Genomic DNA, 57671 nt, shown 5'->3' on the forward strand with positions numbered 1-57671 from the left:
AATGGATCCAGTTAAATTAGCTCCTTTGCAAAAACAAATCAAAGAAAAAGATAATATCATCTCTACTTTAAATCAAGAAAAAACAACCCTACAAAATGAACTTAATTCTTTTTCTATTAAAAAACAACGTTTAGAATTAGCCAATCTAGAACAAGATTTGGTTGTTAAAAAATTAGAAAGTAAAAAACTTGCTAAATCTTTGGGTATAAAAATGAGCATAATAAATCCTAAAATTACTTTTATTCAAGCTAATTCAGCTAAAGCTCGTATACAAAACCACTTATCTTATAAACTAGGACAAACTTTGATAGAAAATTCAAAAAGTATATTAGGATATATAAGAATGCCTTATGTATTATCTTATATAAAAGACAAACATAAATTTGAACAAAAAGCCTATGAAGAAAAAATAAAAGAAAATCCAAATTTAGCTTTACCTCCTTTAGAAACTTATCCTGATTATAATGAAGCTTTAAAAGAAAAAGAATGTTTTACTTATAAACTAGGCGAAGCTTTAATGCAGGCTAATAAAAATTGGTATGGGGGGGGGTATATCAAATTTATATTCAAAGATGTGCCTAGGTTGAAGAGGGAGTTTGGGAAGAGATAAAATAAACAAATTTCTTTAAACATTCCAAAACATTAAAAATCGTAACAATAGATTTTTTAATGTAAAATTTGCTAAAATAATATCTTAAAAATGAAGAAAGAAAATTTTTATGGATAATTATGAATTTAGCGAACTTTTAAAAACTTTAAAAAACAAAGTCGGCAACATAGCCTCCATCATCAAGCCTGAAAATATCCAAATAAGGCTTAAAGAAATCGAAGAGCTTGAAAATTCTCCTTCTTTTTGGAGCGATGTAAAACAAGCAGGGATCATAGGCAAAGAAAAAACCAAAATCACCAATCTACTTAAAAACTATGAAAATGCTTTTAATGCCCTAAATGACGCAAGCGAACTTTTCGATCTGGCCAATAGCGAAAACGATGTAGAAACGCTTGAAGCTTTATTTAATGACGCGCCAAAACTTGAAGATACCATCACAAGTCTTGAAATTTCCATGCTTTTAAGTGGGGAAAATGATGGTAAAAATGCCATTGTTTCCATTCACCCAGGTGCAGGTGGAACGGAAAGTAATGACTGGGCAAGCATGCTTTATAGGATGTATTTAAGATTTTGCGAAAGAGAAGGTTTTAAAGTCGAAACTTTAGACTTTCAAGAAGGCGAAGAAGCAGGACTTAAGGATGTGAGCTTTTTGGTTAAGGGTGAAAATGCTTATGGGTATTTAAAGGCTGAAAATGGGATTCATCGTTTGGTAAGAACCTCTCCTTTTGATAGCGCAGGACGCCGTCACACAAGCTTTTCAAGCGTTATGGTAAGCCCTGAACTCGATGATGATATAGAAATTGAAATCGAAGAAAAAGACATAAGAATAGATTATTACAGAGCAAGCGGTGCAGGCGGACAACATGTCAATAAAACAGAATCGGCTGTGAGAATCACGCATTTTCCAACCGGCATAGTCGTACAATGCCAAAATGACAGAAGTCAGCACAAAAACAAAGCCACCGCTTTTAAAATGCTAAAATCTCGCCTTTATGAACTTGAACTCATAAAACAACAAGATAGTGCTAATACTGGAGAAAAAAGCGAGATAGGTTGGGGGCATCAAATCCGTTCTTATGTGCTTTTCCCTTATCAGCAAGTCAAAGACAATCGCAGCGGAGAAGCTTTTTCTCAAGTGGATAATATCCTTGATGGGGATATCAAAAAAATGATAGAAGGCGTTTTAATTGCCTTAAAAGCGGAGTAACAGCTTAAAAATAAGTAATTTCTGCAAAATGTCGGTATAAAAAGAATTAGAAAAGATAGCGGGATTTTCCCGCTTGTTTTATTATCTTGCATAAAACCTAAGAGCATCATTCACAGAACAATAAACTCTTTTCTTAAAATCTTTATCGCAATAAACACTCACAACTTTATAGTCTTTTTATCGTTTGGATTTAATAAGAAAACATAGTTTGAGTATGGAGTTTTATCTATTTCTAAATCACGCTTCATTTCTTTAATTTTGCCTTCTGGATTGTTAATATCACTAATTGTTCTGACTGAAGTATAATCATAAAGTTTATGATTTGGATATTTTTTCATAGATCTCTTGATTACCTAAATCAAACATAGCTTGATCGTTGCCATTGTTTTTTTACTCGACTAAATCGATCGCCACAACCTACAATCAAAGTCATAGCTCCTAAAGCCAAAGCACTTGTTAAAATCTTTTTCATTATTTTTGCTCCTAGTTTTAAAATTAAATTAATATAACTATACCTAAATTTAAAATTTAAATATCATTTTTGCAATAAATTCTAAAGTAAAAATCACGTAAAAATTTAACTCATAATTATTTCACTCAAACAAATTTTTATGCAAAATTTCTTCTAAAACCACAGTAGCATAAGAACCTTTTTGCAAGAAAAACTCTATACAAAAATGGGCTTTTTCTTTATCATAACGCCATTTTAACTCTTCTAAATATCCCCACATAAAGCGTCTTGAACCTTGCATTTTAGCCTTAAACTCCAAAGTATCTTTAAAAATTTCATTTTCTAAATTTAAGGCCAAACCTTCTCCTGTTTCATAAGCCTTAGCACCGATTAAAAGCCCCATAGCGCTTATATCTCTTGCCTTAAAACGCCCAAGCTCAGCACTTAAATCCTCACATAAAAAACACTTTCCAAAAGGATAATGCCCTAAAACCTCACCCTTTAAAAGCTTAAAAAATTGTTCTTGTTTTTTAAGTTCCTTAGCTTCTTCTTTGGAGATTTTATAAATTTGGATCAATTCTTTTTCGCTAAAATCATTTGCAAAATGTGATAACTCCACTCTTTTACTCAAATAACGATTAAAAAGCTCACTTTGAAAAGCAGAGATTAAAAACTCTTTCATTTTGACATTTTTCATTTTTTTACCGCATAAAATTTCAAGCCCTTCTTTGTAATTGTCCCCAAATTTTCCAAAGCGTTGATAACCAAAATAATTTGCAAAACCCTGTTTATCTAAATTTATCAAAGCCTGCTCTAGCTTTAAAGCATGGCTTGGTAAAACTTTTTTTAAGCGTATGAAAAAAGTATTTCCTTTTAAATGCCCTATTCTTAGCTTGTTTTCATGGGTAAAAATTTCTAAAATTTTAAGTTTAGGATGAGAAAAATTTGACAAAAAACTCTCAAATTTTTTAGGCATAGAAAGGTATTGAAAGGTTGATCCTTGCTTATCTTTAAGCCCTGCATAACCAAAATCTCTTATTTTAACCCCGCTTGTTTCGCTTAAAATTTTTAAAGCTTCATTTGTAGTTAAATCTTTTTTATTGATATGCAAAATAAGATGTTCACCCTTACCGCTAAATTCATACAAAGGCCTTTCACGCACTACAAAATCATCGCTATTTTTACTAAAATACGCATTAATAGGACTGTGTTTTAAACTATACAAAGGCTTAAAAATGGTGTTCTCTTCCTCTAAATTCATATTTTCCTTTCACTGCTTTTCCAAAGATATTTAATTTCACGCCGTGTTTTTTGGCTATTGTTTTTATATTTTGACGCTCTTTTTCATCAAAAGCAAACAAAATTTCATATTCTTCTCCGCTATAAAGCGTATAATCATCAAGTTTTTTAAACCAAGAAATACCGCATTTATTTAAGGCTAAAAGTCTTGATAAGTCTTTACTCAAACCATCTGAAATATCCATAGCACAAGATATAAAAGGGGCGATTTCATAAAAAAAATCAGGCCTTAATTTCGGTTTTATAAATACATGATTTGAATTTAAAGTGCCGCCATTTTGTAAAATTTCAAGCCCTCTTAAACTCTTACCTAAAACCCCTGTATAAGCAAGTAAATGTCCTTTTTTTAGTCCTTTTCTAAAAACAGCCTTATTTCTCACTTTTGAAATGATAGTAATGCTAATATCAATCTTATCATTACCAATCGTATCACCACCTATAATTTTGATATTAAATTTTTTAGCCGTTTTTAAAAAACCTTTTTGCAAGGCTTTAATCTCATCTTCACCTAGGCTATTTGGCAAGGCAAGCCCTAAAAGTGCGTATTTTGGCTTAGCATTCATCACAATAGCATCTGAAATATTTACCAGCATTGCTTTTGTAGCAATTTGCTCTAAAGTAAGCCATTCTCTTTTAAAATGCACATTTTCAAAAAACAAATCCTTACTCAAGCACCATTTATCGATAATAGCACCATCATCGCCATTTTTTTCATTTAAAAAAGCTTTGATTATAAAATCTTCCTTATTCATAAAAAGATTTTATAAAATTTCCTTTTAAATTCTAGTGAATTTTAAAAAAATTCTATATAATACTTATCAAAAGGAAAAAGCATGAAAAATTTAGAACTTAGAATTTTTAGATTTGATAAACAAAAAGATTATGAGGCTTATTATAAACCCTATGTTTATGATAATTATGAAAATTTTGCTACTCTTTATGACTTGCTTTTGCAAGTGCAAGATGATGATATTTATTTTGATTTTGAAAAAAATGATAAAAGCTATATCGTAGTCAATAAAGAATTTTTACCATTAAACACACCTTTAGATATCTTGGTGAAAAAATACGATTTTAATCTCATCATAGAGCCACTAAGCACCAAAAGATCAGTAAAAGACCTCATTATCAACAAAGATGATTTTTTAGAAAAATTTAAATACCTTGCTCCATTTGCAAATGAGGAAGATAAAAAGCTTTATGAAAAATATGATTATTTGTATTATTCAAGCGAAATTTTAGACTTTTTACCTGAATATATGGGCGATGCAGTGTTTTATCTGGCTTCAAAAATGATAGAAAAATATCCTGATAAAAAAATAAAAATTTTAAAGACAATTTGCGATACGCAAAAAGGCATCTTTTATCATCTTACAAGTAAAAATGAAGATTTAGAAAATACTATCAAAAATTTACAAAAAGAAATCATAGATTTAAAACTTATCAACGAAGCGGCTTTGGAATTTGACTTGCCAAAAATCAATGCTTTTGATAATGAAATCAAAGAACTTGGTGAAATTAAATATGATTTTAATGATTTTAATATCGCATGTTATGGTTTTAAGATCAAAGATGATATAAAATCAAAAATCAAAGCTCATTTTATCTCTTATGAAAATAGCGATAAAAACAATGGATTTTCACTACTTCAACTAAACCCTGAACTTAGCTATAAAATGGCAGCAAGTATTCTCCTTGATGCTTACGATAGTGGTGCTGATTTTATGGTGGTAAATCAAGCAAAAGATTTTTATATGTTTGATACTTGCTCAAAAAAACTTATGCAAAGTAGTGGGAGGGAATTTAAGGATTTTTATGTTTTAAGTTATTTTGAATTCCTTTCTTTAATCCAAGGCATTAAAAATCCTTCTTTGCAAAATCATGACTTGAAAGTAAGTTTGATATGAAAATTTCTTTAGAATGTAAAGATTTAATCGTCGAAAAAGCCTTAGAGCTTTTTTTAAAAGAGCATTTAGTGATGAAAAAGGACTGCGATTTTATCATAAGCGATGAAAAAATCTCTACTCAAAAGCCTTTATTTATCATCGCTAAAAATTCGCCCTTTTTAAGTTTGCCTTTTAGCAAAGAAGCTCTCATGAATTCCTTAAATGAATTCGATAGCGCGCTAAAAGCAACAGCTCAAAAACTAGCCGATGAAAGAAGAAGAGTGCTAGAAGCAAGGATAGATGAAATCGCAAATGAATTTAAAAGAGACTATCAAAGCAAGATAGATCTTGCTATCAGCGAGCTTAAAGATAAACTGGTTAAAGCTTTAATGTATGAATAATGAATTTATAAGCATTAAGGATTTTTTACAAGGTAAGAAAAATATCCATTTTAACGACTCTACCCAGCCCAATAAAAAAGAAAAAACCAAAAAAACCTTGCCTAAATTATATACAAGCATAGAAAGTGGCATATATAAGGGTAAAAAACTGCTTTTACCTAGTCTTCAAACCACAAGAAGCACTAAAAGTATCGTAAAAAAATGTGTTTTTGATGTCTTAAGATCAGATTTAAGAAATAAAATTTTTATCGAAGCTTTTGGAGGAAGTGCTTTAATGGCTGCTGAAGCTTTAAGCAATTACGCTCTTAAAGCTTATGCTATAGAACTTGATTTAAACGCTTATAAAATCGCTTTAGAAAATGCTAAAAATATAGATACAAACTTAAAAGTAATTCATGCTAATACTTTTGAAATACTGCCTAAACTTATAGAAGATTCTAAAAAAGATATCATTTTATATCTTGATCCGCCTTTTGATATAAGGGAGGGTTTTAGTGGAATTTATGAAAAAATTTATAATTTTTTAGAAAAATTAAAATTAGATGCTTTATTTTGTATCGTTTTAGAACATAATTCTAAAATCAAAACTCCTGATAATATAGCAAATTTTACCAAAATAAAAGAAAAAAAATTCGGATCAACTAGTCTTAGTTTTTATCAAAAAAATATTCTAGAAGAATAAATTTTTAATCTTGGAACACTTATTGCTTCTTTTATTCTAACTATCAGATTAAAGGAAGAATCGATGAGGGTTTTAATATTTTTTTTACTTTTGATGACGACAAGTGTTTTTGCAACACAAATAAAAGATATAGCCAATACCGTAGGCGTAAGAGATAATCAGCTCATAGGTTATGGTCTTGTTGTAGGATTAAATGGAAGCGGCGATGGAACAAGCTCTAAATTTACACTACAATCTATCTCAAACCTTTTGCAAGGTATGAATATCAAAGTAGATCCTAACGATATCAAATCAAAAAACACAGCAGCAGTTATGGTTACAGCCAAACTTCCAGCCTTTGCAAAAAGCGGAGATAAACTTGATATTACCGTTTCATCTATGGGTGATGCAAAATCTTTACAAGGTGGAACACTTTTACTGACTGCACTTCGTGGAATTGATGGGGAAATTTATGCTATAGCACAAGGCTCTATCTCAACAGGAGGTTTAACACCTAGACCAGGAGGAACAGGTTCTCACTCAACTGCTGCAACTGTAATGGGTGGAGCGAATGTAGAAAGAGAAATTCCACAAAATTTTAGCCAAAACAATGATCTAACCTTAAGTTTAAAAGTAGCGGATTTTAAAACCGCAAGCGATATAGAAAGAATTTTAAATACTATATTTGAAGAAGATGTGGCTAGAGCTATTGATTCTCGCACAGTAAAACTTAAAAAACCTGAAGATCTTTCAAATGTTGATTTTATGGCAAGAGTTTTAGAACAAGATATAGCTTATAAACCACAAAGCAAAGTTATCATCGATGAAAGAACAGGAACGGTGATCGCAGGAGTGGATATTGAAGTCGAACCTGTTTTAATCACTCATAAAGATATTACCATAAAAATTGATCCAAACAATAATGCAGCAGCAGCTCAAAATGAGATCGATATGAAAGATGGTGGCTTTGTAGATCCTAATTCAAATACCCTAAGAATCAACAATGCCAAAAGCACAGTTGCAAATATAGCTAGAATGCTAAACAAACTTGGAGCAACGCCAAATGATATCATTGCTATCATGGAAAATTTAAAAAGAGCGGGTGCTATCAATGCAGATTTGGAGATCATCTAATGAAAGTAGATAATTTTTTAAGCACTTATAGTATGAATAATGCCTTGCTTGAACGCGCAGCTAAGGCAAGAAGCTTAGAATCTGACTTTAAGATCAACAACAATGAAATCATAACAAAAACCAAAGAAGATGAAGCCTTAAAAGAGCAAACGGATGCTTTTGAAGCTTTTTTTCTAAAACAAGTTTTAGATGTATCTTTAAAAAGTCAAAATTCACTCTTTGGAAAAGATGCGAGTGATGAAATTTATTCATCTATGTATAATGATACCATGAGTAAAGCCTTAAGCGGTGGCATGGGATTTTCAAAATTATTATACGATTTTTTAAAAGAAAGGGGTTAAGTTTTTTAAATTTAGGTCGATATGGTTTGTAGAGGATTATAACTAAGATCAAGGAGGCAGAAATGATCAATCCTATACAACAAAGTTATGTGGCAAATACCGCATTAAATACAAATAGAATAGATAAAGAAACTAAAACAAACGATACTCAAAAAACGGAAAATGATAAAGCGAGTAAAATCGCAGAGCAGATTAAAAATGGTACTTATAAAATCGATACAAAAACTACGGCTGCTGCGATTGCTGACTCTTTAATCTAAAAACTTTCATTCTCCTTTTTTTGAGAGAGAAAAGGAGAAAATATGCTTAAACAAAGACTTGATGAAGTAAATGCTATCTTAGCAAAACTTATTGCTTTAACCGAAGAAGATATAGAAAATATCAAAGTGGCTAAACATGAGAGTGTAACGCCAAGTGTAGAAGAAAAAAACAAACTTATCGCAGAATTTATTACAGCTAAAAAACAACTTGATGTTGCCTTGGTTGAGCGAAATAATAGCTCTACAAAAGGGCTTAGTGAACTCTTAGATGATGAAGATAAACAAAAACTAGATCTACTTAAAAAAAATCTTCAAAACCTTCATAGTAAAAACAAAGAGTATGCTAAATTTGTTCTTATTGTCAAAGATTTTCTTGATGGCTTAGTAAATAAAATGTTTGATATCAATGATGGAACAAATAATGCTTATGGAGATAAAAAGACTACTCCAGAGTCAATTTTTAAAATCAATGTTTAAGGATTAAAGATGGGTATTTTTGGAACTTTATATACAGGTGTTACAGGCTTAAAGGCAAGCGAAGTTCAAATCGCAACAACTGGAAATAATATCTCAAATGCTAATGCAACCTTTTATACTCGTCAAAGAGTGGTACAAACTACAAATGGCTTTGTTACAACAGGAGGCGTGCAAGTTGGAACAGGAACAGCCATAGAAAGCATAGTCCGTTTGCATGATGAGTATTCTTACTATAAATTAAAAGGTGCATCTACTCAACTAGAATATACTAAATATATGGCTTCCACTTTACAAGAAATTGCGCAGCGTTTTCCCGACTTACAAAATACTGGAATTTTGCAAGATTTAGAAAATTATAACAAAGCTTGGAATGATTTTGCATCTAACCCCAACGAAAATGCCACAAAAATAGCCCTTGTAAAAGCTTCTCAGACCTTAACAGAAAGCGTTAATAACACTTTTGCAACCTTAGATAAAATCCAAAAAAAAGTAAATGATGATATTAAAAATACAGTTGATGAGATTAATAGAATTGGCGAAGAAATTGCTACTATAAATAAACAAATTTATGGACAAGAAGCCTTACCAACAGAACACGCAAATGAACTTAGGGATAGAAGAGATGAACTTGAGCTTACTCTTTCAAAGCTAGTTAGTGCAGTTGCAAGCAAAAATGAAATCAATCAAGACAATCGCCTTGATACAACCATCACTGATCCAGGACATCAATACAATCTAAGTATAGAAGGTTTTAGTATAGTAGATGGAATAAATTTTCATCCTTTAAAGCTTGATTATGATGATAAAAATAAATCTTATAGCATTTATTATGAAACTCCTGATGAAAAAGTTCGTGATCTTACTGCAAAAATTAGCGGTGGACAGCTTGGTGCTCAACTTGACTTACGCGGTAGAAACTATAGCAAAAGCGAAGGAAAATATGAAGATGGAATTATCCAAGGTTATATGGATTCTTTAGATACTTTTGCTAAGACCATGATCAATGAAACTAACAATCTTTATGCAAGTTCTGCGAAAAGTTCTGTTACTTCTGATTATCTATCTGGGCTTAAGGGAGATATTCCTTTAGTTAATTACGACAGAACCATACAACCTGGAAGTTTTGATATAGTTATTTATGATGATAAGGGCGATAAAAAACTTACAAAAACCATTACCGTTGATGTAAATACCACTATGGAAGATATTATGCGTCAAATCACTGCTAACACAGATGATAATGGAGATAATAATGCAAACAATGATGTGGATGATCATATCAATGCAAGTTTTAGCTACGATGCAAAAACTGGAGATGGTTTATTTCAAATCAATGCAAAGTCAGGCTTTAAAGTGGCCATAGAAGATAAGGGCACAAATTTCGCAGGTGCGTTTAGTATAGGTGGTTTTTTCAGCGGAACTGATGCAAGTAATATGAAAGTAAAAGATTCCATCTTAAATGATCCAAGCACAGTAAGAGCAAGCTTAAACGGTGTTGATAGTGGAAATGATATGGCAAATAAAATCATACAACTTCAATATGATAAAGTGAATTTTTACAATGAAGATGGAACAATTGATAATCTTACTATGGAAGAGTATTACCGCAAGCTTACGGGTAAAATAGGCTCTGATGGTGAAAACAATAATGTTGTAAATGCGAGTAATCAAACGCTTTATAACTCCGTTTATAGCGAATATCAATCTAAAAGCGGGGTAAATACCAACGAAGAATTAGCCGCTCTCATACAATGGCAATCAAGCTATGGCGCTGCAGCAAAAATCGTAACCACAGTAGATCAAATGCTAGATACCTTATTAGGGCTTAAATCCTAAGCTCTAGCGGTATCTAGTGAAAAATTTTACCCCACTTAAAAACAAACTTGATTCTTTGGTCAAAGAAAAAAATACCAACAAAGCTCTTTTTGAAAGTCCTGATCCTTTGCAAGTTGCTAAATTTCATAATGATGAATTTATCGCTTTACTTTGTGCTTTATTTGCTTATGGGAATGCTAAAAATATAGTCAATTTTTTAAAAAAACTTGATTTTTCTTTGCTTGTTTTAAGCCAAAAACAAATTCAAAAAGAACTTAAAAATTTAAAATATCGCTTTCAAAATGAAAAGGATATACAAGAAATTTTTCTCACTTTTGCAAGACTTAAAAATGAAATTTCACTCCATGAACTTTTTAGTACAGCCTATCAAAAAAGAGAAAATACCACCGATGCAATCCTAGCTTTTTTGCAAAAAATCAAGACTTTAAATTCGTATTCGAGTTATGGTTATGATTTTTTCTTTGGTAAAATTTGGCAAAATACCCCTACTTCACCTCTTAAGCGTTATAATATGTATCTAAGATGGATGGTTAGGAAAGATGAGCTTGATCTTGGACTTTTTACCAAAATTCACACCAAAGATCTTTTAATCCCTCTTGATACACATACGCATAAAATTTCCTTGACTTTAGGTCTTCTAAAGCGTAAAATATACGACTATAAAAGCGTTTTAGAACTCACGCATAATTTAAAAAGATTGGATGCAAATGATCCTATAAAATATGACTTTGCGCTTTATCGTTTGGGGCAAAATAAAGAACTTAGCAAACTAAAGGAGTAAAAAATGGGCTTTGAACATCTAGATACGATTTATTATTTTGTATTGTTTTTTGTAGCTCTTTTTGCAGGATTTATTGATTCTATTGTGGGTGGAGGTGGGCTTATCACACTTCCTGCACTTATAGCTTGTGGAATTCCTGCACATCTATCCTTAGCAACCAATAAACTCCAAAGTGTTTTTGGCTCTTTTACAGCAACTTTAACTTATTTTAAATCAACCACCCTGCCCCACCTTGCTTATGGCATTTTTTTTACAGCCTTGGGTGCAGCCATAGGAAGTTATAGTGTGCTTTTTGTAAAAGATGAGCATTTAAAACTTATTATTTTGATTTTCTTAACTTTGACTTTTTTATACACTGCTTTGCGTCCTAGTTTGGGTAAACACGGGAGTGAAGCAAAGATAAAAAATATCAAAATTTTTCATTTAATTTGTGGCTTAACTTTGGGTTTTTATGATGGTTTTTTAGGGCCTGGGACGGGTTCATTTTGGATTTTTGCTTGCGTAATGCTACTGGGTTTTAATATGAAAAAAGCAAGTATTAATACAAAAATTCTAAATTTCACTAGCAATGTCGTTGCTCTTTTTATCTTTTTGTGGCAATATGAACTTTTATGGATAGTAGGTTTGCTTATGGGTGTAGGACAAATTTTAGGGGCCTATCTTGGTTCAAAATTAGTACTTAAAACCAATGGTAAATTTATAAAAACCTTATTTTTAATCGTCGTAGGTGCTACTATCATCAAGGTTGCTTGGGATTATTTTTCTTAAAAATTTACTCCTGAGCTAAGTTCCCATATAGGTAAAAAAATTCCAAGTGCTAAAAACAATACTAAAATCGCAACCCATAAAGTCATTATAGGTTCTAAAAAGCTTAAAAACTTGTCCATTAAATTTTCACTTTTGTTTTTATAATATTTCGCAATCTCCTCACTCAAAAACTCAAGCTTAGAACTTTTCATCGCTATACTCAACATAGAAAAAACCAAAGGATCAAAAAGATCTACTTTTTTAAAGGCGTGACTTATTTCAAGGCCAGAATCCATAAATGTTCTAATTTCTTGATAATACAATAATACCTTTTTATTATTTAAGGCCAAAGTGGCTAATTTAAAAGCTTCCAAAAGAGAAATGCCACTTTTTAAAAGTAAAGAGAAAATCATAAAAAAAGAATAATTTTGCTGATAAATAATAAATTTAGATAACAAAGGAAGTTTTAAAAGCAAGCTATCGCAAAAATATGAAAAGAAATAATATTTTCTATATAAAAATAAAGCAAGAAATAAAATAAGTGCGATCAAACAAAACACAAGCAAAATATACTTATCCAAAAAATTATAAATATAAATTATAAGCTCGGTTATAAAGGGTAAGGCTAAATTTAAATCCTCAAATAAATCTTTAAAATTAGGCACAACAAAAAGCATGAGTAAAACAAAAGCCGCGCACACACTTAAAAAAACAATCAAAGGATATCTTAAAGCTTTTTTGACTCTTTGTTCATTTTCTACATTATTTTGTCTTAATCTTGAAATTTGCATGAAAATTTCACTTAATTTTCCTGTGTTTTGGGAAGTTTTAATAAGGGCTAATTCCGCATGAGTAAGCCCAAAATTTGCATTTTCAAAAGCAAGGCTTAGATTTTGTCCTAAATTTAAATTATCGCAAAGCTTGGCAATCATCTTGTGAGAATATATTTTATCAAGCTCCTTTAAAGCATCTTTTATACTGATTCCTACTTCGCAAAGCAAAGATAATTCTTGAAAGAAAAGGATAAATCTTGCATCATCTAATCTTTTAAAACTTGCTTTTTGTATCTCTTTGATATTTAAAATTTCCCATTTTTTAGCGATAGCTTTTGCTTGAGCTTCATTTAAATTTTTAGCCCTTAAATGCTTTTTCTGTTTTGTTTTGCCTTTAATCTCGAGCTCATAAAGCTTCATTAAGTACCCTTAAAAGCTCATCTATGCTAGTTATACCCTCTTTTGCTTTTTGCAAACCTTGCTCAAACATACTTTGAAAACCCTTTGCTTTAGCAAGCTCTAGAATTTTATTTTTATAACCACCCTCTCTAATAACTTGAGCTATTTCCTCATCGATATATAAACACTCACTGATGAGTTCTCTACCTTGATATCCACTATGATGACAATACTCGCAGCCTTTAGCTTCAAAAAAATCACCTTTTATTTCATAAACCTTAGTGCTTTTTTGCTTGCATTTAGGACAAAGTTTGCGCACTAAACGCTGGGCAATGATAAGCCTTAAAGCAGAAGCGATCAAATAAGGCTTTGCACTCATGTCAATTAATCTATCTATGGTAGAAATGGCATTATTTGTATGCAAGGTACTTAAAAGCAAGTGTCCTGTTAAAGAAGCCTTAATCGCTATATCAAGACTCTCCTCATCTCTGATTTCTCCTATCATGATAATATCAGGATCTTGTCTTAAAATAGCTCTTAGGGCATTATTAAATTCAAGCCCTGCTTTTGGATTTAGCAAAATTTGCTGAATTAAAGGCATTTTATATTCTATAGGATCTTCCACAGAAATTATTTTCTTTTCTATGCTTTTTAGCTCATTTAAACAAGCATATAAACTTGTACTTTTTCCACTTCCTGTAGGACCTGTTAGTAAAATCATTCCATAAGGGTTGTATAGGGCTTTTTTTAGAATTGTAAGATTTTTTTCGCCCAAATTTAAATTTTCTAAATCCAAAATTTCTTCGTTGTGTTTTAAAATTCTTATCACAATGCTTTCGCCATTTTGCAAAGGCAAAGATGAAATCCTAAAATCATATCTATTTTCTTTGATTTTAAGCTCAAAATTTCCATCTTGTGCCTTTCTTGATTCTGCAACATTAAGCTGCGATAAAAATTTAATATGAAAAACCAAAGCCTCATAAATATCTTTTTCAAGACAAGCAAATTCGCGTAAAATTCCATCTACTCTAAATCTTATCAAAGCATCATTTTCTCTTGCTTCTATATGTATATCACTAGGATTAAATTCAAGAATTTCATCGAGTATAAAATCAAAAATTTGACTGATGCAACTTTGCTCATCTTGACTTCTATTTTCTTTCCATTCTAATCTAAGATTTGTGCTTAAATTTTTAAGTTTTTCTCTAACTTGAAGTTTATATAAAAATTTCATAATCTTAAATTCACTTGCGATCAAAACTTCTATATTCTTAACTTCATAAAAAATTCTAATCTCATCTAAAAGCTCTAAAGAACAAGGTTTGGAGCTTGCTATATGAAGTGTATTTTCTTTACTTAAAATGGGCAAGATTTTAAATTTAAAAAGAAAACTACATGGAAATTTTTCACCCAAACTAAAATCAAGTTCCTCTAAAGTAAAATAAGAAATATTTTTATCACTAGCCAAAGCTTTTAGAAAAATTTCACTATCGATTTTATACTCACGATCAATTTGCTCAAGGGTGATTTTACCATTAATATAATCTTCAAATAAAAATCGCTCAATCATCTATTTCCTTATCAAATTCAATCAAGCCATAATAACCTACATAAGTATCCAAAGCTTGCTTAGCCTCCTCATCTTTTCCTAAAGCTTGTTTAGCCTTGGCAAATAAAACCCATGAGTCTGAATTTTTTCTATCGATGTCATTGGCTTTTAAAGACCAAAAAATAGACTTTTCATAATCTTTGTTTTCATAATACTGAGTAGCTAAATTCATGGCTTTTTGATAGCTTGGATTTTGGTAAAAACTCCTTTTTAAATCACTTATATTTAAAATCTTAGAATAAATATCAATTTGAGTTTTCAACTCCTCTTCTAACTCATCTTTGCTTTCATCTTTGGATAATCTTTCTTGTAAAATTTTATTTTTTTCATTTGCAATTTGCGCTTGTGTAATTTGCCAATTGAGTGTTTTTTTATATTCTAAAGCTTCTAAAGCTAAGGCCTTTTGTTTGTAAAAATCTTGCACCATAAAAAAGCTTATAAGCATGCATGCTATCAAAATGGCAAAGATAAATAAAAACTTAAAATATTTTTTCAATAAATATCTTTTATATTTATCCTCAAGCTCGCGCACTCTTTCTTCTATATTCATTTTAAAAATCCCTGTTCTAATGCGCTTAGTCTTAAAATATAATCTTGACTTTTTTTATTGTTTAAATAGGTGTTTAATTCGCAAAAACTTTGAAGTATCTTGTCTAAATACCTTAAATTTCCTTGATAAATTTTCATAAGAAATTTTAAAGATTTTTGGGGAAAGTCTTGATTAAATTTCATTTTGATATAATTGCTTAATTCATTTATATCAGGTTTTTGAAGCCAAAAAATAGCACTAAAACGACTTTTAAAATACTCCTCTTCAAAAAGATTGATTTTTTTTATGTGAGCTAAGTACAAAACTCATTTCATCGCTATAAATCCGAATTAGTTCTAATACATTAGGACTATACATCCCCACTTCATCTAGTATGATAATTTTTCGTTTTTTATCTTGTATAAAATGATGAAAATCTTTTTCATCTGTAAAAATTTCATTGGTAAAATCTTCATTATGATATAGCGCAAGTCTTTGCAATAAAACACTTTTCCCACTACCGCTTTTACCCCAAAGCAAAATCAAAGCTTTATTTTTTAATAAGGCATTGATTTGATCAAAACATTCTTGTCTAAAAGCAATTATATTATTCATTGTATTTAAATCCTAACTCCCTAAGACTAGGTATATTTGCATTATCTACTATGCTTGGGGTGATGATAAAAACAATTTCTGTGATATTAGAATTTTCATCTTCACTTCTAAATAAAGAACCCAAAATGGGAATTTTAGATAAAAAATTAACAGAATTATCATTTTGTGAGCGATTATGAGAGATAAGTCCGCCCAAAATTAAAGTTTGATTATTTTCTACTTGCACCACGCTTGAAAGCTTTTTTTGAATTGTATCAGGCGCGATAATGCGGGGTTCTTTTTGTCTTTTATTATCCTCTGGGTATTTAAAGTCGCTTAGACTTGGATTGATCCTAAGCATGATTTTTCCATCATCAGAAATTTCGGGCAAAATATTAAGCAAAATTCCTATGAAAATAGAATAATTACTATAACTCTCACTTACAGTTGTGCCATTTTCAGTACCTTTAGAGGTTTCTTTTACTTGATAATTCACAGTATCGCCTATGGAAATAATGGCTTGTTGATTGTTTAAAGCCATTAATTTAGGATTAGATAAAACACTGGTTTTTCCACTTTGAGATAAAAAATTGACAATGGAATCAAAATTCAAATTCGCTCTTAAACCCAAATTTTTAACAAAACCTTGACCATTTTGTATTTGCATAAAAGAATTTGTATTATCGCTCGTTTGAGAATTTAATCCTATATTGAAATTTTGCCAATTGATCCCACTAGAATGATTTTTATTAAGATTTACAGCAAGTATACTCACATCTATAATAACTTGTTTTTTAAGACGACTTTCAAGCTTTTGTAAATAAGCTTTTACGCGTTGAAGCTGAGAATGCGTTCCAGTAACGATAACAAGCCCAGCATTTGGATTGACTATAGGTGCTTTTATATCATAGTTTTCATGTGAGGAGCTAAGCAAAATCATAATCTCTTTTTCTATATTTTGCCAAAAGTCAAATTTTTCCATACTTTTAATCATATTATCTTCATTATCTTCAAAAGCGCTATAATACTCACTTTGCCTTGGCTTAGAATCCACCGAAGCCTTGGTTATGCTTTGTCCTTCTCTAACTGAAGTAATATAGTTGATTTTAAAAATTCTAGTTTGCAAAGCAGAAATTTTTAAAATCTTGCCATCAAATTTATAAGCTAGATCCTGTTCTTCTATAAAAAGTTTAAAAATTTCATCTAAACTCATTTGGTGGATATTGATACTGCTTTGAATGGCTTTTAGTTTTTCCTTAGCAATTGTATCTTTAATTACCACGCTAAAAGAGCAATAACTAGCAAGTTCTTTTAGGCTTTCTTCTATGCTTAGATCTTCATTGATATTTATATCAAATAAGCGTTTTTGGCATTCCATGGCATAAATAAGATTGGTAAAAAATAGAATCTTAATAAATATTAATCTTATCATTGTTTTTAAACGCTATTTTAAAATCCAAAGTATCATATCTTAAAATAATTTCTTTTGTAGTAATATCAGTAATCACGGCCTCCCCTATCTTATCACCCTTTTTATACCATTTATTATCAATCTTTACTCTATCAAGCATAATAGCAATAATTTTTATGTCTTTGATTTTTTCAAAAGTAGGATTAAAGAATGGATTTTGAAGATTTCCAAGCTCTACATTCTGCTTGGTGTTTAAAATCTTAAAATATTCTTCAAAATCCTCATATGATAACAAAGTGCAAAAGCACAATGTTATACTTAAAAAATATTTTATCAGCTCTCAACCTCATCGCTAAAATCAGCCATAGCAATTCTTTTAAGCTGTCTATAACGGCGTTGTGCATCTTTTTTATTGCGCTCAAATAATTCTTTTGCATGCTCTGGATTTGATTTTTTCAAAGAATTATAACGCACCTCATTCATTAAAAAGCTTTCATAAAGATCCCAATCAGGCTCTTTTCCTACCATAGTTAAAGGATTTTTGCCTTGTTCTTCTAGTCTTGGATCAAAAGTATAAAGAGGCCAATAACCGCATTTTGTAGCAAGTTCACCTTGCTCGCCTGAATATCCAAGCCCACCCTTGATACCATGAGCGATACAAGGAGAATAGCATATAATCAAAGAAGGACCATCATAAGCTTCAGCTGCCATAATAGCTTTGATTAAATGGCTATAATTTGCCGTAGAATTAACTTGTGCTACAAAAATATAACCATAAGTCATAGCAATCTGACCCAAATCTTTTTTCTGTATAGGTTTTCCTGCTGCGGCAAATTGCGCAACTGCACCTGTTCTTGAAGATTTTGAACTTTGGCCCCCTGTATTAGAATACACTTCTGTATCAAGTACTAAAATATTTACATTTTCACCGCTTGCTAAAACATGATCAAGCCCGCCATAACCTATATCATAAGCCCAGCCATCACCACCAAAAATCCAATGAGATTTTTTACTTAAAAAATGTTTTAAATTTAAAATATCCTGAACAGCTTTAATATCAGTATTTTGCTCTAAAATAGGTATCATCTTATCTTTGATTTCTACCGATTCTGCACCTTTGTCTTTATTAGCAATCCATTCTTTAAACAATGCTGCTAAAGCATTAGGTACTTTTTGCATATTTTCATTCATAATATTTTCAATGCGATATCTTGTATTTTCAGTTGCAATTTTCATACCCAAACCAAATTCGGCATTATCTTCAAACAATGAATTCCCCCAAGCAGGGCCATGTCCATTTTTCACGCTTTTTCTATAAGGAGTAGAAGGAGCTGAACCTCCATAAATCGAACTACATCCCGTAGCATTAGCGATAATCATTCTTTCACCAAATAATCTAGTAATCAAAGTAATATAAGGAGTTTCACCACAACCTGGACATGCTCCATGAAATTCAAATAAAGGTTGAGCAAACTGAGCCCCTTTGGTGCTTTCTTTATTTAAAATATCATCTTTGTAAGTAATTTCTTTAAATAAATAATCTGCATTTTCTTGCTCACCAAAATCCATTTCTTCTTGAAGAGGAACCATAACCAAAGATTTTTCCTTAGTAGGACACTCATGCACACAAAGCTCACAGCCTGTACAATCAAGTGGAGAAACCTGAATTTTGAAGCTCAATTTTTCACCTTTAGTACCCTTAGCTTCTAAAGCATGATCTTTTACTCCTCTTGGAGCTTTAGCCATTTCTTCATCATTGATTAAAAATGGTCTAATAACCGCGTGCGGACATACAGAAGCACATTGATTACATTGGATACAATTAGCCTCTATCCATCTTGGTACCATTACCCCAACGCCGCGTTTTTCGTATTCTGTCGTTCCATGCTCAAAGCTTCCATCTTCATAACCTAAGAAAGTAGATACAGGTAATTCATCTCCTTTTGCTGCATTCATAGGTTTAACGATCTTTTCAACAAATTCAGTACCCTTGTAAGCATTGATTTGTTCTTTTTCTTTGATTTCTAAATTTTTCCAGCTTGGATCAACTTCTACTTTTACAAGCCCATCTGCTCCTACATCAATAGCTTTGTAATTCATCTCTACAATAGCATCGCCTTTTTTGCTATAAGACTTATAAGCTAATTCTTTCATATATTTTTGAGCATCTTCATAAGGAATGATTTTTGCAAGTTTGAAAAAGGCGGATTGCATAATAGTATTTGTGCGATTTCCAAGTCCTATATCACGAGCAAGTTTTGTAGCATTGATAATATAAAAATTCACTTCTTTTTCAGCCAAAGTCTTCTTAACTGCATCTGGAAGTTGTCTTATAGTTTCTTCAGCATTCCAAATACTATTTAAAAGGAAAGTTCCTCCTTTTCGGATTCCTGCTAAAACATCATAAATTTCAAGATAAGCCGCTACCGAACAAGCGATAAAATGCGGAGTTGAGACAAGATAAGTTGAACGGATTGGTTTTTTAGAAAATCTTAAATGGCTTCTTGTATAGCCCCCTGATTTTTTAGAATCATAAGCAAAATACGCTTGTGCATAAAAGTCTGTTTTATCTCCGATGATTTTAATAGAATTTTTATTAGCACCCACAGTACCATCTGCACCTAGCCCATAAAATAAACATTCTATAGCGCTTTCATCTCCTAGTGAAATTTTTTCACCTGTTTGCAAAGAAGTATGAGTAACATCATCGATAATACCCACTGTAAAACCATCTTTTGGATTATCAAGTTTAAGATTTTCAAATACCGCTATCATTTGTGCAGGATCAACATCTTTAGAAGAAAGTCCATATCTTCCTCCTACGATAATAGGAGCATTTTCTTTACCATAGAAAGCTGATTTAATATCAAGATATAAAGGCTCTCCAAGACTTCCTGGCTCTTTAGTTCTATCTAAAACAGCTATTTTTTTCACAGATTTTGGCATAACATCAAAGAAATATTTTAAACTAAAAGGACGATATAAATAAACCTTTACAATCCCTACTTTTTCACCCTTAGAATTAAGATGATCAACAACCTCTTCAAGGGTTTGAGTCACAGAACCCATAGCTATAACAATTCTTTCAGGTTCTTTGTGTCCATAATAAGTAAATGGCTTATATTCTCTACCTGTGATTTTTGAAATTTCTTGCATATATTCATTTACAACATCTGGTAAAGCATCATAAAAACGATTGCTTACTTCTCTTGTTTGAAAATAAATATCATCATTTTGTGCCGTACCGCGTGTTTTAGGGTTTTCAGGATTTAAAGCACTATTTCTAAATTCAAGCAAAGCTTTGCGATCTAACAATCTATCAAAATGCTCATAATCCATTACTTCAACTTTTTGAATTTCATGCGAAGTTCTAAAACCATCAAAGAAATGCAAAAATGGCACTCTTCCTTTAATCGCACATAAATGTGCAACTCCAGCTAAATCCATAGTTTCTTGCACAGAATGCGAACAAAGCATAGCAAAACCAATTTGTCTTGCAGCATAAATATCTTGATGATCACCAAAGATAGATAAAGCTTGCGCTGCTAAAGAACGCGCTGCCACATGGATTACACAGGGGAGTAATTGCCCTGCAATTTTATACATATTTGGAATTTTTAGTAATAAACCTTGAGAAGCTGTATAAGTTGTGGTTAAAGCTCCTGTTTGCAGTGATCCATGCACAGTACCTGCTGCACCTGCCTCACTTTGCATTTCAACGATTTTTACTGGAACACCAAAAAGATTTTTTTTACCCGCAGCTGCCCACATATCAGTATAATCAGCCATAGGAGAGCTGGGTGTAATAGGATAAATACCGGCTACTTCAGTAAAGGCGTATGCAGCATATGCAGCGGCCTCATTTCCATCCATAGTTTTCATAATTTTACCCATAGAAACCTTCCTTTTATTATTAATTGATAATTTTTATAATTTTTTAGCTATCAATTTACTATAAATTCTCTTAAAAGGCGTTTAACAAAAACTTGAAGTTAGTTTAATCATTTTTTATATATAAAACCGATTTATAGGCACTTGGAAATACTATAGAATAGCGTTTTAACTCATCTTCATCTCCATAACCACAACTTAAAGCTAAGGGGGTAATATTTGCTGCCATTGCTGCTTGGATATCTAAGATCGTATCGCCTATCATATAGGCATTTTCTTTAGTTTTTTGCATTTTTTCTAAGGCTAAAAGTATGGGTTCTGCATGAGGTTTTGGATTTGTTACATCTTCAAGTGTTATTAAAGTTTTAAAGAATTTTTTCACTCCTAAATGCTCTAACAACAAGGGAGTAAATTTTCCACCCTTAGTTGTCACTATACCTAAGTCCGCAATTTCAAAAGCTAATTCTAAAGCTTCTTTTGCCTTAGGCAAAAGAGTAGTCTGCTCTAAATAAATCTGTGAATAAATTTCACGATAAGCTAGAACAAATTCTTGACTCAAATGCGCTTTTTCATGGTAAAGAAATTTAAACATATGCTCTAAAGGATAGCCTATAAGATTTTTAATCTCTTCGTTATTTTTTGGAGTTAATCCAAGGATTTTAAAAGCTCCTTGGAAAGAATTTAAGATAGCATCAGTAGAATCAATCAAAGTGCCATCTAAGTCAAATAAAATAGTCTTTTTCATTAATTTAAAATAAATTTAGCCTCTACTCTTCTATTATCTGCTCTACCCTCTTTAGTGTCATTGCTCGAGCGTGGCTTATCTTGACCATAACCAACTGTCTGGATACGACTTTTATCTACACCGAATTTTTCAAGCTCTTTTGCAACGCTGTTAGCGCGTCTTTCTGAAAGCTTTTGATTGTATGATCTAGAACCTATATTATCAGTATGACCCTCTAAAATAGTATCATATCTTACATTTTCATCTAAAATTTGAGCAATTTCTTTGATTTGTTCTTCAAAGGCTGGGTTGATATTTACTTTATCAAAATCAAAATGTCCCTCTAAATAAATTGTTTTTTCGCAACCATTCTCATCCAACAAAGCACCCTCTCTTGGTTCTTCAGGACATTTTGATTGTGAAACTACAGGAGCTGGAGCAGGGGTTACAACTTGAGGTTTGCTAACCACTTCTTTTGTTTGCTCCACTACAACTTTTTCTTGCTTAGCGCCAAAACCAAAACTAATGCCCAAAGTTGAAACCCAACTATGATCTGCATCATGGAAAGAAATTTGATCTCTTGTTTCAAGTCTTAAAGCTAAAGAATCACTAAGGCGAAATTTTAAACCTGCTCCATAATGGCCAAATCCTCCACTTTTATTATCAAAAGCGCCTTTAGAAAAATCCTCGTATCCCCCACCAGCTAAACCATAAAAATAAAATTTCTCACCCAAATCAATGCCTTTAATAGCACTCAAATAAGTTCTAGTAATATCGGTGGTAAGAGTAGAATTTGTATATTTTACATCCGAGTAATGTTCTAAACCTAGTTCTAATTGATCAAGCCAAAAATCATCAAAATGATACCCTAGTCTAATCCCTGGTGCATAGCGATTATCCATATCTAAATTACCTTCAAAATAATTGTAATTCAAAGTAGGAGTAATTTCAAATTTTACATTGTTATCTGCACCAAATAAAACGCTTGCCAACCCTAAACATAGCAATAACTTTCTCATCAAAAGCCTTTCATAGATAAATTCACTTAAGCAGTACGAAGTTCAATTATATCATAAAATATAAAAAAAATAAATAGTAATATAGAGATAAAATATAAAAAGCGGGAAAATCCCGCCAAAGATTAACGTTTAGAGAATTGTGGGCTTCTTCTTGCTTTGCGGCGTCCATATTTTTTACGCTCAACAGTTCTGCTATCTCTAGTAAGAAGTCCTTTAGGTTTTAATAAAGCTCTAAAATCAGCATCCATAGCCGCTAAAGCTCTTGAAATTCCGTGTCTTAAAGCTTCTGCTTGAGCACTATAACCACCACCTAAAGTCGTTGCTTTGATATCCATTGAAGTTTCTTGCTTAGTTACAAGTAAAGGCTGAACTACTTTAAGTTTGATCGCTTCATGTCCACCAAGCCAAGTATTTAAATCGATACCATTAACGCTGATTTTACCGCTACCTGGTTTTACCCATACTTTTGCTATAGCAGTTTTTCTTTTACCTGTTGCATATGTTGTTGCCATGATTATTTTCCTTCTTTAGCAATTTGCGCAGTGTGTGGGTGCTCACTACCCGCATAAATTTTTAATTTTTTAAGCATTGCTCTACCCAAATTTGTTTTAGGAAGCATACCTCTAACTGCTAATTTGTATAATTTTGCAGGATTTTTTTCAAGTAAATCTCCGAATTTTTCACTTTTTACGCTTCCAAAATATCCTGAATGTCTGTGATAAAGCTTATCTTCTGCTTTATTTGCACCTGTAAATACAGCTTTTGAAGCATTGATGATAATCACATAATCACCACAATCAACATTAGGAGTAAAGCAGGGTTTGTTTTTACCTCTTAAAATTGTTGCTACTTCAGTTAAAAGACGACCAAAGCGTTTGCCTTCTGCGTCTAAAACAATCCATTCTCGTTTAACTTCGTTTGGCTTTGTTATCTTTGTCATAATTTTTACCTTTGCCAAAAATTTTTTAAAAATGAGATTATAATTATTTTTACTTAAATAATACTTAATTTAAGAATATTTAAAGTTTAGTAGCCTTTTTATTTTTATCTCGCTAGCACAGATAAAATATTACATTTTAAGTATATCCTTGTTAAAATTACTTTTTATTATATTAAAAATAAGGTTTTATTTTGTTTTCTTTAAAATTTAAAATTCAAGAGTATCTTTAATGTAAAAATTGTCTTAAGATAAACCCTGAAGAAGATGCTAAATTTTGTATATTTTGTGGAAAAGAATTAAATCATCCCGCAAGACAAAGGCTTGATTATATTTACAGTAAAAATCCCGCTATCATAGTAGCGCTTTTGGCAAAAGTTGCAAAAGCAGATGATAAAATCATCACAAAAGATTTATCCAAATTTATATCTTCTTTGTTCGATAAGATAGAGATGTTTTATTCTAAAGAATACAGTGGATTTAGAAATACTTATGCAAGCATTTTTGAGTATGAAAAAAATCAAGGCAGAAGTATCCATGAACTTTGCACTAGTGCAAGATTTTACGAGAAAGAAATCGATTTTCTCATATGTTTACTGCTTGATTTGATATATTATGATGCAAAAATGAGCGCAAATGAAAATGCTCTTATGGAAAATATCATCGTAGGACTTGGATTAAACCTTATAAAATTTAGAGAAGTAAAGCTAAAATATGAACAAATTTATAATTTTACTCATGAAAAAGCACAGCAAGAACAACCAAAAGAAGACAAATTTACAATCACTCTCGAACAAGCTTATGAAATTTTAAATTCTCATCCTAAGGATGATTTTGAAACTATCAAGAAAAATTATAGAAAATTAGCCAAAGAGTACCACTATGACAATCTCTACTCCAAAGAACTTCCACCTGAACTTTTAAAATAGCTCAAGAGATGATGAAAAAGATCAATTTAGCTTATGAAATCATCAAAGAAACAAGGGGTGTATAATGCTTATTTGTAATCATTGCAATACAAAAAATTTAGATGTAGCTAAATTCTGCAAAGAGTGTGGAAATAGTGATTTATACGATCCGCAAGCAGAAGAAAAACTAGAAGAAAAAAGAAGACTAGAAGAAGAGAAAAGAAAAATGGCTCAAGAAGAAAAAGAAAAATGGCTCAAACAAAGAAAAGAATTTATCACAAAACACAAAAGCAAAATCATAATTAGCATGGTGGTTTTATTTTTGATAGCTTTGGTAAGTATATATCAGTATTTTTATGGTGGAAAATACAGTAGAATGTATATAAGCAAACTTGAGGAAAAAATGCCACTACGATGATGAAAATAGCTGCAAAACGCTCCAAACCATCTATAAAGAAAAATGCGATGATGGAGATGGTAAAGCTTGTTTTGCTAGTATCTTTGTAAGCGGTGATTTAATAAAAGTAAAAATCGATGGACAGTGGAGCTTCTTAGATGAAAACGGGGAATTTATAGCAAAGCCTGAATTTGATAGTGCTTCGACCTTTAGCGAAGGATTGGCAAGAGTTGGGTTAAATGGAAAAATTGGTTTTATAGATAAAAGTGGAAAAATTATAGCAAAGCCTGAATTTGATGATATAGACTATTAAATCTCTATTATCTCCACCTTATCTTCTAAAACATAGACTAAAAAAGCTTGAGTTGATTTCTTAGCCAAAATCTTCTCGATAGCTTCTTTATAAAGCAAAACCTGCTCTTTGTGTTTGTTGAAATTCAAACCTGTTTTATAATCTATAATGATGGCTTCATCTTCACCCAAAGCAAGTAAATCAAGCTGTTTGATCTCACCTTGAAAACTCAAAGCTTGCTCTTTGAGTAATTTTTTATTTTCGATGAGTTTTTGAAATTGGGCATTAGCAAGTAAATTTTTTATCCTTTTAAAAAGCTTTTCAAAATCATCGTGATTTAAAAAATGTCTAAATTTACCACTCGCCTTCTGACAAAGAATGTCAAAATTTTCTCCTTGTGGAAGCTTTAAATTCTGCATAAAAAAGTGAAAAGCATTTCCAAAATAAATTTCATCCGAGCTTGTATTTTCTTTTCTTTCTATATCCTGTAAAGGAATTTTTTCAAATTCCATTAAGGCTTGAAAGCTTTCTTTTTGAGGCAAGGGGGTGTTATTGGTTTGAATTTCTATCTCGCCTAATTCTTGAATTTCAATATCAAGCATAGTGTTTAAATAGCTTGGATAGTTGCCATTTTGAAACGAGGCATTTCTTTTGATGATGATAAGATTGTCTTTTGCTCTTGTAAAAGCAACATAAAGCTTATTGATATCATCTTCGTAATCTGCTTTTGTGATTTTATCTATAAAAGCTTTATATTCGCTCTCTTGAGTCGCTTTTCGGTAGCTATCTTTTATGTGAAGCTCCCAACCTTGATCGATATCGTACTCAAGCATTATGGTTTTATTGTTGGGATTGTTTTTTGAAAGACTATCAAGTAAAATCACATGATCAAATTCCAAGCCCTTGGATTTGTGCACAGTCATGATATTTATACCTCTATTTTGCTCACTCATAATTTTTAAAGTGCAAGGCTCAAACAAAAGCTTTAAAAAATCATCCTTGCTTTTAGCGTATTCTATAAACTGAATCAAAGCCATATCATTAAGATCAAGTTTTAATTCTTTGATCAAATAAAGCACATTTTGCACAGCACTTTTTGCCAAATCAAGCTTTAATTTCAAAGGCTCAAAACCTAACATTTCTTTTAAAAAATGCAAGTAAAACTTATCGCCAAAAATGCAGTATTTAGCGTATTCTAAAAGCACTCTTATGCAGGCTTTATTTTCGAGTAAAATATTACTTTGAGTAAAGGCTGGGATATCTTGCTCGTGTAAAAAATCCAAAATCATATCCGCATCGTTATTTTTCCAACACAAAATGCAAATATCATCATAAATGATATTTTTACTTTTTAAAAATTTAAGCTGCTCTAGCAAAGCTTCTAGGGTTTTATCTTGAATTTCTTTAGCTTGATCTTTATCCACCTTTGTTTCTTGCGACTCGATCACACGCACAAAGCCACCTTTTTTGCTTTCTAAAGAAAGTTGAGGGGTGTAGTCTTTAATCTTGCTTTGAAAGGTTTTATTGACAAAATCAACCAAAATTTGTTTAGAGCGGTAATTGATCGTGAGTTGATCTTTTTGAATTTGTTTAAATTCAGTTTGCAACAAATCAAAAAGTTCTTTTTTGCCCTTTCTAAAACGATAGATACTTTGTTTTTTATCGCCCACATAAAAAAAGGTTCTATTTTTCTTCACGCCCTCGCCCGAAACAAGCTCGGCGATCAAAGGTCTTAAAATTTGATACTGCACCACGCTAGTATCTTGAAATTCATCGATTAATAAATGAGAAATATAGCCATCCAAGCGAAAATAAATCATATCTTTAAAATCACTTCTGATAAGATCTAGCACCCTTCGGCTAATATCGCTAAAGCTTAAAGTATTTTTATCTTTTTGGATGATATCTTTAGCCTTGCTAAAATGGCTTAAAAGATTCATTAAATTTGCGATCTTATATTCTTCAAGCTCTTTAGCATAAGCATCTAAAGCTTTGATGAATGCTTTTCTTTTTTGGCTGAATTTAACATCGCTATCTTCTAATTCTTGCAAGTATTTTGGAGCACCTGTTAAATTCAAAAGATCTGACTTTGCAAATTGGCTTAATTGAAGCACTTCATCTTTAAAATGCGTGCATAAATATTTATATCCTTTGACATGATCTAAGCTTAAACAATAAACCCTTAAATCATCATAGGCTTGATTGATAGAAGCTTTTGAAGGATTAGGAATCCTTACGCATTCTTTAAAATACGCATTTTCATAGAAATTCTCAAGCTCTTCAAAAAAATCATGATTATCTTCTAAACTCACCTTATAATAAGCTAAATCTTTTAATTCTTGGCGGTTGAGTAATTTTAAAAAAACAGCCCTAACATCGAGCTTTTCTTCACTTGTATCAAAATCACTACTTAATCCCAAATTTAAAGCAAAGGCTCTTAAAATTCGACTAAAAAAAGAATCAAATGTGCTTATCTTAAGCTCTTGTCTTAAAAACTCTTGTTTTTTCTTATCTCTTAAAAATATCAGCTCGTCTTCTTCGCACCCTAAAAGCTCACAAAGCTCTTTACACTCGCTTTTTTTACTTTCTTTTTCCAAATTTAAAAAAGTTTCGATAATCCTTTTTTTCATTTCGTTGCTTGCTTTTTTGGTAAAAGTTAGAGCTAAAATTTCATTTATTTTTGCTCCTTGTAAAATAAGAGCCACAAAACGCACACTTAAGGCAAAAGTTTTACCGCTTCCTGCGCTTGCTTCTAAGGCTAAAAAAGGCTTAAATTTCATCTAAAATCCTTTTTGTAGATGATTTTATAAGGGCAATACTCATCTTTATCGTTTTCAAATTCAATCTCTTCTTCTCTTTGCTCAAGCAAATCTTTTAGACATTCTTTAAGCTCATCCAAGCTTTTGGCCTTTTCTTCAACAAATTGCATTTGATTTAAATCATAAAATTTTGCTTCCGCATTTTCATCGCATAAAGCCTTATAAAAAGCTAGCTGAAAGGATTTTTCAGGGACTTTTCCACTTTTATAATCAATGATAAAATGTTTATCCTCAAGCTTATCAATACGATCAACAATACCCTTAAGCCTGATCGTATGATTTTGGATATTTAAAGCTTTATGATGTTCCTCTTCTTGCTCAATCACCTTATAACCTAATTTAAAATGCTCTTTTTCATTTTCGGCAAATTGTATAAATTTTAATTTAAAAATTTCAAGCTCAAGTTCGCTAATGCTGTATTTTGGATATTCTTGCTCTAACAAATCATTGAAAATTTTTAGGTTAAAATTATTTTTAGAATAATTCTTATAATAAAGCTCGAGCATTTTATGGATAAAATTTCCTTGATTTTTAGCCTTGCTTTCATCATTTAAAGCCCTAGGCTCAGGTAATTCTAAAATATAGCGATAAAAATAAGTTCTTTTTTGATATAAAAATAAATTCAAACGACTAAACGATAATTCTTTTTCGAAAATATCGTGTTTTAAAACAGGTACTTTTATAGGATTTAAATTTAACTCTACGCCTTGATAGTCGAGTTTTAAAGCATTTAAATAGGCTTTAGAAGGTGTGGTTTTTTCTTCAAAAAAATTAAAATCAAGCTCATCTAAAAAACGCGATCGAGTTTGCTCTTCATTCTCCACAAAACTAATGCTAAGTTTTTTAGCATTTTTCATCAAATTTTCATAATAAAGTCTTTGTAAATTCTCTCTTCTTTCATAGCTTATAAGCCCTGCTTTTTTACGCACTTCATTGTTTAAAAACAACTCATTAATACTTCTTTTAGGAACAAAATCTTCATTAAAATCAAGTATGACAACACCATCAAAACTAAGTCCCCTGCTTTCTAAAAGTCCCATAACAGTGACTTTTCCACCACCCACATAACTTAGCTTTATTTGATCTAATTGCATGAAAAAAAGTTGCATGAGTTCTTTAAGCTTTAAGGATTTGTTTTTGAGCAAGTCCTTTATAAAACAAAGCTCTTTTTGCACCAAATTCATAAGCTCTTGACTTTCATCTTTTAAAAAACTGTGGATTAAATTTTCAAAATACTGCAAATCACAAATTTGATCAAAGCGAGTTCTAAAATCTTCAAATTGAAGTTCTAAATAATGCAACAAAGTATTATGATAATCAAAAATCATTTTTTCTTGTTCGAAATAATTCTCATCTATCTTATAGATAAAAGCGTCTGAATTTGCTCCATTATATAAGGCTTTGATCTTTTGATAAAACAAACTTTCTTTAATGCTTACTCCACTAGCAAAATTTAACATATTGTTTTTATCAAAAAGTTTTAAAAGCTCACAAAAACTTTCATCAGGAGTGATAACAGCTATCTTTTCAGGATCTATTCCTGCTCGGACAAAATTAGAAATTTCATCCATAACAAAAGCACATTGTAAAGACCTAAGCTCAAAAGCCTTTAGCTTGACTAAAGTGTTAGGATTTGAAAGTTTTTCTTGTTTTAAAATCTTTTTTTGTGAAAGATTGACTTCATAAAACATATCAAGTTCCAAGTGTATATCTTTTAAAAAGTCAAGTTCTAGTAGGTATTCAAGATTAAATTTGCTTGTTTTAAAGCTTATGATTGTGCTTTTGATTTTAGAAATCTCACACAACAAATCCTCTTCAAATTTGCTTAAAAAACCTTGTAAATCATAATATATACTTTCGTATTCGTTTAAAAAATCTAAATTAAGTTTATATTCTTGAGCTAAGGATAAATCATCGTATAAATTGTGTTGCTTAAGCAAAAGAAGATAATTTGTATAAACCTCGTCTAAAATTTCTAAATGCTCATTATAAGTTGCGTAATAGTCATTGTTTTTAAGATCTTGTATACTTTTTTTTTCTAAACTTAATTCTTTAAAAAAAGAAAAAAGGTATTCGTTATTTTTCAAAAAAGCAAAAAATTCAGCTGAAATACCTAGTTTTTTTTCTAAATCTTTACTTTTTAAACAAGCTTCTTGCATTAAAAGCAAGCTCTCATAAGAGCTTGCTTTAAAAGAATTTACCACGCATACTCGATCTAAAAAATCTGATACAAGTAAAGCAGAATCAAGTAAAGCATTTTTAGCCTTTGCTTTTTCTTGATATTCTTTAATCTTTCTTGAGGAACTAAATATTCTTAGTATCATTGAGCATTTAATTCATAGCTAAAAAAGCCTGTTATTTCATCATCTGTGCTAAGTTTGATTTTTAACTGCCATCTGCCTTTTTCAAGCTGAGGCAAGGATACACTTAAAACTCCATCTTGAATTTGCCCTAAAAGTTTTTGATCAAATTCTCTTGTGTGAGGTCTTGTAAGTAAAATTTCACTCTTTAAATTTTGTATATTTGCTTGATCGTTTAAGGCTGTTATTTTAAATTGCGCTAGATAAGAATCTGCACTGATTGTATAACTTGCAATCTTTCTTTTACCAATCAAATCAATCTTATCATTTTGAAATTCAACCTTAAACAAGGTATCAAATTGCTCTTGTTGTTTTTGGATAATATTATAATTATTTTCAACATTTTGGTAAGAGTCAAAATAAAAATCATCCTCATATACAGGATAATTGCTTGCCACTATAATAGTTGCCACGCAAGCAACCACAATAGCAAAAATCGAAATTAAAATTCCATAAGGCCAAAAGGTTTTTTTACTTTCAAGCATTTTTCTTCCTTTTCATTCTTCTTTGAGCGTAGTATAACAACGCAAAGCAAATAAAGCCATAGATTAAAATTCTTAAAATATTGATAGTATCGCGGTTTGCATTGCCTATAGAGTGTTGCAATTCAATCCCTCTAGCTTGTGCTAAACGATCAACCATATCTCCATAGCCATTTAAAATAGCCGCATTATAAATATCGCCTTTATTGGTCGCTAAAATAGGCAAAATAGATCCTGTTCCTGGATAAGGACTGAGTATGGCTTCTTTATCGATTAAAGTTAAAGCTCCTTTAGAACCTATGATATCGACTTTATGAGAATTTTTAGATAAAACAAGCAAAACATAAGATTGTGGGAGTTGCTTATGTAAGTCTAATAAAGTTTGAAAATCGCTCTTATCGCCAATTGCTACGCCGGCAAAAATTCCGCTTTTTTCTTGAAGTTCTTTACCGATAAGATTAATCTCATCAACAACTTTTTGGTTAAGTACATTTTCATTAAAAACTACAGGCTCAAGGGCAAGAATTTGCACAGGTATAAAAAATAAAAAGATGGCTAATAAGCCATCCTGTAGTATTTTTCTCATCCTATATGAAGATGGTTTGCAGTTAAAACCGACCATGCAGTAATCGCAGCAGTCACAACTAAGCCAATAACAATCAAATATTCTAAAACTTTACTCATTGCGCTGTCCCTCCTATGCTTTTATGATCTTGTTCTTTTGAACCAAGCATTTTAACATTTTGGATATCTTTAAGGCTGTAGGGCTGTTGCATTACTTCTTGTTGAGCTTTAAGACCCCAAATGGTTAAACCTACTAAAATTGCAAGCAATAAAACGGTAGCAATCAGCATACCCGTAACACCTGAAAGAGAAAATACGCATCTATTAGTGTTTTCCATTATTCACCCCTTGAAAGAGAAATTACATACTCACCAACAGCTTCTTTTTGAGTATCATTCAATATAGAAAATGCTGGCATAGCTCCAATAAAGCCTGTTTTACCACTATGTAAAACATCTACAACAAATGCTGCTGAGCCGTATTTTGTAAGATCAGGGAAAATTCCATCTTGGCCTTTTCCATCTTCACCATGGCAAGCTGCACAAGTTGCATAAGCCTCTTTTCCTTTAGCAACCAAATTTTCATTAGAAGTTTTCTTGATAGCAGAAAGCTCTTTTGCTACATAAGCAGCAATCGCAGGAATATCTTCTTCAGCAATTCCCAAATCCGCAGCAGCAGGCATTTCTCCACCTGGGAAATTCATACCTTTTGCACCATGTTTAATCGCATCGATTAAACCCTCTTCGCTACCCCAAATATTTAAATTTTGAGCTTTTCCATTGATACCATCACCAGTAATTCCATGACAAGCAGAGCATTGAACCAAAAAGATATTTTGTCCCATAGCTACCTTATCTTCAGTAGATAAGTTTTGGAATTTTTCTTCAAATTTAGTATTATAAGCCTTAACTTCTTCGTTGTACTCACCTATACTTGAGTAAGAATTTAAAGGATATCCCCATAAAAAATACCAAACTGCCCATACTATGGTAAGAAAGAATATAACAGCCCAGCCTATTGGAATCGCATTTTTATATTCTCCTATGCCATCCCAGCTATGCTCACTTAATTCTGCCTCACCTTTTTTCTCTTTCATATATTTAAACATTCTACCAACGACTACAAGAGTAATCAATATAATAAGAATCGCTCCAATGAAAGATAATAAATTAACATTATCTCGCAAATTTAACCATTGCATCAAGCACTCCTTTTACTTTCTAAAACACTATCATCGATATCATCGCTCAAAGCGAGATTTGCATATTTTTCATAATTTCTCTCGCCTTTTTTTTCTGCCCTATAAAGATGATACCAATAAGAATACAATACTATTGATAAAAACATTACAAATAGAAAAAATCCATAACCTTGAAAAATTTCCCATTCATGTTTTTGCACTGCTGATAAATTCAAAGTGACCAAATTTTTAATCACATTCCAAATAATCACTAAATGTTCCATATTTTTACTTTAAGCTATTTAAATAAGCGATTAAAGCAACGATTTCTTTAATCTCGCCCCTAGCAAAAGCATCTTTTACCTCTTGATTTTTCATTTGATCAACTATAGCTTGTGCTTCGGCTTTTATTTCAGCTTGTGCTTCTTCCCAAGTACCTAACTTGGTTCCATTTTCAGTATCATAAGGGACATTAAACACTTTTTTAACAGTTAAAGCTTCTGCATAAGCAGTTTCCATGTCGGCATTGTTTTTAAACATATGCTTATAAGCAGGCATAATAGAATTTGGAACAACTGAAACAGGATCCCACATATGGTTTTCATGCCAGTCTGTAGTTCTATAATTTCCAACACGCATTAAATCAGGACCTGTTCTTTTTGAACCCCAAAGAAAAGGTCTATCATAAGCAAATTCGCCACTGACAGAATACATACCATAACGATCAGTTTCAGATTTAAAAGGACGAATAAGCTGTGAATGACAAGCATTACAGCTATCTTTGATATAAATTTGGCGTCCTGCAAGTTGTAAAACTGTATAAGGTTTTTTTCCCTCTATAGGTCTTGCATTTTCTGCGAAATTTGGCAACACTTCAATGATCCCCGCATAAGCAATCACAATAAAAACAGCCACAGCAAAAAAGAATGGATTTTTTTCTAACCAACTAAACATTTTCTCTCCTTTTTATGCAGCCATAGGCGAAGCACTTTTTGGCTCTTTATCAAGCACTTTTCCACAAGCAATTGATTTATAAATATTATAAGTAAACATGAAAAATCCTATAAGATATAATAAACCACCAATTGCCCTAATCCAATAATAAGGTATAATAGCTACAACAGTGTCAATAAAGCTGTAAAGCAAGTTGCCGTATTCATCTGTAGCTCTCCACATCATACCTTGAGTGATACCTGCTATCCACATAGAAGCAAAATAAAGCACTATACCTGTAGTTTGAATCCAAAATTGTGCTTCCATTAAAGATTTGCTATAAAGCTCTCTTCTAAATATTCTAGGAGTCATATGATAAAGTGCTGCCATAGTCATAAAACCAACCCAACCTAAAGTTCCATCATGAACATGTCCTGGAATCCAATCTGTAAAGTGAGCTAGAGCATTTACTGATTTAATTGAAAGAATTGGGCCTTCAAGTGTTGAGAACATATAGAAAGTTGATGCTAAAATCATAAATTTAATCAAAGGACTTTCACGAAGTTGACTCCATTCACCCTTCATAGTAAGTAAGATATTTATCGCTGAACCCCAAGAAGGTAAGATAAGCACGATAGAGAAAACCGAACCCATAGTTTGCATCCAATCAGGCACAGTTGAATAAATCAAGTGATGTCCACCTGCCCAAAGATAAACAAACATCAAGCCCCAAAACGCAAATAAAGAAAGTTTATAAGAGAAAATCGGCTGACCGCTTTCTTTTGGTAAGAAATAATAAATTTGAGCAATAATACCCACAGTAAATACAAAAGCAACCGCATTGTGCCCATACCACCATTGAACTAAAGCATCATTTGTCCCTGCATACATAGATACACTATGCCACCATTTACCCATTTCTGCAACAAAATAAGTTGGAACTGCCATATTGTTAAAAAGATAAAGCATAGCAATACCTAAAAATGTAGCTATGTAATACCAAAGAGAAATATAAAGGGTTTTTTCACGGCGAATTCCAATAAGTCCAAAAATGCTTACACCCCATAAAACCCAAATAAGCACAACAAGAATATCTAAAGGCCACTCAAGTTCAGCATACTCTTTAGAGGTACTTACACCTGCAAATAAAGAAATTACAGCTACAATCATGGTAATCATATAAAGCCAAAAATGAAGCTTGCCTATAGCCATTAGAAATTTGGATTCAGCCATACTTACTTTAAGAACACGCTGTCCTATATAATACCAAGTTGCCCAAATCCCTGAAAGCATAAAACCAAAAATCACACCAGAAGTATGAAGCGGTCTAAGTCTTGAAAAAGTAGCATATTCGCCTGCTAAATAGTTTAGATTAGGATATGCCATTTGAAAAGCTATAAGAGTTCCTATAGCCATACCTACAATCCCGAACAATATAGTCGCAAACATAAAGTATTTTGCAACCGTATAGTCGTAATTTAATGCATTACCTGGGTGCATCGACTTTCTCCTTAAAATTTTTAAGATAACAAGTTTATATTATAGACTATTAATTATACATTTTTTCTTAAAGCCAATATTTTTGTTAATCATTTGTTATTTTTTATATTTTAAGGAATTTTTTTGTCCTAATTTTCTATATTGATTTTATATCCCAAACCTGGAACATTTTTAATAAATTTTTCTCCAACTTTATCTCTTACTCTTTTTATAAAAGTTCTAACCGCAGTATCGCTAACATGCTCACCTATCCAAACATTTTTCTTAATATCTTCATGCAATACCAAAACCCCAGGCTGCTTTAAAAGCAATGAAATAAAAGCAAGCTCTTTTTTGGTTAAAACAATTTCTTGTCCTTTATGGATTAATATTCTTTTAGTCTTATTGAATTGATACTCTTTAGAAATATCAACAAGCGCGTTAGTTTCTATCTTTTCACCCACTAAATAATCCAAAACTTTAAAAAGTTCATCTACATCTACAGGTTTGATTAAATATTTATCTATACCTATATCAATAGAACGCAACAATCTTTCTTTTTCCGAATAAGCACTGAGTACTACAATAGGAACATCATTTGCTATTTCTTTAATTTCTTTTGCCATATCAAGCCCATCCATGATAGGCATAGCAATATCTGTAATAATCAAATCGGGCTTAAATTTTTTAAATTTCTTTAAACCCTCATCACCATTTTGCGCGCCTATTACCTTGCTGTAACGAGAAGATAAAACATTAACAAGTGATTCTCTAATTTTTACTTCATCTTCTACAACCAATATAACCAATTCTTTCATAATTTAATTCCCCTCTTGCAACTTTAAATATATCTCAAAACAAGCACCATCTTTTATATTTTTAACTTGAATTTTTCCACCAAAACTCTCTACGATTTGCTTGCTGATGTAAAGTCCCGCTCCTATACCTTGACTAGGATGTTTAGTTGTAATATAGGGTTGAAAAATTTTGTCTAAAATATTTTCATCAACCCCGCCTGCATTATCCTTAACCTTGACTTTAATATAATTTTTTCCAAATTTGGAAAAACTAAATATAATATTTTTTACTTTTTGAGTCTTAAATGCCTCTATGGAATTTATAATTAAATTTAAAAAAACTCTCATTAGGTCATTCTCATGCGCTATAACTCTATAATCTGTTTTTGAGATTATTCGAATATTAACTTGATGTTTTTCTATGGTTTCAAAAGCAATGCCAATTACCTTATTTAAAATTTCTCTTAAAGAAACATGATTTTTTTCGTTTTCATTATTTTTAAATAAAGTTCTAAAAATATCAATTGTTTCTGACATATTTTTTATCGTACTTTTAGATTGTAGATAAATTTCGGTAAAACCCTTCTCATCTTGAACATTTTGTTTCATTTGAAACATAGCAATACCAAGCTCATTTAGAGGTTGTCTCCACTGATGTGCAATATCGCTAATCATCTGCTCTATAGAAGAATTTAAAATTTCTTTATAAATCTTTTTTGTATCTTTCTCATTTTTTTCTAAAGCAACTTTAAGCTTATACTCAAAATCTTTGCTTAGTTTTGCAAATTCTTCCTTGCGCTCTTTAGCTGTCTTTTCAAGATTTACACTAATTTCACGCAATTTCGCATGATTTAATACAAGTTCTTCATTTAATTTAAAAGAATTGCTAATATCATAAGATAAAGCAATAATTTCATTTAAATCACCCTTATTATCTACAATAGGAATTAAAAATGCGTCAAGATAAAAAGTTTTGCCTAGCTTATCGACATTTTTAAAAACCACCCAATAAGCTTCTTTTTGCCAAAGTTTTCCTAAAAATTGATTGATATAACTTTCTTTAACATCAGGATGTTTTAAAATAAAATGATGCTTTCCAATCAACTCTTTTTTACTATAACCACTTATCTTGCAAAATTTTTCACTTGCATCGATAATTATACCTTGCAAATTGATCTTAAAGAAAATTGTCTTTTTTTCTATTACTTTTAAAACTTGCTCGGCAACTGAATTTGCCATTTAAAAAGCCTTAAAACCCATATAAGCTAAACCTATTCCATAAGCTACAATAATGAAATAAGATAAATAATTAAATACTTTTTTCAAAAATACACCCAAATATTGTGATATTTTGACAAAAAAAAGCATTGTTGGAAGGGTTGAAAGACCAAAAACTAACATAACCAAAATGCTTTCTGTAACATTTTGCCTACTCATTGCATTCGCTAGAAAAAAATACACCAAACCACAAGGAACAAATCCATTAGCAAAACCTAAAATCATTGCCGATTTTACACCCTTAAAACCCATAGATTTTTTAATAATCTTTTTTATAAAATACTCAAAAAAAGCGCGATTTTCGATAAAAGCAAGGATTTTACCTCTAAAAATTAAAGAAAAACCTAAAATTACCATAAACACACCGAGTATAAAAAAGGATAAGCTTTGAATTTTGGCATTTATAGCTAATAAATTTCCAAATATCCCAAAGATTATTCCCAATAAAATATAAGAAAAAATTCTAAATAATTGATAAATAAAAGTTAATAAAAACAAATTTTTGTGGGTTGAATTTAAATTCATAAAAGCTAAAATAAATCCCCCACACATAGAATAGCAATGTCCAAAGCTCGATAAAAAGGCTACACTAAATATAGCCAAAAAGTCAAAATTTAGAGGAAGGAAATTCACATTAAATTCATAAATTCTTTAAAAATATATTTACTTTCGTGCGGACCTGATGAACTTTCAGGATGGTGCTGCACCGAAATAATAGGATAGTCTTTATACCTTACACCCTCGACATTATCTCCAAAAAGATTTCTATGCGTTATAATTGCTACTTCGCAAAGCTCTTCAGGAACATTATAATTATGGTTTTGAGCAGTGATTTCAACACTTTTATTTTCTAAGTTGATCACAGGATGATTAGCTCCGTGTTGTCCAAATTTCATTTTATAAGTTTCATAACCAAAAGCATTACTTAAAAGCTGATGCCCTAAACAAATTCCAAGCATAGGAATTTTAGCCTCGGCTAATTTTTTAATTTCAGCAATTTCTTGTTTTAAAATTTTTGGCTCTCCTGGTCCATTTGAAAGAAATACACCTTGAATTTGACCTTTTTGATAAAGCTTGATAAGTTCTTCTGCTTTGGTATTATAAGGAAAAACTTCTACTTCTAAACCCACTTCCACAAGTTCATTGAGGATGTTTGCTTTCACACCATAATCAATAACAGCAACTTTTTTTGTATTTTTTTTAGCCTTATTGTAACTTTGGGTAGCATTATTCCAAACTCCATGTTTGTGAGCGTAGGATTTTTTAGTGCTTACTTCTTTTACAAAATTAATCTCATCTATTTTTGCAGATTTTTCCAAAGCTGCTTTTAATTCTTCTTTGCTAGAGATTTCAGTTGAGATAACTGCTCTTAAATTTCCGCTGTCTCTTAGCATTTTTACCAAATAGCGAGTGTCTAGTCCATAAACTCCTATTTTTCCTTGTTCTTCTAAGTATTCTTGTAAGCTTTTTTGAGCACGAAAATTAGAGAAAGTAGGGCTTAATTCTCTCATTAAAACGCCACTTGCAAAAATTTCTTTACTTTCGTTGTCATTTTCATTGGTTCCTACAATGCCTATTTCAGGCATAGAAAAAATGATAAATTGTCCTGCATATGAAGGATCAGATATTATCTCTTGATAACCCGTTAAAGAAGTATTAAATACAAGCTCGCCAAAAAAAGTTCCACCCTTGCCAAAAGCCTTAGCAGTTAAAAAAATATCATTTTCTATATAAATATAAGCTTTCATAATTTAAAATATTCCTTTTTTTCTAAGCTCTTCTTGGTAAAGTTTTTCAAAAATAAGCTCATATTCTTCGCTACCTGGAATAGGTTTTGTTTTATAATTGCTAATTTTCTCATAAACCTCATCTTCAAGTTTTTCATAAATTTTAAGATAAGACTCTATGCTTGAAAAGATTAAATTTTTAACTCTATTTTCGCTTACCACAAAATTAATATAATCATTTTCTATAAGTTCTTCTAAAATTCTATGCGCTAAATGATTGTGTCTATCTTCAGAATTTAAAATCACACCAAATTCAGGAGCTAATTTTTTCTTAACAAGCCAAAACATATTTTTACGATCTACTTGCATAAGCTCCATTTCATCTTCTTGTTGTTCTAAAAGCTCTTTAACTCTTTCATCTAGTTTTCTTTCATTCATAAGATCATCTTCTAAAATTTGTTTAATGCAAGGGTTTAACTTTTCAATATTGTCTTTAATTTCAACAAAAGAGGAATGTGCAATATCTAACATTATTTTATTTGTAATATAAGGTATATGTGGCAATTTTATACGCATTTTCAAGCCTTTTCACTAATAATTTTGAAATAATAATATATTTTTGGTAAAAGAATGTTAAAAAATTAAATTTTTAATTGCTTTTATTATTATCCATATTTTTTAGCAATAAGGTCAATTCGCTCGCTTTTGCAGGATCCATTTTAGAAAGCACTCCTGAAATTTTTCTAGACTCTAAAGATAGCATGATTTTACTCGCATCTTCAGCATCCATTTGGGTTAAAACATCAGCTATTGCAGTATCTTTCATTTGCGAATAAATTTCTTTAATCCTACCTTCTGTTTTTTCATTGATAGAATTTAAAATTTTTTGCTGCTCTTCTAAAAGTTTTGTATTTTGTTCTTTTAAACTTTCAATCTGTGCTAAAGTCGCATTTACTTCGGCTTCTCTTTGATTTAAGACTTCAAGGCTTTCTTTTTGCAAAGCTTCAAAAGAAGCTTTATAAGCTTCTAAAGCTTGCCTTGCCTCATCAAATTCTCTTGTTTGAAGTTCAAGTTGTGCTTTTCTGGCTTCAAAATACTGCTCACAATCTTGCTCAGCTCCCCAAGCTAAATTTATGAAAAAAGCTAAAAATAAAAGTCTTTTATACATTTTTTTCTCCCTTCAAAAAACGAGTGATAGCAATTTCATCTAAAATTTTTTCTTCGATTTTAGCAAGCTCTTTTTGTTTTTGTTTGATTTCTTCAGCTTCTAAAACTTTTATTTTCTCATAATCTAAATGAGCTTTTTGATATAAAAACTGATAGTGATTCATCTCTTTTTTAGATAACTCAACCCTTTCTTTAGCCCTTGCTAAAGCATCTCTGCCTACTTGAGCCATGGTTAAATTTGATCTTAATTCTGCAATAGAACCCGAGCTAGGTAAAACAGATAAGCTTTCACATTCTTTGCGTGAAAGCTCGTAAAGTCTTTCGTTTTCAATCTGTCTTTGCTTTGCTGCATTAAGATTGCTTTGCGCCTTATCAAGTTGTTGTTTTCTTACTTTTGCAACGCTATTGTATTTACTTTTCATAAAATGATAGTATCATCTCTTTCAGGACTTGTTGAAATATATTTTATTTTCACACCACAAAGTTCTTCTAATCTTGCGATATATTTTTTAGCATTTTCAGGCAATAAATCATAATCTTTTATACCAAAAACCTTATCCCAACCATCCATTTCTTCATAAATAGGCTTAACATTTTCCAAATCACTTGGAATATAATCAATTTCCATACCCTTATATTCATAAGCACGGCAAATTTTTACCTTTTCAAAACCATCTAAAACATCAAGTTTCATTAAAGATAAAGCATCTAAACCATTCAATCTTGCAGTATATTTTACCGCAATAGCATCAAACCAACCGCAGCGTCTTTTACGTCCTGTACTTACGCCTATTTCTTTACCTATTTGAGCTATTTTTTCTCCGCTCTCACCCTTATCTTCGGTAGGAAAAGCTCCATTTCCAACGCGTGTGGTATAAGCTTTTACTATACCTATAATAGAGCCTACTTCTTTAGGATTTAAACCAAGACCTGTTAAAGCACCTGCTGAAATTGTACTTGAACTTGTTACATAAGGATAAGTTCCATGATCTATATCAAGCATAGAGCCTTGCGCGCCTTCTAAAAGCACTTTTTTATCCTCATCCAAAGCTTTCCAAAGCATTCTTGTTGTATCGGTTATAAATGGAGTTAAAATCTCACTGAACCGTTTTAAATCACTGAGTAATTCATCTGAATCAGGAATTTCAATCCCTAAAAATTCTAAATAATTTTTATTTGCTTCAAAATCTTTCATTAAAGCATTGTGAAGTCTTTGAGGATCTAAAAGCTCTCCTACTCTATGTCCGGTGCGGTTAATTTTATCTGCATAAGAAGGTCCTATACCTTTACCTGTCGTACCTATAGCATCTTTACCTTTGAGTTTTTCTTTGGCAATATCTATCAAAGAATGGTGCTTTAAATTTAAATGTGCTCTATCGCTAATATACAATCTGCCTTTTAAATTTTCAAATTGAGCCATTTCAGCGATTAAAACTTCAGGAGATACCACAACTCCATTGCCAATCACATTAATACACCTTGAATGCAAAACACCACTTGGCATAAGATGAAGTGCGTATCTTACACCATTTACCCAAATGGTATGTCCTGCATTATGCCCTCCTGCACTGCGACACACATAGTCATAATTTTCACATAATTTATCTACTACTTTGCCTTTGCCTTCATCACCCCATTGAATTCCAACAATAATATCTGCTTTACTCATTATTTTCCTTAAATTTTACGGCGAGAAGATGAGAGAATCGAACTCCCCAAAGAATAGTCAACTACCCTTTCATCTGATTTGAAGTCAGTGGCGATCACCAGATACGCTAATCTTCCAAAGTTATAATTATAGCTATTTTTAAATGAAAAACAAAATAAATTTTCAAATTTTATCAAAGCATCACTGATTTTTGACTTTAGTTTAAAATTAGGTTATAATCTCGCTCTTTTTTTAGCATCAAGGTTTGATGATTACAGTATTTAGGAACTTCTTTGAATTCTTTCAAACAAAAATATTTAATCAATTTTTGGGATAATTCCCGTGCTATGATAACACTTGGAATTTTAAGTGCGGTATACTTTGGAATTTTTGGTGGTGTTTGGGCTGTTACGGGAGAAATGACGCGTTGGGGTGGAGAATTTTTAGAGCTTTTAGGTATGGATTTGAATGGGTATTCTTATTATCAAAAGCAAAATTTAAATGGCACTCCTTTAACAAGAACCGATGGAATCATGCTTATAGGTATGTTTATAGGCTGTTTAATCGCTGCACTTTGGGCCAATAAAGTCAAATTTCGTTTGCCTGCTAGCAATATAAGAATCTTTCAGGCTATAGTAGGCGGAATTCTTTCAGGTTATGGCGCAAGACTTGCTTTTGGCTGTAATTTGGCAAATTTTTTCACAGGCTTGCCTTATTTTTCACTGCATACTTGGCTTTTTGGGGTTTTTATGGTTTTAGGAATTTATCTTGGTGTTAAACTTTGTAACACTTCCTTTTTTAAACCTAAAGCAAAATTAGAGTGTGTCAATAAAGAAAACATTCCTTTAGTCAAACAAAGCTCGCGTGCGAAATTTCATTTTGCTTTAGGCATCGTTCTTTTTGTAGCTTTTTTAGTATGGGTGTTTTATCTTGTGCTTGTTAATGGCAACATAAGCACACAAAACAAACAAAGCCTTTTAGTTTTAGCACTCATTTTTGGCTTTGCGTTTGGTTTTATCATCTCCAGAGGACAAATTTGTTTTACTGCTTGTTTTAGAGATTTATTCTTATTTGGTAGGGAAAATGCTATAAAAGGCGCTTTAATCGGTATGATAATCGCTTCTTTGATCGCTTTTGCTTTCATCTTACATGGACACAATAGCAAACTCATCGAACTCTCTCCTGCTGTGGCTATTGGGGCATTTTTATTTGGTTTTGGTATAGTTTTCGCAGGGGGTTGTGAATGCGGATGGACTTATCGTGCTTGCGAGGGACAAAGTCATTTTATGATAGTGGGTATTGCAAACATCATAGGAACGATGATTTTGGCTCTAACTTATGACTTTTTACCTAGTGCTTTCAAAGAGGGAGTAAAAATTAACTTGCTCAATGAATTTGGAAATTTAGGTGGATTTTTCATAAATCTAGCTCTTTTTATTTTAATGTTTGCTTGTGTTTTATTTTATAAAAAACACTTCTTTCAAAAACTAAACCCAAAAGGATAAAAAATGAAAATTACCTATACTTTAAATTTAGAAGGTGAAGCTTGTCCTTATCCTGCTATCGCTACACTAGATGCCTTGCCACAACTTAAAAGCGGAGAAATTCTAGAAGTGCTTTGTGATTGTCCACAAAGTATCAATTCTATACCTCAAGATGCAAAAAATCGTGGTTTTAAAATTCTTGAAATCGATCAAAATGGTCCCACACTTCGGTTTTTAATCCAAAAGCCTTAAATTTGGCTCCAAATTTAAAGAGTTGATAAACTTTTGCTCTAGTTTTAATTTTAAAAGCTGGGGCAAAAAATTTCATTTTGAGATAAAAAAGTAGGAAATTTGGAGGATATTTAAACAAATATCCTCATTTTCTAAAAAATCTTAAAGTTCTTTTAACATTCTTTCATATGCAGCTTTAGTTCCTGGGCGTACTTGAGTAAGTAAGCTTGCAATGATTATCACTGCTGAAGCAGCTACAAAGCCTGGAACTATTTCATAAATAGGGAAATTAAAGAGTTCTGCTAAATAATTTTTCCAAAGAACAACCATAACAGCTCCTGTTATCATACCTAAGATCGCTCCTACTCTTGTCATCCTACTCCAAAATAAAGAAAAAAGCATTACAGAACCAAAAGAAGCTCCAAATCCAGCCCATGCATAAGAAACTATACTCAAAACACTTGAGTTTTTATCAGTAGAAATCAAAAACGCTATTACAGCTACCAATAAAACACCTAATTTACCTAAATTTAATACAATATGACTTGGTGCATCTTCTCTAAAAATCTTTTTATAAAAATCTTCCGCTATAGTAGAACTTGAAACCAGCAATTGTGAACTTGCAGTACTCATAATAGCAGCCAAAATAGCACTGAGTAAAATACCTGCTATCCATGGATTAAATAAAAGTTGCGACATTACAATAAAGATTTTTTCAGGATCTTGAAGAGTAAGCTCAAATTTATGCACATAAGCTATCCCTAAAAGACCTATAAAGCAAGCACCTATCAAAGAAATCACCATCCAAGAAATTCCTACAAAGGTAGCCGCAGGAATATCCTTAGTAGAGCGAATAGACATAAAGCGCACCAAAATGTGAGGTTGTCCAAAATATCCCAAGCCCCAAGCAAGTGCAGAAACAATGCTTAATGCTCCTATACCCTCACCCATGGATAAAGCATTAGGCTTAATTTCTTCTATAACAGCCATAGCCTCACCAAAACCACCTAAATGATAAAGCATAACAGCAGGAACAACGATCAATGCACCCATCATTAAAAGTCCTTGAAGCAAATCCGTCCAACAAACTGCTTTATATCCGCCTAAAAAAGTATAAGCAACGATAATAAGCGTCCCAGTAGTAAGCGCATATTCATATCTTATACCAAAAGTTGCTTCAAATAATTTTGCTCCACCCACAAGTCCTGATGAAACATAAAAGGTAAAAAATATCAAAATGACAATCGCACAAACTATACGCAAAATATGCTTATCATCATCAAATCTTGTTTCGAAATAATCAGGTATTGTAATAGAATTTGCAATCACACTGGTATAAATTCTAAGTCTTTTTGCTACAAAACTCCAATTCAATAAAGCTCCGATACTAAGTCCTATAGCAATATAACTCTCTATAAGTCCACTTGCATACAAAGCCCCTGGCAAACCCATCAAAAGCCAACCGCTCATATCAGAAGCCCCTGCGCTTAGTGCAGAAACTACAGGACCTAAAGAACGCCCACCTAGGAAATAATCCTCTGTATTTTTATTTTGCCTATAAAAATAAAAACCTATATAAAGCATTAAAGCAGCATATGCCACAAACATTATCGCTATGGGGGTATTAATTTGAACTGTTTCCATTTTTACTCCTTGATTTAATGATTTAACGCTCTAATGCCTAAATTTCCATAGCGATGGAAAGATACACTTAAAGCTTTTTCGTTGTGATAAAATAAAAGCTCAAAACGACCATTTAATAATGGTTTTTCTCTTATAATGATTTTAGCAAGCTTTGCAGCCTCTTTATAAATCTCATCATTTACATCTGGCTTTGCTAAATAACGCACTCTTTCATATTCTTTAATACTCTTGATAAAATTTTCTTTATTTTCTTTTAAAAATAATACTTTTGCTCCTATGCTTTGAACAATTCGTTCTATCATACTAACATCTTGTTCATCATAACTGATACTTAGATCAATATTTGCAATATTTGCACCTAAAACCACACCTAAAACATCTTTTAAGCTTTCATTTCCACAAAGTCTTAAAACCATATTCTTTATTTTAGTATAAGAAAAAAGATTATCTTCTCCACGAATATTGACATAATCTTTTGAAACACTAAACTCGTTTTTATAATGATAAGCATAAGATTGAGACATTTTAATTAAATTGTTCATAAAATCTTGTGCTTCTTTTAAATCTATTTGTGCTAATTTTTTTGAAAATTTATCTTCAATTAAATGATCATCAAAATCTTCTTGCTTAATCTCTAAAAATTGAGTGATATAATTATAAATTCCCACTTTTCTACCCAAGCCTATAGCTGATTTTTTAATCCCACCAAAAGGTTGACGCAGCACTATAGCCCCTGTGGTTGGTTTATTGATATAAATATTTCCTGCTTCTATGTGAGTGTGAAAATACTCCCATTCTCTTTCATCTAAGCTTTCAAAACCTGCAGTTAAACCATAACCTGTGGAATTTACTATATCAATAGCTTCTTTTAAGTCTTTAGCCTTCATCACACTTAAAATCGGTACAAAAAGTTCATTCATATGAGTAAAATCACCCTTTTTAGTGCCATATTTTATGCCTGGAGTCATCAAATAAGGATTATCCTCTAAAAACTTAGGTTTTAATGCCCATTCTTCATAAGGTTGTAATTCATCTAAGGCCTTTTGAACTTTAGAACTTGGCTTATCAGCTAAAGTACCTAATTTATTTTTAAATTCAAAAGGATTGCCCACTGCCATAGAACTCGCAGCATCCACTAAAGTCTTTTTAAATTCTTCATCTTCATAAACTTCTTCTTCTAAAACAAGCAAAGAAGTAGCCGAGCATTTTTGACCGCTGTTGCTAAAAGCAGAATGAATGATATTTTTAATCGCACTATCACGATCAGCAAATTTAGAAACTATAGTCGCATTTTTTCCACCAGTTTCAGCACTTAAAAGCAAGGTTGGATTAGCTTTTAACATAGCATAAGCAGTATCCTCTCCTCCTGTAAGAATTGAAAATTTAATCGCTTCATCAATAAGTAAATATTTAGAAATATCACTTCCTTTTGAAGGTAAGAAAATCAAAGCATCTTTTGGAATACCCGAATCCCAAAAACACTTACAAAGCATATAACCTGTTAGAGTTGAAAGTGAAGAAGGTTTGTAAATCACCACATTACCTGCGGCTAGTGGTGCAGCTATAGTACCTACTGAAATTCCTATAGGAAAATTCCAAGGAGCTATGGTAACCCCTATACCTTTAGGTGTGAATGTAACTTTTGGATTTTGTTTTTTAAGCTCTTCTAAAGAGTGCGGATAAAACTCTATAAAATCAATAGCCTCACTTACTTCAGGATCGATCTCTAAAAAGGTTTTGCCCACTTCTAAAGCTGCCAAACCTATCAAATCCCCTCTTCTTTCTCTCATCAGTTTTGCACTTTTGGCTAAAATTTGATAAATTTCATCATGACTTTTTTGTGTAAATTTGGAATTTTTAGCTACTTCTAAAGCTTGTTTGATTTCTTTTTCTCCTGCTAAATAAGCCTTTCCTATAACTCTATCTTCGATCTTATCTTTAACTTCTAAAACATTTAAATTTTCTGCTTTAAAATCAAGTTCGCCTATAACAGGATAAACATCATAATCTTTTAAATTTTCATATTTAGCTCTTATGACTTTAGCCCACGCTCTATTTTGTGCTAAAATAAAATCCGTATCGCTTTCATTGCTAAATTTTTTACTTTCATAAGAACTTATGATATTTGATTCTTTATTTCTATCTTGCTTACGATGTGTAGTATTATCAAGAGTTTTTATGCCTTCTAAAGATTTTAAAAAAAGTTCTTTTTGGATATTCCAGTTTTTATCTCCTACTTTAAGATTGAAAAAATAACGCATAAAATTATCTTCACTTGTATTTTCATCAAGGCGTCTTACAAGATAGGCAATGGCATTATTAAAATGCGCTTCATCGCAAACTGGGGCATAAAGGATTAGATCATGCATTTTAGATAATTCATAAGAACATTGCAAACTCATACCTTCAAGCATTTCAAAAGTAAAAGAATCAAGCGCTCCTGCCTCACTGATGCGTGTGTAAGCATAAGCGATTTCAAAGATATTGTGGCTTGCGATACCCACATTGATATATTTGTAATTATCCCCTTCTAAAACAAAGTCAAGCATTTTGTTATAATTGCTATCTGTGTCTATTTTTTTATAAAAAGTAGGAAGTTCCCATCCTCTTTGACTTGCAATCGTTTCTTCGCTTTCCATATTTGCACCTTTTACAAAGCGAATTTTAATAGGTTTCATTCCTTTTAAAACTCTTTCTTTTGAAAAAGCAAAAAGTTTTTTAAGATACTCATAAGAATCAGGTATGTAAGCTTGTAAAACAATGCCCGCTTTAATATCAAATTTAGAAACACTTTCCATAAAAGCAGCAACGGTTAGTTCTAAATCTCTAAATTCTTCCATGTCAAGATTGATAAATTTACTCACACTCTGCTTTTTTTCTTCTTCTAAGGCTAAAGCATAAAGATGATCAAGTCTTTTAACCACTTCATCCTTGGAGTATTCAAAGTCAATAATATTAATTTGTGAAAAAATAGTAGTGATTTTAATCGAAATATAAGTGATATAGCTTGATTTTAAGGCTTCTTCGTATTTTTGCATACGATATTTACTCTCAGCTTCACCTAAAACCTCTTCGCCGATTAAATTCACATTTAAGGTAATTTTATCTTGCTCTTTTCTTTTCTTAATATGTGGTTCTAAAACACTAGGATTTGCATCTAGAACCATAGCTTTAGTATCTTCTCTTAAATGTTTGACAAAAAAAGGTACACTTAAATTAGGAGCAAATTTACCAAAATTTAAAAAGCTAAAGAGTAAGAATTTCTCAAAGGCACTAAAAAAATCCGCTATACCATACTTGTTTAAAGTATGTTCGATAAGCTCAAAACTTGCTCTTTTATCTTTGCATCTAAAAGAGCGATCGAGCAATTCGATCAGCATGACTTTATTTTCAGGATTGTTAAGAAGTTTTTGCATTTTAGCATGGAATTCTTTTTCAGAATTTGAAATATTTGCTTCTATTTTTCCTTGCAATTCTTCAGCTAAATCTAAGGATTTTTGTATCATTTTTACATCTCCTAAGGATAAAATAATATTTGAACTAGAAATGATATTGTAAATAAGGTAAAAATAACATTTTAAATTTAAAAAAATGTATAAAAAAGAATTAAAAAAAAGTTTTTATGAGTATATGAGTAACAAAAATTAAGAAAATAAAAATCTATCGTCTTGTTTAGCTACTGCTTTGGCAACAATTTTGGCTTTAATATTTTCATCTTCTAAAGCCTTAAGACATTCTAAAGCCTTTTTCTCTTCTATAGAAATTAAAAGCCCTCCTGAAGTTTGAGGATCACAAAGCAGTAAATCTTCCTCATTTAAACTAGGACAAAGCTCTTGAATAAAATCTAAATTTTTATAAGCTCCACCAGGAATCAAACCCATATCAAAATATTCTTTTACGCCCTCTAAATAAGGAAGTTTATCTTTAAAAATCATAAATGAAATACTATCATTTAACATTTCTCTTAAATGTCCTAAGAAACCAAAGCCCGTAACATCGCTCATCGCATTAACCCCAAAACGAAGTGCAATTTGACTGGATTTATAATTTAAACTCATCATGCTTTCAAGCATATGATCTAAATGTTTTTCTTCTAACATTTGCGCCTTTAAAGCTGTACTTAAAATTCCTGTTCCTAAAGGCTTGGTTAAAATGATACAATCTCCGATTTTAGAAGTATTATTAGCAATAAATTTACTAGGATGTACTTTTCCTGTAACACTAAGTCCAAAAAAAAGCTCGGTGCTTTCTATAGTATGGCCACCCACGACTAAAGCATTACATTCTTTAACTTTATCATTTGCACCTTCTAAAAGCTCTTTTAAGATGTTTAAATCATGATTGCAAGTATCAAAACCTACTATATTTAAGGCATTAATTACCTCTGCACCCATAGCAAAAACATCGCTTAAAGCATTTGCTGCAGCAATAGCACCAAAATGATAAGCACTATCTACTATAGGAGTGATAAAATCAAGCGTTTGCACCAAAGCTAAATCGGGGCTGATTTGATATACGCTTGCATCTTCATTATTTCCGATACCACTAAGTAAAGCAGGAGTTTTTTGCATGAAATTTAAAATTGTTTTAAGACCGCCCGGGCTTAATTTCGCTGCTCAGCCTGCTGCTTTAACAAAATGCGTTAAATTTTGATTTTTATATTGCAGTGTTTTTCCTTATAGAGTAATGATTTTTGCTTTACCAAAAAGCTCGTTTAAAATTTCATAAGCATTGCCTATATTTCCTATTTTAAGTTCTTTGCTTTTATTAAAAAATTCTAGACAAGCTCCACAACTTATGACCTCAATACCTAAATTTTCAAGTTCTTTCATAGCTAAATGTGCTTTATGATTTTCATCAACATTGATTAAAACACTTTCATTTACGCAAAGAATTTTACTTGGAGCATGATCTAAATTTTTTAAGGTACTTAAAAATCCTACAAGTAAATTTTGTCCCAATTCACCCTCACCCACTTTGTCGGCTTTTAAAAATAAAACATTATAATCGTGAATATTTACTTCACTAGAATCAAAATTCTTTTTTTGTACTTTGATGCAAAACTCTTGTGCATTTTCATCTACAACAGGGTTTAAATTTAAAGAGTTAAGAAATTTTACAACATTATTTTTTGAAATAATAGAATTTAAAACAATTTCTAAAATTTCATTTTCTTGAAGTTTTTCAAGAGCGTTTTTTGTTTCAACTATAGGCTGAGGACAAGATAGATTGCGACAATCAATTTTCATTATTTTTCCTTGATATTAGCTTTGAAAAATAATATTATTTTATTACTTGTTTTGTGTTTAAAAATTTTAAATAATATAGAAAAAATTTAAAAGCTCAAAAATGAGCTTTTTTAAAATCTTTTTTTATTCACATCTTCAAGAATTGCCGCAGCAATTTGATTGACTTCATTTGTTATATTATTGGTGACATTTGCAACTTCGACATTTTCCTTAGTTACAGTTTCAAGTTGTGCTATAGCATCGTTAATCTGTGTGATTCCTGCTGTTTGTTCTTTTACAGATTCTGCTACTTCATTTACGCTTTGAACAAGTATATTAATATTTGCCTCGATTTCAGATAAGGATTTTCCTGTTCTTTCCGCAAGCTGTCTTACCTCATCTGCAACAACTGCAAAACCACGCCCATGTTCTCCAGCACGTGCAGCTTCAATAGCTGCATTTAAAGCAAGAAGATTCGTTTGCTCAGCGATATCTTTAATCACATTGACAATATTTTTTATATCATCAGCTTGTGAAGCAACCTCAACTGTTTTTCCACTTACATTTTGCATAGAAGAATTAATCTCCTCTACGGCTGCAGCCGATTGTTCTAAAGAACTCGCTTGTGCATTAGAGCCATCAGCAAGTTTTTGCATAGAATTTTTTAACTCTTCTGACTGATTGGCTAAATCTTTAGCAAAATTTGAAGAAGCCAAAAGCATCTTTTTAATTTCTTTGCCTAAAATATTAGTTGTAATCTCAACTTCACCTTTAGCATTAAATACTTCTGTACTAAAATCAAGAGCCTTATAACTATCAAAAACTCTATTAATTTCATTCATATTAGAACCAATTTTACTTTGTAAAACATCAAGCATCCTATTAAGAACATTTTTAAGTTCTACTAATTGAGGATTTATAGGATTTTTAGTAATTCTTGCAGTTAAATTACCCTTTTCGATTTCTCTAGCAGTTTGCACCGATTCATCTACAGCATTTTGATCTTGTTCTAAAGATATTTGAATCTTTTCAATATTTTCATTTATGATTCTTCCCATTGCTCCTAACTCATCATTAGCACGAATTTCAATAGCCTTAGGTTCAATTTTTTCATGATTTAAAAAACGGAAAAATGATTCTAAAGAACTAAGAATCACAGGCAATCTAGATGCGACAATTTTTCTTACGCAATAATAAACCACTCCTAAAACAACAAAAATAAAAATAAAAGATGCACCAAGAATAATTAATTGTAATTTTTTTAAGGGTTTAAATACTGAATATTTAGGAGCAGTTACCAAAACTGCCCAAGAACTATCTTGCACTTTAAAACTATTAATCGCAGCATAAGAATCATCACCATCAGAAGCTATATAGTCAAAAACTCCATTTTTTCCTTCACTTATGGCCTTATAAGTTTCTTGTGCACCTTTATTAGGATTGACATCTTTTAAATTTTTTAAAACTAGATTTTTATTTGGATGTATCGCCATAAAACCATCTGAATTTAAAAGAACTCTTAATTCACCATCATATTTTTGACCTTTAGGGTCTAAAAGATAAGTAGCAATATCTGAAAAATCTAAAGTCATGCCTATGACACCTACAACTTGATTTTTTCGATCAAAAATAGGCATAGCAACATTTACAGCATTAAAATCTTGACCTTCTAAATTCATCTTAATAGGACGGCCTATATATACTTTATTTTCCCCATATTTTGCTTTTTTTAATATATCTTGCACAACTTGCAAATTAGCTATTTCATCACTAGCTTGTATTGCTTTTATTCCGCCTTTATTATCCTTTTCTTCATCAGCGTAAAGCATAACAAATTTTCCACTTTGAGTATTAAAAAATTTACTCTCTTCTTTAAAGTATTCTGGCGGATCAATAAGATACAAATAAGTAAAATTAGAATAAGCACTATTATCAAAAGTATTGGTTATAATATTTGTTATATTGTCTATATCTAAATCTTCTTTAGAGGTTGATCTAAACATTTCTGTTAAAGTACCTGAAATACTTTTATTTAAAGCGATCATTTCCCCAAAAATTCCTTGAGTTTGAGTAGCATATTCTTTCGTGATAGAAGCAAGAATATCTTCTGTATTTTTGGTAATATTTTGACTTACTTGTTTTGTGATTAATGAAATTAAAATAACAAGTCCAATAACAACAACAGCTGCCACAGAAAAAATAAGTTTTAAACCTATATTTAAAGATTTAAACATCTTATAACTCCTAAAAAATAAAAAATTTAGATTCTAATTTTAACATATTTTTAAAAAAATAATATTAATTAATTAATTATAAAAAATTATGTATTAGTATTTTTTGATAGAAGATTTATTTTTTTCCTTTTAAAAACAATTCTTTAAAGCGTTTATTAGCGTATTCTTCTATGTCTTTTTGCAAAATAGAGTAATTTTCCATCAATTCCATAGCTCTAGGAGTAAGTTTTGTTCCTGATTCTTTAGAGCGTCCTTGTCTTGTGCTAACTAAAATTTCTTGAGAATTTTTTTGTAAGGTTTGTAAATGCATCCAAGCTTTTTTATAATTAATCCCCATAAGTTTAGAAGCATGTAATAAACTACCTGTTTGTCCGATAAGTTCTAAAAGTTCTGTTTTTCCTCGACCAAAAAGCAAATCTCCATCCGCATTTTCAATCCAAGTTTTTGTTCTTACTATAAATTGCTTACCTTTTTTTTCTTTAAAACAACCAAGTTGACAATACTTTACATCAACCTTATAAGTTTTTAAAGCTGAACGCATACTTTTAAGTCCACAACCTTCTTTAGCAATATCTCTTGCATCTTTACAAAAAATTCTACGCTTTTCATCTAAACTAGGTTCTATTTTTTTAAGCACTTCAATCTTTGCTTTTTCAAAATCTAAATGTCCAAATTGCCCCAACTCGCAATTATCAATTCTCATGTGATTTTCATCGGCTAATTGTCCGATTTTTTCTATATTTATATTAAATTTCTTTGCAATTTTAAAAGCCGTACCACAATCTAATTTTTCATTGCTATTTAACAATTCTCTCATGTATGAGATGATTTCTTTTTCTTGATTTTTATCCATGAATTCTAAATTCTCCACTATAAATATTGATCTTATTTTCTCTAGCAAAACCACAAAGCGTTAAATCAAATTTTCTTGCTATCATAACCCCTAAACAAGTAGGAGCCGTGCGTGAAACAAGCACTGGAATTTTATGCATAACTGCTTTAGCTACCATTTCAGAACTTAGCCTTCCACTAACCATTAAAAAACATTGACTTAAATCAACCCCAGCTAAACGTGCTTTTCCTAAAGCTTTATCTATGGTATTATGTTGGGCTATATCTTCGCCTATAAAAAAAGTTTTCTCATCTACAAAAAGCTTAGCCGTATGCACACAGCCTGTTTTCTCGTAAAGCTCGCATTGAGTATAAAAAGTACTCATTTGTTTTAAAATTTCATCTTTGCTAAATTTTGCATCAGAACTAATTTTACTCGCTTCAATAGCTTCTGGATCGATATTGGCAGTATGTGCTCTACCGCAACCACTTATAACTACACCTTCAGCATTAAGCTTTGCTAAATTTTCTTTATCAATCTTTGCTTTAATATGCACACTCATACCATCATCTTTTGTTTCTATGCTCTCAATATCGCTTACTTTCGCAATGATATTTTCACTCATTAAATATCCTATTGCTAATGCCTGTTCATCTACAGGAGTTGCCATTAAAGCACCTACTTTTTCATCATTAATAAAAATTTCAAGCTTAATTTCACGCACTAAAGTATCATCGCAAGTAAATAAATCTTTGCCTTTATATTTTAAAATTTGAGTTGTAAATAAGGGTTCCATCATCTTCTCTTTAATATAAATTAAAATTATAAAAGTATTATATCAAAAAAATATAATTATAAGTAATATATGAAAAAATAGGCATTTCATTTTATGCATTTTTGATAATTAAAAGTATTTTTTATAAAATTTAGACTTAAAAAAATTTGTGAAAATCTCCCAAAAAATTTTTAAGAGATTTTCATAGAATAAAATTTTAAATTTTTACATTAGGATCATAAGAAAAACTAGGTTCAATTTGCTTTTTATTGCTTAATTCTTTATACCAATAGCTATGTAAAATATAAACCTCTTCTTCTTCTTTATATCCACTTACCATAGAATGAATACTTCCTTTAATAGCAAATACAGCCATATAAATGTGAATTCCAAAGAATACCGCACAAATGATTCCCAAGAAATTATGAATAATAGCTGAAAGTCTTAAAAGCTCAATTTGTGTTAAACCAAAAAGGCCTTGAATGGCAGTAGAATTAAAATCAAGAAAATACATAAATCCACCTGTAATTATCATCAAAAATCCACCAAATACAGCTATATAATACCAAGATTTTTGCCCAAAATTAAACTTACCTGCAGGTACAGGGCGTTTTACTTTGCTTAAATAACCACCTACTATCATCATCCATCTGATATCATAACTTGCAGGAAGCATTCTTTTAATCCACCATAAAAACATAGGGATTATAGAGATGATAAATAAAACCGTTGCAAAAGCATGTAAATTTTTACAAACCCTTACAAAAAGTCCGCCTCCAAAAGTCGCCCCAAACATCATCACAAAACCCGTAGGCACTAAAATCACCCAAGAAATTGCCGCGATAAAATGAAAAAGTCTTTCAAATAATGTAAAAGCATAAATTTTCTTTCCATCGTGTGAAAATTGCTTAGGTCCTATAACCATATAATGCAAAGCAAATGCAGATAATACCGCAATAACAGCGATTAAAGCTATAGTAGCTATATATTCACCTTGCAAAGTTGTCCAAAGTTTGCCAAAAGTATCATAATTTGGGATATTTGCAATACGATGAAAATCCCAAATTTGAGTATCTTGTCCCATTCTCTCACTACCATAAGCAAATAAACTCACTACGCTTAATAAAAGCGTTACAAATACTTTTCTCATAAGCGTTCCTTTCCTATGTAAGCAATTTTCCATTCTATGCTTTGTGAAGGATTAGCAATTCCATAACCCCTACTTTGCAATCTACTATGATAAATTTCTTCTATCTTAGAGCTTTCACCTACTAAAAGTGCTTTTGTTGAACACATAGCTGCACATACAGGTACTTTTCCTTCAGCGATACGATTTTGCCCATAAAGCTCTCTTTCTTTTTCTGAATTTGTACTTTCAGGTCCACCTGCACACATCGTACATTTATCCATAATGCCTTTGTTACCAAATACGCTATCTTTTGGAAATTGTGGAGCACCAAAAGGACAAGCGTAAAGACAATAACCACAACCTATACAAATTTCTTTATCATGTAAAACAATACCATCTGCACGGATATAAAAACAATCCACAGGGCAAACTATAGCACAAGGTGCATCATCACAATGCATACAAGAAATCGAAGTAGAAACTTCTTTTCCTTGTACTCCTTCATTAAGGGTGATGACACGACGACGACGGATATTAATAGGAAGTTCATGTGCTTCATCACAAGCTACCGAACATCCATTACAATCGATACAACGCTCATTGTCACAAAAGAATTTCAAGCGTTCTTTTTCTAAATTTGCAAAATTTACCTTACTCATCTTTTACACCCCATCTTTTGAGATACGGCATAAGCCGCCCTTGGTTTCAGGAATTTGACACATAATGTCATAACCATAATTTGTAACCGTATTTGCACTTTCTCCACTTGCATAAGGTTTAGTTCCTTTAGGGAAATTGTGCGTTAAATCCACACCCTGCATCACACCTGTAAAATGGAAAGGTAAGAAAATCATATCTTTTGCTACACCTGGATTGAGCTTGACTCTCACATGAATTTTAGTTCCTTCTGGAGAATGCACCCAAATCATATCCCCTGCTTTAATCTTTTGCTCGCTTGCAAGTTCAGGATTTATCTCACAAAACATCTCAGGCGTTAAACGAGTAAGATACATCGAAGCTCTATTTTCCATACCTGCACCATTTAAATTCACAAGTCTTGCTGTGACTAGATTAAGCGGGAATTCTTTAGAATAATCCTTAGCCTTTTGCACAGAAACAAATTTTGTATCCACACGATAAAGCGCTTTTTGATCCTCAAAACTAGGATATTTTTGCACCAAATCATTTCTTGGAGAATGAAGCGGCTCGCGGTGAAGTGGAATTTGATCTTTAAATGTCCAAACCACAGCCCTAGCTTTAGCATTTCCATAAGGCACTATACCTTTTTCTATACATTTAGTCGCTATGATATTACTATCATCATAAGACCAAATTGCACCCATTTTTTCTTTTTCTTGAGCACTTAAAGTAATACCTAAAACTTTTTCTATATTATCTTTAGTAATTTGTGGATAGCCTGTATTAATAGGCGAATTTAAAGGTGCATTTTTAGCAAGCAAACTCTCTCCTTCATACTCGAGTCCAAAATTATTTCTAAAGCCCATACCACCTTTTGCAACTTCAATATCGGTATTATAAAGCACAGGAGAACCTGGATGCTTATCACTCCAACAAGGCCAAGGAAGCCCATAATACTCACCAGCAACCTCGTCTTTTCCTTCTAAAGTTACCTCATCAAATTTATCCCAGTATAAAGTATGCTTTTTAAGCCTTTCAGGACTCCAACCATTAAGTCCTATACTTCTAACTGCTTTTGCAATTTCCCTTGTTGCATTTTCAGGCCAAACGATCTCACCTTTTTCATCGCGTAAGGTTTTAGTAAAGTCTTCATAAAAACCTAATTTTTTGGCAAGCTCAAATAAAATTTCTTGATCTTCTTTGCTTTCATAAAGTGGATCTACAACTTTAAATCTCCATTGCCCACTACGATTTGTAGCTGTTACACTTCCACTTGTTTCAAACTGTGTTGCTGCAGGTAAAAGATAAATTCCATCTTTTCTTTCTGCGATAATCCCTGCTTCATTTACAAAAGGATCGGCTAAAACTAAAAGCTCTAAAGCTTCCAAACCTTCTTTAACTTTAGCTTGCTGTGCAGTCGAAGTGATACCATTTCCCATTACCACTAAAGCTTTCAAAGGCGTTCCT

At 31.5% G+C, this 57671-nt stretch carries 58 protein-coding genes, 1 tRNA gene and 2 pseudogenes (1 of these 61 running past the window's edge); 17 read left to right on the forward strand and 44 right to left on the reverse strand.

The features are described from left to right. Positions 1–610, forward strand: a pseudogene (locus tag BGS43_RS10070) (sugar transferase); the annotation flags it as partial. Positions 611–719: 109 nt separating this feature from the next. After that, complete coding sequence (gene prfB, locus BGS43_RS03275; RefSeq protein ID WP_096568770.1) at positions 720–1817, forward strand: peptide chain release factor 2; 1098 nt, start codon at positions 720–722, stop codon at positions 1815–1817. 158 nt (positions 1818–1975) lie between these two features. Here prfB and BGS43_RS10075 read toward each other — a convergent pair. The 3 genes and pseudogenes from BGS43_RS10075 to BGS43_RS03290 form a co-directional block, all read right to left on the reverse strand. Next, positions 1976–2289, reverse strand: a pseudogene (locus BGS43_RS10075) (hypothetical protein). A gap of 121 nt (positions 2290–2410) precedes the next feature. Further along, positions 2411–3529, reverse strand: coding sequence for a tRNA pseudouridine(13) synthase TruD (gene truD / locus BGS43_RS03285; protein WP_002826006.1), 1119 nt, complete (start codon positions 3527–3529; stop codon positions 2411–2413). Next, positions 3498–4319 (reverse strand): thiamine-phosphate kinase, encoded by an 822-nt coding sequence (locus BGS43_RS03290; protein WP_002826008.1) that lies wholly within the window; start codon positions 4317–4319, stop codon positions 3498–3500. Before BGS43_RS03290 ends, truD begins: the two co-directional genes overlap by 32 nt. Before the next feature lie 81 nt (positions 4320–4400). Here BGS43_RS03290 and BGS43_RS03295 point away from each other — a divergent pair, with 81 nt between their 5' ends. From BGS43_RS03295 to BGS43_RS03340, 10 genes are all read left to right on the forward strand, one after another. Beyond that, a complete protein-coding gene (locus tag BGS43_RS03295) occupies positions 4401–5474 on the forward strand; it encodes an HdrB C-terminal domain-containing protein (RefSeq protein WP_096568772.1) in 1074 nt (357 codons plus the stop codon). Continuing rightward, positions 5471–5854, forward strand: a complete 384-nt coding sequence (locus BGS43_RS03300; RefSeq protein ID WP_096568774.1) for an ornithine carbamoyltransferase — start codon at positions 5471–5473, stop codon at positions 5852–5854. Before BGS43_RS03295 ends, BGS43_RS03300 begins: the two co-directional genes overlap by 4 nt. Next, complete coding sequence (locus BGS43_RS03305; protein WP_096568776.1) at positions 5847–6536, forward strand: RsmD family RNA methyltransferase; 690 nt, start codon at positions 5847–5849, stop codon at positions 6534–6536. Before BGS43_RS03300 ends, BGS43_RS03305 begins: the two co-directional genes overlap by 8 nt. 63 nt (positions 6537–6599) lie before the next feature. Further along, entirely contained in the window at positions 6600–7649 is a 1050-nt protein-coding gene (locus BGS43_RS03310) for a flagellar basal body P-ring protein FlgI (RefSeq protein ID WP_096568778.1), read from the forward strand. Further along, positions 7649–7990 (forward strand): hypothetical protein, encoded by a 342-nt coding sequence (locus BGS43_RS03315; RefSeq protein ID WP_002845139.1) that lies wholly within the window; start codon positions 7649–7651, stop codon positions 7988–7990. The genes BGS43_RS03310 and BGS43_RS03315 overlap by 1 nt, the downstream gene beginning before the upstream one ends. A 62-nt stretch (positions 7991–8052) precedes the next feature. Further along, positions 8053–8250 carry a flagellar biosynthesis anti-sigma factor FlgM gene (flgM, locus tag BGS43_RS03320; protein WP_002845138.1) on the forward strand — a complete coding sequence of 66 codons (198 nt, stop codon included), beginning with the start codon at positions 8053–8055 and terminating at the stop codon, positions 8248–8250. 42 nt (positions 8251–8292) lie between these two features. Further along, positions 8293–8727: a flagellar protein FlgN gene (locus tag BGS43_RS03325; protein WP_057033086.1), complete on the forward strand. Its 435-nt coding sequence runs from the start codon at positions 8293–8295 to the stop codon at positions 8725–8727. 9 nt (positions 8728–8736) lie between these two features. Next, on the forward strand, positions 8737–10563 hold the full coding sequence (gene flgK / locus BGS43_RS03330; protein WP_096568780.1) for a flagellar hook-associated protein FlgK: 1827 nt from the start codon (positions 8737–8739) through the stop codon (positions 10561–10563). Positions 10564–10579: 16 nt separating this feature from the next. Continuing rightward, positions 10580–11344 (forward strand): TIGR02757 family protein, encoded by a 765-nt coding sequence (locus BGS43_RS03335; RefSeq protein WP_002845135.1) that lies wholly within the window; start codon positions 10580–10582, stop codon positions 11342–11344. A gap of 3 nt (positions 11345–11347) precedes the next feature. Next, positions 11348–12112, forward strand: coding sequence for a TSUP family transporter (locus tag BGS43_RS03340; protein WP_057991333.1), 765 nt, complete (start codon positions 11348–11350; stop codon positions 12110–12112). Here BGS43_RS03340 and BGS43_RS03345 read toward each other — a convergent pair. From BGS43_RS03345 to rplM, 12 genes are all read right to left on the reverse strand, one after another. Then, on the reverse strand, positions 12109–13284 hold the full coding sequence (locus BGS43_RS03345; RefSeq protein ID WP_060786101.1) for a type II secretion system F family protein: 1176 nt from the start codon (positions 13282–13284) through the stop codon (positions 12109–12111). The two genes, BGS43_RS03340 and BGS43_RS03345, sit on opposite strands and share 4 nt — an antisense overlap. Beyond that, a complete protein-coding gene (locus BGS43_RS03350) occupies positions 13271–14833 on the reverse strand; it encodes a GspE/PulE family protein (RefSeq protein ID WP_052782729.1) in 1563 nt (520 codons plus the stop codon). Before BGS43_RS03350 ends, BGS43_RS03345 begins: the two co-directional genes overlap by 14 nt. Next, positions 14826–15422: a CDC27 family protein gene (locus tag BGS43_RS03355; protein WP_096568782.1), complete on the reverse strand. Its 597-nt coding sequence runs from the start codon at positions 15420–15422 to the stop codon at positions 14826–14828. Before BGS43_RS03355 ends, BGS43_RS03350 begins: the two co-directional genes overlap by 8 nt. Further along, on the reverse strand, positions 15419–15724 hold the full coding sequence (locus BGS43_RS10080) for a hypothetical protein (protein ID WP_180753340.1): 306 nt from the start codon (positions 15722–15724) through the stop codon (positions 15419–15421). The genes BGS43_RS03355 and BGS43_RS10080 overlap by 4 nt, the downstream gene beginning before the upstream one ends. Then, complete coding sequence (locus tag BGS43_RS10085) at positions 15687–16016, reverse strand: hypothetical protein (protein WP_180753341.1); 330 nt, start codon at positions 16014–16016, stop codon at positions 15687–15689. The genes BGS43_RS10080 and BGS43_RS10085 overlap by 38 nt, the downstream gene beginning before the upstream one ends. After that, positions 16009–17427 carry a pilus (MSHA type) biogenesis protein MshL gene (gene mshL / locus BGS43_RS03365; RefSeq protein ID WP_096568784.1) on the reverse strand — a complete coding sequence of 473 codons (1419 nt, stop codon included), beginning with the start codon at positions 17425–17427 and terminating at the stop codon, positions 16009–16011. The genes BGS43_RS10085 and mshL overlap by 8 nt, the downstream gene beginning before the upstream one ends. Further along, positions 17405–17716: a hypothetical protein gene (locus tag BGS43_RS03370; protein WP_002779316.1), complete on the reverse strand. Its 312-nt coding sequence runs from the start codon at positions 17714–17716 to the stop codon at positions 17405–17407. The genes mshL and BGS43_RS03370 overlap by 23 nt, the downstream gene beginning before the upstream one ends. 23 nt (positions 17717–17739) lie before the next feature. After that, a complete protein-coding gene (nifJ, locus tag BGS43_RS03375; protein WP_002779317.1) occupies positions 17740–21300 on the reverse strand; it encodes a pyruvate:ferredoxin (flavodoxin) oxidoreductase in 3561 nt (1186 codons plus the stop codon). A 103-nt stretch (positions 21301–21403) separates the two neighbouring features. Beyond that, on the reverse strand, positions 21404–22042 hold the full coding sequence (locus BGS43_RS03380) for an HAD family hydrolase (protein ID WP_002826026.1): 639 nt from the start codon (positions 22040–22042) through the stop codon (positions 21404–21406). Then, positions 22042–23040: a fibronectin-binding outer membrane protein CadF gene (cadF, locus tag BGS43_RS03385; protein ID WP_002826028.1), complete on the reverse strand. Its 999-nt coding sequence runs from the start codon at positions 23038–23040 to the stop codon at positions 22042–22044. Before cadF ends, BGS43_RS03380 begins: the two co-directional genes overlap by 1 nt. Before the next feature lie 122 nt (positions 23041–23162). Beyond that, positions 23163–23552, reverse strand: a complete 390-nt coding sequence (gene rpsI, locus BGS43_RS03390; RefSeq protein ID WP_002779320.1) for a 30S ribosomal protein S9 — start codon at positions 23550–23552, stop codon at positions 23163–23165. A 2-nt stretch (positions 23553–23554) separates the two neighbouring features. Then, positions 23555–23980: a 50S ribosomal protein L13 gene (gene rplM / locus BGS43_RS03395; protein WP_002779321.1), complete on the reverse strand. Its 426-nt coding sequence runs from the start codon at positions 23978–23980 to the stop codon at positions 23555–23557. 365 nt (positions 23981–24345) lie between these two features. Here rplM and BGS43_RS03400 point away from each other — a divergent pair, with 365 nt between their 5' ends. From BGS43_RS03400 to BGS43_RS10095, 3 genes are all read left to right on the forward strand, one after another. Beyond that, positions 24346–24906, forward strand: a complete 561-nt coding sequence (locus BGS43_RS03400) for a molecular chaperone DnaJ (protein WP_100223602.1) — start codon at positions 24346–24348, stop codon at positions 24904–24906. A gap of 64 nt (positions 24907–24970) precedes the next feature. Then, positions 24971–25303 (forward strand): zinc-ribbon domain-containing protein, encoded by a 333-nt coding sequence (locus tag BGS43_RS10090; protein WP_223208717.1) that lies wholly within the window; start codon positions 24971–24973, stop codon positions 25301–25303. Continuing rightward, positions 25278–25595, forward strand: a complete 318-nt coding sequence (locus tag BGS43_RS10095) for a WG repeat-containing protein (RefSeq protein WP_002825687.1) — start codon at positions 25278–25280, stop codon at positions 25593–25595. The genes BGS43_RS10090 and BGS43_RS10095 overlap by 26 nt, the downstream gene beginning before the upstream one ends. On the opposite strand, the gene BGS43_RS03410 is transcribed toward BGS43_RS10095, so the two are convergent. The 19 genes from BGS43_RS03410 to BGS43_RS03500 form a co-directional block, all read right to left on the reverse strand. Next, positions 25592–28354 carry a RecB-like helicase gene (locus BGS43_RS03410; RefSeq protein ID WP_096568786.1) on the reverse strand — a complete coding sequence of 921 codons (2763 nt, stop codon included), beginning with the start codon at positions 28352–28354 and terminating at the stop codon, positions 25592–25594. The genes BGS43_RS10095 and BGS43_RS03410 overlap by 4 nt on opposite strands. Beyond that, entirely contained in the window at positions 28351–30717 is a 2367-nt protein-coding gene (locus tag BGS43_RS03415) for a PD-(D/E)XK nuclease family protein (protein ID WP_096568788.1), read from the reverse strand. Before BGS43_RS03415 ends, BGS43_RS03410 begins: the two co-directional genes overlap by 4 nt. Next, positions 30714–31238, reverse strand: a complete 525-nt coding sequence (locus BGS43_RS03420) for a FixH family protein (RefSeq protein ID WP_002785857.1) — start codon at positions 31236–31238, stop codon at positions 30714–30716. Before BGS43_RS03420 ends, BGS43_RS03415 begins: the two co-directional genes overlap by 4 nt. Then, positions 31231–31821 carry a hypothetical protein gene (locus BGS43_RS03425; RefSeq protein WP_058001330.1) on the reverse strand — a complete coding sequence of 197 codons (591 nt, stop codon included), beginning with the start codon at positions 31819–31821 and terminating at the stop codon, positions 31231–31233. The genes BGS43_RS03420 and BGS43_RS03425 overlap by 8 nt, the downstream gene beginning before the upstream one ends. Next, positions 31818–31919: a hypothetical protein gene (locus BGS43_RS03430; protein ID WP_002779328.1), complete on the reverse strand. Its 102-nt coding sequence runs from the start codon at positions 31917–31919 to the stop codon at positions 31818–31820. The genes BGS43_RS03425 and BGS43_RS03430 overlap by 4 nt, the downstream gene beginning before the upstream one ends. Then, positions 31916–32140 carry a DUF4006 family protein gene (locus BGS43_RS03435; RefSeq protein ID WP_162829289.1) on the reverse strand — a complete coding sequence of 75 codons (225 nt, stop codon included), beginning with the start codon at positions 32138–32140 and terminating at the stop codon, positions 31916–31918. The genes BGS43_RS03430 and BGS43_RS03435 overlap by 4 nt, the downstream gene beginning before the upstream one ends. Further along, positions 32137–33000, reverse strand: a complete 864-nt coding sequence (locus BGS43_RS03440) for a c-type cytochrome (protein WP_096568790.1) — start codon at positions 32998–33000, stop codon at positions 32137–32139. The genes BGS43_RS03435 and BGS43_RS03440 overlap by 4 nt, the downstream gene beginning before the upstream one ends. Beyond that, on the reverse strand, positions 33000–33263 hold the full coding sequence (locus tag BGS43_RS03445; protein ID WP_002779331.1) for a cytochrome c oxidase, cbb3-type, CcoQ subunit: 264 nt from the start codon (positions 33261–33263) through the stop codon (positions 33000–33002). Before BGS43_RS03445 ends, BGS43_RS03440 begins: the two co-directional genes overlap by 1 nt. A 4-nt stretch (positions 33264–33267) precedes the next feature. Further along, positions 33268–33933 carry a cytochrome-c oxidase, cbb3-type subunit II gene (gene ccoO, locus BGS43_RS03450; protein ID WP_002779332.1) on the reverse strand — a complete coding sequence of 222 codons (666 nt, stop codon included), beginning with the start codon at positions 33931–33933 and terminating at the stop codon, positions 33268–33270. 12 nt (positions 33934–33945) lie between these two features. Next, a complete protein-coding gene (gene ccoN / locus BGS43_RS03455) occupies positions 33946–35412 on the reverse strand; it encodes a cytochrome-c oxidase, cbb3-type subunit I (protein WP_002781183.1) in 1467 nt (488 codons plus the stop codon). A gap of 128 nt (positions 35413–35540) precedes the next feature. Then, on the reverse strand, positions 35541–36209 hold the full coding sequence (gene bumR / locus BGS43_RS03460) for a butyrate response regulator transcription factor BumR (RefSeq protein WP_002779334.1): 669 nt from the start codon (positions 36207–36209) through the stop codon (positions 35541–35543). 3 nt (positions 36210–36212) lie between these two features. Further along, positions 36213–37427: a butyrate sensor histidiine kinase-like phosphatase BumS gene (gene bumS / locus BGS43_RS03465; protein ID WP_096568793.1), complete on the reverse strand. Its 1215-nt coding sequence runs from the start codon at positions 37425–37427 to the stop codon at positions 36213–36215. After that, on the reverse strand, positions 37428–38099 hold the full coding sequence (locus tag BGS43_RS03470; protein ID WP_096568796.1) for a sulfite exporter TauE/SafE family protein: 672 nt from the start codon (positions 38097–38099) through the stop codon (positions 37428–37430). After that, on the reverse strand, positions 38096–39214 hold the full coding sequence (carA, locus tag BGS43_RS03475) for a glutamine-hydrolyzing carbamoyl-phosphate synthase small subunit (protein ID WP_025399244.1): 1119 nt from the start codon (positions 39212–39214) through the stop codon (positions 38096–38098). The genes BGS43_RS03470 and carA overlap by 4 nt, the downstream gene beginning before the upstream one ends. Before the next feature lie 3 nt (positions 39215–39217). Beyond that, positions 39218–39769, reverse strand: coding sequence for a DUF507 family protein (locus BGS43_RS03480; RefSeq protein ID WP_042963443.1), 552 nt, complete (start codon positions 39767–39769; stop codon positions 39218–39220). Between the two features lie 73 nt (positions 39770–39842). Beyond that, on the reverse strand, positions 39843–40361 hold the full coding sequence (locus BGS43_RS03485; RefSeq protein WP_042963445.1) for a MotE family protein: 519 nt from the start codon (positions 40359–40361) through the stop codon (positions 39843–39845). After that, positions 40354–40782: a flagellar export protein FliJ gene (locus BGS43_RS03490; RefSeq protein WP_002799834.1), complete on the reverse strand. Its 429-nt coding sequence runs from the start codon at positions 40780–40782 to the stop codon at positions 40354–40356. The genes BGS43_RS03485 and BGS43_RS03490 overlap by 8 nt, the downstream gene beginning before the upstream one ends. Beyond that, positions 40779–42029: an adenylosuccinate synthase gene (locus BGS43_RS03495; protein ID WP_057033063.1), complete on the reverse strand. Its 1251-nt coding sequence runs from the start codon at positions 42027–42029 to the stop codon at positions 40779–40781. Before BGS43_RS03495 ends, BGS43_RS03490 begins: the two co-directional genes overlap by 4 nt. Before the next feature lie 21 nt (positions 42030–42050). Further along, a tRNA-Sec gene (locus tag BGS43_RS03500) sits at positions 42051–42145 on the reverse strand. A 156-nt stretch (positions 42146–42301) separates the two neighbouring features. Here BGS43_RS03500 and yedE point away from each other — a divergent pair. Continuing rightward, positions 42302–43513, forward strand: coding sequence for a selenium metabolism membrane protein YedE/FdhT (yedE, locus tag BGS43_RS03505; RefSeq protein WP_096568798.1), 1212 nt, complete (start codon positions 42302–42304; stop codon positions 43511–43513). Positions 43514–43516: 3 nt separating this feature from the next. After that, the gene (gene yedF, locus BGS43_RS03510) at positions 43517–43744 is read left to right on the forward strand and encodes a sulfurtransferase-like selenium metabolism protein YedF (RefSeq protein WP_002779343.1); all 228 of its coding nucleotides are present in this window, start codon (positions 43517–43519) and stop codon (positions 43742–43744) included. A gap of 141 nt (positions 43745–43885) precedes the next feature. Here yedF (BGS43_RS03510) and putP read toward each other — a convergent pair whose 3' ends face one another. From putP to BGS43_RS03560, 10 genes are all read right to left on the reverse strand, one after another. Next, positions 43886–45367: a sodium/proline symporter PutP gene (gene putP / locus BGS43_RS03515; RefSeq protein ID WP_096568802.1), complete on the reverse strand. Its 1482-nt coding sequence runs from the start codon at positions 45365–45367 to the stop codon at positions 43886–43888. Between the two features lie 14 nt (positions 45368–45381). Further along, positions 45382–48873, reverse strand: a complete 3492-nt coding sequence (locus tag BGS43_RS03520; RefSeq protein WP_096568805.1) for a proline dehydrogenase family protein — start codon at positions 48871–48873, stop codon at positions 45382–45384. A 138-nt stretch (positions 48874–49011) separates the two neighbouring features. After that, positions 49012–50034, reverse strand: coding sequence for a selenide, water dikinase SelD (gene selD, locus BGS43_RS03525; protein WP_079273012.1), 1023 nt, complete (start codon positions 50032–50034; stop codon positions 49012–49014). 9 nt (positions 50035–50043) lie between these two features. Further along, on the reverse strand, positions 50044–50616 hold the full coding sequence (gene yedF, locus BGS43_RS03530) for a sulfurtransferase-like selenium metabolism protein YedF (protein ID WP_042963452.1): 573 nt from the start codon (positions 50614–50616) through the stop codon (positions 50044–50046). Between the two features lie 110 nt (positions 50617–50726). After that, positions 50727–52829, reverse strand: coding sequence for an aspartate chemotaxis receptor CcaA (gene ccaA / locus BGS43_RS03535; RefSeq protein ID WP_025399251.1), 2103 nt, complete (start codon positions 52827–52829; stop codon positions 50727–50729). Positions 52830–52944: 115 nt separating this feature from the next. Continuing rightward, entirely contained in the window at positions 52945–53682 is a 738-nt protein-coding gene (locus BGS43_RS03540) for a winged helix-turn-helix domain-containing protein (protein ID WP_002822570.1), read from the reverse strand. Continuing rightward, positions 53675–54457, reverse strand: coding sequence for a formate dehydrogenase accessory sulfurtransferase FdhD (fdhD, locus tag BGS43_RS03545; RefSeq protein WP_002825904.1), 783 nt, complete (start codon positions 54455–54457; stop codon positions 53675–53677). The genes BGS43_RS03540 and fdhD overlap by 8 nt, the downstream gene beginning before the upstream one ends. Positions 54458–54653: 196 nt before the next feature. After that, the gene (locus BGS43_RS03550; RefSeq protein WP_096568807.1) at positions 54654–55586 is read right to left on the reverse strand and encodes a formate dehydrogenase subunit gamma; all 933 of its coding nucleotides are present in this window, start codon (positions 55584–55586) and stop codon (positions 54654–54656) included. Beyond that, complete coding sequence (fdh3B, locus tag BGS43_RS03555) at positions 55583–56224, reverse strand: formate dehydrogenase FDH3 subunit beta (protein ID WP_002779352.1); 642 nt, start codon at positions 56222–56224, stop codon at positions 55583–55585. The genes BGS43_RS03550 and fdh3B overlap by 4 nt, the downstream gene beginning before the upstream one ends. A gap of 3 nt (positions 56225–56227) precedes the next feature. Then, positions 56228–57671, reverse strand: the 3' portion of a protein-coding gene (locus BGS43_RS03560; RefSeq protein WP_079742052.1) for a molybdopterin-dependent oxidoreductase. The gene runs 1361 nt beyond the window's last position; the window shows 1444 of its 2805 coding nt (coding positions 1362–2805); its start codon lies beyond the right edge, outside the window; it ends in the stop codon at positions 56228–56230.

Source organism: Campylobacter sp. 110 (assembly GCF_002383965.1).
GTDB classification, from domain to species: Bacteria; Campylobacterota; Campylobacteria; order Campylobacterales; family Campylobacteraceae; genus Campylobacter_D; species Campylobacter_D coli.

Excerpts from the sequence above, each read along its gene's own strand:
- flgM (WP_002845138.1), top strand. The coding sequence starts at position 8,053 with ATGATCAATCCTATACAACAAAGTTATGTGGCAAATACCGCATTAAAT.
- BGS43_RS03415 (WP_096568788.1), bottom strand. The coding sequence starts at position 30,717 with ATGATACTAAGAATATTTAGTTCCTCAAGAAAGATTAAAGAATATCAA.
- BGS43_RS03445 (WP_002779331.1), bottom strand. The coding sequence starts at position 33,263 with ATGGAACATTTAGTGATTATTTGGAATGTGATTAAAAATTTGGTCACT.
- BGS43_RS03540 (WP_002822570.1), bottom strand. The coding sequence starts at position 53,682 with ATGGATAAAAATCAAGAAAAAGAAATCATCTCATACATGAGAGAATTG.
- cadF (WP_002826028.1), bottom strand. The coding sequence starts at position 23,040 with ATGAGAAAGTTATTGCTATGTTTAGGGTTGGCAAGCGTTTTATTTGGT.
- BGS43_RS03345 (WP_060786101.1), bottom strand. The coding sequence starts at position 13,284 with ATGAAGCTTTATGAGCTCGAGATTAAAGGCAAAACAAAACAGAAAAAG.
- BGS43_RS03430 (WP_002779328.1), bottom strand. The coding sequence starts at position 31,919 with ATGAGTAAAGTTTTAGAATATTTGATTGTTATTGGCTTAGTTGTGACT.
- BGS43_RS03300 (WP_096568774.1), top strand. The coding sequence starts at position 5,471 with ATGAAAATTTCTTTAGAATGTAAAGATTTAATCGTCGAAAAAGCCTTA.
- BGS43_RS03315 (WP_002845139.1), top strand. The coding sequence starts at position 7,649 with ATGAAAGTAGATAATTTTTTAAGCACTTATAGTATGAATAATGCCTTG.
- BGS43_RS03310 (WP_096568778.1), top strand. The coding sequence starts at position 6,600 with ATGAGGGTTTTAATATTTTTTTTACTTTTGATGACGACAAGTGTTTTT.
- ccoN (WP_002781183.1), bottom strand. The coding sequence starts at position 35,412 with ATGCACCCAGGTAATGCATTAAATTACGACTATACGGTTGCAAAATAC.
- putP (WP_096568802.1), bottom strand. The coding sequence starts at position 45,367 with ATGGAAACAGTTCAAATTAATACCCCCATAGCGATAATGTTTGTGGCA.
- BGS43_RS03490 (WP_002799834.1), bottom strand. The coding sequence starts at position 40,782 with ATGAAAAGTAAATACAATAGCGTTGCAAAAGTAAGAAAACAACAACTT.
- ccoO (WP_002779332.1), bottom strand. The coding sequence starts at position 33,933 with ATGTTTAGTTGGTTAGAAAAAAATCCATTCTTTTTTGCTGTGGCTGTT.
- BGS43_RS10090 (WP_223208717.1), top strand. The coding sequence starts at position 24,971 with ATGCTTATTTGTAATCATTGCAATACAAAAAATTTAGATGTAGCTAAA.
- BGS43_RS03420 (WP_002785857.1), bottom strand. The coding sequence starts at position 31,238 with ATGCTTGAAAGTAAAAAAACCTTTTGGCCTTATGGAATTTTAATTTCG.
- BGS43_RS03380 (WP_002826026.1), bottom strand. The coding sequence starts at position 22,042 with ATGAAAAAGACTATTTTATTTGACTTAGATGGCACTTTGATTGATTCT.
- BGS43_RS03325 (WP_057033086.1), top strand. The coding sequence starts at position 8,293 with ATGCTTAAACAAAGACTTGATGAAGTAAATGCTATCTTAGCAAAACTT.
- BGS43_RS03485 (WP_042963445.1), bottom strand. The coding sequence starts at position 40,361 with ATGTATAAAAGACTTTTATTTTTAGCTTTTTTCATAAATTTAGCTTGG.
- BGS43_RS03295 (WP_096568772.1), top strand. The coding sequence starts at position 4,401 with ATGAAAAATTTAGAACTTAGAATTTTTAGATTTGATAAACAAAAAGAT.
- BGS43_RS03355 (WP_096568782.1), bottom strand. The coding sequence starts at position 15,422 with ATGAATATAGAAGAAAGAGTGCGCGAGCTTGAGGATAAATATAAAAGA.
- bumS (WP_096568793.1), bottom strand. The coding sequence starts at position 37,427 with ATGGCAAATTCAGTTGCCGAGCAAGTTTTAAAAGTAATAGAAAAAAAG.
- BGS43_RS03340 (WP_057991333.1), top strand. The coding sequence starts at position 11,348 with ATGGGCTTTGAACATCTAGATACGATTTATTATTTTGTATTGTTTTTT.
- yedF (WP_042963452.1), bottom strand. The coding sequence starts at position 50,616 with ATGAAAATTGATTGTCGCAATCTATCTTGTCCTCAGCCTATAGTTGAA.
- truD (WP_002826006.1), bottom strand. The coding sequence starts at position 3,529 with ATGAATTTAGAGGAAGAGAACACCATTTTTAAGCCTTTGTATAGTTTA.
- BGS43_RS03290 (WP_002826008.1), bottom strand. The coding sequence starts at position 4,319 with ATGAATAAGGAAGATTTTATAATCAAAGCTTTTTTAAATGAAAAAAAT.
- flgK (WP_096568780.1), top strand. The coding sequence starts at position 8,737 with ATGGGTATTTTTGGAACTTTATATACAGGTGTTACAGGCTTAAAGGCA.
- carA (WP_025399244.1), bottom strand. The coding sequence starts at position 39,214 with ATGAAAGCTTATATTTATATAGAAAATGATATTTTTTTAACTGCTAAG.
- BGS43_RS03425 (WP_058001330.1), bottom strand. The coding sequence starts at position 31,821 with ATGAGAAAAATACTACAGGATGGCTTATTAGCCATCTTTTTATTTTTT.
- yedF (WP_002779343.1), top strand. The coding sequence starts at position 43,517 with ATGAAAATTACCTATACTTTAAATTTAGAAGGTGAAGCTTGTCCTTAT.
- mshL (WP_096568784.1), bottom strand. The coding sequence starts at position 17,427 with ATGATAAGATTAATATTTATTAAGATTCTATTTTTTACCAATCTTATT.
- BGS43_RS03350 (WP_052782729.1), bottom strand. The coding sequence starts at position 14,833 with ATGATTGAGCGATTTTTATTTGAAGATTATATTAATGGTAAAATCACC.
- BGS43_RS03305 (WP_096568776.1), top strand. The coding sequence starts at position 5,847 with ATGAATAATGAATTTATAAGCATTAAGGATTTTTTACAAGGTAAGAAA.
- BGS43_RS03520 (WP_096568805.1), bottom strand. The coding sequence starts at position 48,873 with ATGATACAAAAATCCTTAGATTTAGCTGAAGAATTGCAAGGAAAAATA.
- fdh3B (WP_002779352.1), bottom strand. The coding sequence starts at position 56,224 with ATGAGTAAGGTAAATTTTGCAAATTTAGAAAAAGAACGCTTGAAATTC.
- rplM (WP_002779321.1), bottom strand. The coding sequence starts at position 23,980 with ATGACAAAGATAACAAAGCCAAACGAAGTTAAACGAGAATGGATTGTT.
- BGS43_RS03440 (WP_096568790.1), bottom strand. The coding sequence starts at position 33,000 with ATGCAATGGTTAAATTTGCGAGATAATGTTAATTTATTATCTTTCATT.
- rpsI (WP_002779320.1), bottom strand. The coding sequence starts at position 23,552 with ATGGCAACAACATATGCAACAGGTAAAAGAAAAACTGCTATAGCAAAA.
- nifJ (WP_002779317.1), bottom strand. The coding sequence starts at position 21,300 with ATGGGTAAAATTATGAAAACTATGGATGGAAATGAGGCCGCTGCATAT.
- BGS43_RS03410 (WP_096568786.1), bottom strand. The coding sequence starts at position 28,354 with ATGAAATTTAAGCCTTTTTTAGCCTTAGAAGCAAGCGCAGGAAGCGGT.
- BGS43_RS03480 (WP_042963443.1), bottom strand. The coding sequence starts at position 39,769 with ATGCGTATAAAATTGCCACATATACCTTATATTACAAATAAAATAATG.
- prfB (WP_096568770.1), top strand. The coding sequence starts at position 720 with ATGGATAATTATGAATTTAGCGAACTTTTAAAAACTTTAAAAAACAAA.
- BGS43_RS10085 (WP_180753341.1), bottom strand. The coding sequence starts at position 16,016 with ATGAATAATATAATTGCTTTTAGACAAGAATGTTTTGATCAAATCAAT.
- ccaA (WP_025399251.1), bottom strand. The coding sequence starts at position 52,829 with ATGTTTAAATCTTTAAATATAGGTTTAAAACTTATTTTTTCTGTGGCA.
- BGS43_RS03550 (WP_096568807.1), bottom strand. The coding sequence starts at position 55,586 with ATGAGAAAAGTATTTGTAACGCTTTTATTAAGCGTAGTGAGTTTATTT.
- bumR (WP_002779334.1), bottom strand. The coding sequence starts at position 36,209 with ATGAAAGAATTGGTTATATTGGTTGTAGAAGATGAAGTAAAAATTAGA.
- fdhD (WP_002825904.1), bottom strand. The coding sequence starts at position 54,457 with ATGGAACCCTTATTTACAACTCAAATTTTAAAATATAAAGGCAAAGAT.
- BGS43_RS03495 (WP_057033063.1), bottom strand. The coding sequence starts at position 42,029 with ATGAGTAAAGCAGATATTATTGTTGGAATTCAATGGGGTGATGAAGGC.